The organism is Kaistella sp. CFF1-2 (assembly GCF_059509915.1).
This window is the reverse complement of sequence record NZ_JCAKLF010000002.1, coordinates 807,207-864,877: the sequence shown is the minus strand read 5'-3', so window position 1 is coordinate 864,877 and position 57,671 is coordinate 807,207. Positions and strand designations below refer to the sequence as shown.

At 37.0% G+C, this 57,671-nt stretch carries 50 protein-coding genes (2 of these 50 cut by a window edge); 28 read left to right on the top strand and 22 right to left on the bottom strand.

All coding sequences use genetic code 11. From position 1 onward, the window contains the following. The 3 genes from AC5XHR_RS09180 to topA form a co-directional block, all read right to left on the bottom strand. On the bottom strand, positions 1-2,572 hold the 5' portion of the coding sequence (locus AC5XHR_RS09180; RefSeq protein WP_495950477.1) for a T9SS type A sorting domain-containing protein. 686 nt of this gene lie to the left of the window's left edge; 2,572 of the gene's 3,258 nt are visible here — the first part of the coding sequence; it begins with the start codon at positions 2,570-2,572; its stop codon lies off the left edge, out of view. Positions 2,573-2,684: 112 nt separating this feature from the next. Further along, positions 2,685-3,752: a formimidoylglutamase gene (locus AC5XHR_RS09175; RefSeq protein WP_495950476.1), complete on the bottom strand. Its 1,068-nt coding sequence runs from the start codon at positions 3,750-3,752 to the stop codon at positions 2,685-2,687. Positions 3,753-3,866: 114 nt separating this feature from the next. After that, entirely contained in the window at positions 3,867-6,440 is a 2,574-nt protein-coding gene (gene topA / locus AC5XHR_RS09170; RefSeq protein ID WP_495950475.1) for a type I DNA topoisomerase, read from the bottom strand. Between the two features lie 215 nt (positions 6,441-6,655). On the opposite strand from topA, the gene ileS reads away from it, so the two are divergent. From ileS to AC5XHR_RS09120, 10 genes are all read left to right on the top strand, one after another. Then, positions 6,656-10,129 carry an isoleucine--tRNA ligase gene (ileS, locus tag AC5XHR_RS09165; protein ID WP_495950474.1) on the top strand — a complete coding sequence of 1,158 codons (3,474 nt, stop codon included), beginning with the start codon at positions 6,656-6,658 and terminating at the stop codon, positions 10,127-10,129. 108 nt (positions 10,130-10,237) lie between these two features. After that, positions 10,238-10,618: a TraR/DksA family transcriptional regulator gene (locus tag AC5XHR_RS09160; protein ID WP_495950473.1), complete on the top strand. Its 381-nt coding sequence runs from the start codon at positions 10,238-10,240 to the stop codon at positions 10,616-10,618. Between the two features lie 89 nt (positions 10,619-10,707). Then, entirely contained in the window at positions 10,708-10,950 is a 243-nt protein-coding gene (locus AC5XHR_RS09155; protein WP_495950472.1) for a DUF6576 domain-containing protein, read from the top strand. Positions 10,951-10,960: 10 nt separating this feature from the next. Then, entirely contained in the window at positions 10,961-11,161 is a 201-nt protein-coding gene (locus tag AC5XHR_RS09150) for a DUF2683 family protein (protein ID WP_495950471.1), read from the top strand. Next, positions 11,161-11,805, top strand: a complete 645-nt coding sequence (locus AC5XHR_RS09145) for a lipoprotein signal peptidase (protein WP_495950470.1) — start codon at positions 11,161-11,163, stop codon at positions 11,803-11,805. Before AC5XHR_RS09150 ends, AC5XHR_RS09145 begins: the two co-directional genes overlap by 1 nt. A 76-nt stretch (positions 11,806-11,881) precedes the next feature. Beyond that, positions 11,882-12,043, top strand: coding sequence for a hypothetical protein (locus AC5XHR_RS09140; RefSeq protein ID WP_495950469.1), 162 nt, complete (start codon positions 11,882-11,884; stop codon positions 12,041-12,043). Between the two features lie 24 nt (positions 12,044-12,067). Next, positions 12,068-12,709 (top strand): SanA/YdcF family protein, encoded by a 642-nt coding sequence (locus tag AC5XHR_RS09135; protein WP_495950468.1) that lies wholly within the window; start codon positions 12,068-12,070, stop codon positions 12,707-12,709. Between the two features lie 37 nt (positions 12,710-12,746). After that, the gene (gene trpS / locus AC5XHR_RS09130; protein ID WP_495950467.1) at positions 12,747-13,715 is read left to right on the top strand and encodes a tryptophan--tRNA ligase; all 969 of its coding nucleotides are present in this window, start codon (positions 12,747-12,749) and stop codon (positions 13,713-13,715) included. 104 nt (positions 13,716-13,819) lie between these two features. Further along, positions 13,820-15,166 carry a sensor histidine kinase gene (locus AC5XHR_RS09125; protein ID WP_495950466.1) on the top strand — a complete coding sequence of 449 codons (1,347 nt, stop codon included), beginning with the start codon at positions 13,820-13,822 and terminating at the stop codon, positions 15,164-15,166. Between the two features lie 39 nt (positions 15,167-15,205). Next, a complete protein-coding gene (locus AC5XHR_RS09120; RefSeq protein ID WP_495950465.1) occupies positions 15,206-16,120 on the top strand; it encodes a DUF8428 domain-containing protein in 915 nt (304 codons plus the stop codon). Positions 16,121-16,151: 31 nt separating this feature from the next. Here the strand turns inward: AC5XHR_RS09120 and AC5XHR_RS09115 are convergent, their stop codons facing one another. The 5 genes from AC5XHR_RS09115 to AC5XHR_RS09095 all read right to left on the bottom strand — a co-directional run bounded on the left by AC5XHR_RS09115 (position 16,152) and on the right by AC5XHR_RS09095 (position 20,805). Beyond that, entirely contained in the window at positions 16,152-16,850 is a 699-nt protein-coding gene (locus AC5XHR_RS09115; RefSeq protein WP_495950464.1) for a YjjG family noncanonical pyrimidine nucleotidase, read from the bottom strand. A gap of 212 nt (positions 16,851-17,062) precedes the next feature. After that, entirely contained in the window at positions 17,063-17,653 is a 591-nt protein-coding gene (locus AC5XHR_RS09110; RefSeq protein WP_495950463.1) for an RNA polymerase sigma factor, read from the bottom strand. A gap of 182 nt (positions 17,654-17,835) precedes the next feature. Continuing rightward, positions 17,836-18,327 carry a hypothetical protein gene (locus AC5XHR_RS09105; protein WP_495950462.1) on the bottom strand — a complete coding sequence of 164 codons (492 nt, stop codon included), beginning with the start codon at positions 18,325-18,327 and terminating at the stop codon, positions 17,836-17,838. 75 nt (positions 18,328-18,402) lie between these two features. Then, positions 18,403-19,680 (bottom strand): methionine adenosyltransferase, encoded by a 1,278-nt coding sequence (gene metK, locus AC5XHR_RS09100; protein WP_495950461.1) that lies wholly within the window; start codon positions 19,678-19,680, stop codon positions 18,403-18,405. A gap of 177 nt (positions 19,681-19,857) precedes the next feature. Further along, positions 19,858-20,805 (bottom strand): hydrogen peroxide-inducible genes activator, encoded by a 948-nt coding sequence (locus AC5XHR_RS09095; RefSeq protein WP_495950460.1) that lies wholly within the window; start codon positions 20,803-20,805, stop codon positions 19,858-19,860. Positions 20,806-20,906: 101 nt separating this feature from the next. Here AC5XHR_RS09095 and AC5XHR_RS09090 point away from each other — a divergent pair, with 101 nt between their 5' ends. From AC5XHR_RS09090 to AC5XHR_RS09070, 5 genes are all read left to right on the top strand, one after another. Next, positions 20,907-22,394 (top strand): catalase, encoded by a 1,488-nt coding sequence (locus tag AC5XHR_RS09090; RefSeq protein ID WP_495950459.1) that lies wholly within the window; start codon positions 20,907-20,909, stop codon positions 22,392-22,394. Between the two features lie 137 nt (positions 22,395-22,531). After that, positions 22,532-23,299 (top strand): enoyl-CoA hydratase-related protein, encoded by a 768-nt coding sequence (locus AC5XHR_RS09085; RefSeq protein ID WP_495950458.1) that lies wholly within the window; start codon positions 22,532-22,534, stop codon positions 23,297-23,299. A 14-nt stretch (positions 23,300-23,313) separates the two neighbouring features. Beyond that, positions 23,314-23,742: a deoxycytidylate deaminase gene (locus AC5XHR_RS09080; protein WP_495950457.1), complete on the top strand. Its 429-nt coding sequence runs from the start codon at positions 23,314-23,316 to the stop codon at positions 23,740-23,742. A gap of 27 nt (positions 23,743-23,769) precedes the next feature. Continuing rightward, complete coding sequence (xerD, locus tag AC5XHR_RS09075; protein WP_495950505.1) at positions 23,770-24,675, top strand: site-specific tyrosine recombinase XerD; 906 nt, start codon at positions 23,770-23,772, stop codon at positions 24,673-24,675. Positions 24,676-24,681: 6 nt separating this feature from the next. Further along, positions 24,682-25,200 carry an NUDIX hydrolase gene (locus AC5XHR_RS09070; protein ID WP_495950456.1) on the top strand — a complete coding sequence of 173 codons (519 nt, stop codon included), beginning with the start codon at positions 24,682-24,684 and terminating at the stop codon, positions 25,198-25,200. Here AC5XHR_RS09070 and AC5XHR_RS09065 read toward each other — a convergent pair. From AC5XHR_RS09065 to AC5XHR_RS09030, 8 genes are all read right to left on the bottom strand, one after another. Continuing rightward, on the bottom strand, positions 25,186-25,647 hold the full coding sequence (locus AC5XHR_RS09065) for a heme-binding domain-containing protein (protein WP_495950455.1): 462 nt from the start codon (positions 25,645-25,647) through the stop codon (positions 25,186-25,188). The two genes, AC5XHR_RS09070 and AC5XHR_RS09065, sit on opposite strands and share 15 nt — an antisense overlap. Further along, positions 25,628-27,286 (bottom strand): Ig-like domain-containing domain, encoded by a 1,659-nt coding sequence (locus AC5XHR_RS09060; protein ID WP_495950454.1) that lies wholly within the window; start codon positions 27,284-27,286, stop codon positions 25,628-25,630. Before AC5XHR_RS09060 ends, AC5XHR_RS09065 begins: the two co-directional genes overlap by 20 nt. A 25-nt stretch (positions 27,287-27,311) precedes the next feature. After that, positions 27,312-28,586: a serine hydrolase domain-containing protein gene (locus AC5XHR_RS09055; RefSeq protein ID WP_495950453.1), complete on the bottom strand. Its 1,275-nt coding sequence runs from the start codon at positions 28,584-28,586 to the stop codon at positions 27,312-27,314. A gap of 83 nt (positions 28,587-28,669) precedes the next feature. Next, on the bottom strand, positions 28,670-29,599 hold the full coding sequence (locus AC5XHR_RS09050) for an NAD(P)-dependent oxidoreductase (RefSeq protein WP_495950452.1): 930 nt from the start codon (positions 29,597-29,599) through the stop codon (positions 28,670-28,672). A 30-nt stretch (positions 29,600-29,629) separates the two neighbouring features. Then, on the bottom strand, positions 29,630-30,154 hold the full coding sequence (locus AC5XHR_RS09045; RefSeq protein WP_495950451.1) for an acyl-CoA thioesterase: 525 nt from the start codon (positions 30,152-30,154) through the stop codon (positions 29,630-29,632). 11 nt (positions 30,155-30,165) lie between these two features. Then, positions 30,166-30,822 (bottom strand): hypothetical protein, encoded by a 657-nt coding sequence (locus AC5XHR_RS09040; protein WP_495950450.1) that lies wholly within the window; start codon positions 30,820-30,822, stop codon positions 30,166-30,168. Positions 30,823-30,906: 84 nt separating this feature from the next. Then, positions 30,907-33,027, bottom strand: coding sequence for a TonB-dependent receptor (locus AC5XHR_RS09035; RefSeq protein WP_495950449.1), 2,121 nt, complete (start codon positions 33,025-33,027; stop codon positions 30,907-30,909). A gap of 187 nt (positions 33,028-33,214) precedes the next feature. Continuing rightward, positions 33,215-33,952 (bottom strand): WG repeat-containing protein, encoded by a 738-nt coding sequence (locus AC5XHR_RS09030; protein ID WP_495950448.1) that lies wholly within the window; start codon positions 33,950-33,952, stop codon positions 33,215-33,217. A 324-nt stretch (positions 33,953-34,276) separates the two neighbouring features. On the opposite strand from AC5XHR_RS09030, the gene AC5XHR_RS09025 reads away from it, so the two are divergent. From AC5XHR_RS09025 to gdhA, 3 genes are all read left to right on the top strand, one after another. Continuing rightward, a complete protein-coding gene (locus tag AC5XHR_RS09025) occupies positions 34,277-37,039 on the top strand; it encodes a bifunctional aconitate hydratase 2/2-methylisocitrate dehydratase (RefSeq protein WP_495950447.1) in 2,763 nt (920 codons plus the stop codon). A gap of 508 nt (positions 37,040-37,547) precedes the next feature. After that, a complete protein-coding gene (locus AC5XHR_RS09020; protein WP_495950446.1) occupies positions 37,548-39,818 on the top strand; it encodes an aconitate hydratase in 2,271 nt (756 codons plus the stop codon). 170 nt (positions 39,819-39,988) lie between these two features. After that, positions 39,989-41,335 carry an NADP-specific glutamate dehydrogenase gene (gene gdhA / locus AC5XHR_RS09015; protein ID WP_495950445.1) on the top strand — a complete coding sequence of 449 codons (1,347 nt, stop codon included), beginning with the start codon at positions 39,989-39,991 and terminating at the stop codon, positions 41,333-41,335. 61 nt (positions 41,336-41,396) lie between these two features. On the opposite strand, the gene AC5XHR_RS09010 is transcribed toward gdhA, so the two are convergent. Continuing rightward, complete coding sequence (locus AC5XHR_RS09010) at positions 41,397-42,917, bottom strand: helix-turn-helix domain-containing protein (RefSeq protein ID WP_495950444.1); 1,521 nt, start codon at positions 42,915-42,917, stop codon at positions 41,397-41,399. Positions 42,918-43,057: 140 nt separating this feature from the next. Between AC5XHR_RS09010 and AC5XHR_RS09005 the strand changes: the two genes are divergently transcribed. Next, positions 43,058-45,256 (top strand): outer membrane beta-barrel protein, encoded by a 2,199-nt coding sequence (locus AC5XHR_RS09005; protein ID WP_495950443.1) that lies wholly within the window; start codon positions 43,058-43,060, stop codon positions 45,254-45,256. Positions 45,257-45,315: 59 nt separating this feature from the next. On the opposite strand, the gene AC5XHR_RS09000 is transcribed toward AC5XHR_RS09005, so the two are convergent. Genes AC5XHR_RS09000 through AC5XHR_RS08985 form a run of 4 tightly spaced genes read right to left on the bottom strand, consistent with a single transcriptional unit; the run spans position 45,316 to position 47,900 of the window. Next, a complete protein-coding gene (locus tag AC5XHR_RS09000; protein WP_495950442.1) occupies positions 45,316-46,014 on the bottom strand; it encodes an RluA family pseudouridine synthase in 699 nt (232 codons plus the stop codon). Between the two features lies 1 nt (position 46,015). After that, complete coding sequence (locus AC5XHR_RS08995; RefSeq protein ID WP_495950441.1) at positions 46,016-46,333, bottom strand: hypothetical protein; 318 nt, start codon at positions 46,331-46,333, stop codon at positions 46,016-46,018. Beyond that, the gene (panB, locus tag AC5XHR_RS08990; protein ID WP_495950440.1) at positions 46,333-47,148 is read right to left on the bottom strand and encodes a 3-methyl-2-oxobutanoate hydroxymethyltransferase; all 816 of its coding nucleotides are present in this window, start codon (positions 47,146-47,148) and stop codon (positions 46,333-46,335) included. Before panB ends, AC5XHR_RS08995 begins: the two co-directional genes overlap by 1 nt. 41 nt (positions 47,149-47,189) lie before the next feature. Beyond that, positions 47,190-47,900, bottom strand: coding sequence for a Crp/Fnr family transcriptional regulator (locus AC5XHR_RS08985; protein WP_495950439.1), 711 nt, complete (start codon positions 47,898-47,900; stop codon positions 47,190-47,192). Positions 47,901-47,985: 85 nt separating this feature from the next. On the opposite strand from AC5XHR_RS08985, the gene AC5XHR_RS08980 reads away from it, so the two are divergent. The 9 genes from AC5XHR_RS08980 to AC5XHR_RS08940 all read left to right on the top strand — a co-directional run bounded on the left by AC5XHR_RS08980 (position 47,986) and on the right by AC5XHR_RS08940 (position 57,610). Beyond that, on the top strand, positions 47,986-50,367 hold the full coding sequence (locus AC5XHR_RS08980) for a heavy metal translocating P-type ATPase (protein ID WP_495950438.1): 2,382 nt from the start codon (positions 47,986-47,988) through the stop codon (positions 50,365-50,367). Positions 50,368-50,482: 115 nt separating this feature from the next. Further along, a complete protein-coding gene (ccoS, locus tag AC5XHR_RS08975) occupies positions 50,483-50,698 on the top strand; it encodes a cbb3-type cytochrome oxidase assembly protein CcoS (protein WP_495950437.1) in 216 nt (71 codons plus the stop codon). An 8-nt stretch (positions 50,699-50,706) separates the two neighbouring features. After that, positions 50,707-52,986: a cytochrome-c oxidase, cbb3-type subunit I gene (gene ccoN / locus AC5XHR_RS08970; protein ID WP_495950436.1), complete on the top strand. Its 2,280-nt coding sequence runs from the start codon at positions 50,707-50,709 to the stop codon at positions 52,984-52,986. Between the two features lie 16 nt (positions 52,987-53,002). Continuing rightward, positions 53,003-53,194, top strand: coding sequence for a CcoQ/FixQ family Cbb3-type cytochrome c oxidase assembly chaperone (locus tag AC5XHR_RS08965; RefSeq protein ID WP_495950435.1), 192 nt, complete (start codon positions 53,003-53,005; stop codon positions 53,192-53,194). A 4-nt stretch (positions 53,195-53,198) separates the two neighbouring features. After that, a complete protein-coding gene (locus AC5XHR_RS08960) occupies positions 53,199-54,080 on the top strand; it encodes a cbb3-type cytochrome c oxidase N-terminal domain-containing protein (RefSeq protein ID WP_495950434.1) in 882 nt (293 codons plus the stop codon). Between the two features lie 89 nt (positions 54,081-54,169). Beyond that, positions 54,170-55,621 carry a cytochrome c oxidase accessory protein CcoG gene (gene ccoG, locus AC5XHR_RS08955; protein ID WP_495950433.1) on the top strand — a complete coding sequence of 484 codons (1,452 nt, stop codon included), beginning with the start codon at positions 54,170-54,172 and terminating at the stop codon, positions 55,619-55,621. A gap of 8 nt (positions 55,622-55,629) precedes the next feature. After that, positions 55,630-56,082 carry a FixH family protein gene (locus AC5XHR_RS08950; RefSeq protein WP_495950432.1) on the top strand — a complete coding sequence of 151 codons (453 nt, stop codon included), beginning with the start codon at positions 55,630-55,632 and terminating at the stop codon, positions 56,080-56,082. Further along, positions 56,073-56,837, top strand: a complete 765-nt coding sequence (locus AC5XHR_RS08945; RefSeq protein ID WP_495950431.1) for a sulfite exporter TauE/SafE family protein — start codon at positions 56,073-56,075, stop codon at positions 56,835-56,837. Before AC5XHR_RS08950 ends, AC5XHR_RS08945 begins: the two co-directional genes overlap by 10 nt. Next, positions 56,828-57,610, top strand: coding sequence for a hypothetical protein (locus tag AC5XHR_RS08940; protein WP_495950430.1), 783 nt, complete (start codon positions 56,828-56,830; stop codon positions 57,608-57,610). The genes AC5XHR_RS08945 and AC5XHR_RS08940 overlap by 10 nt, the downstream gene beginning before the upstream one ends. 53 nt (positions 57,611-57,663) lie before the next feature. Here the strand turns inward: AC5XHR_RS08940 and serS are convergent, their stop codons facing one another. Then, positions 57,664-57,671, bottom strand: the 3' end of a protein-coding gene (serS, locus tag AC5XHR_RS08935; protein ID WP_495950429.1) for a serine--tRNA ligase. It continues 1,261 nt past the right edge of the window; 8 of the gene's 1,269 nt are visible here — the last part of the coding sequence; the start codon falls outside the window, past its right edge; it ends in the stop codon at positions 57,664-57,666.

Here is a 57,671-nt window from a genome sequence, read left to right as displayed (position 1 = left end):
TAACATTGGCTAAGGAAGTTCCTAACACATCAGGAATTCGCCAACCTTCAGGACAAGGGTCAAAGACAGATTTCTCCTCGCCTCTACCCCATCTATTGGCAGCCAAATTTGTTTCCATACTCAACCAATCCGTTCCATTTGTATATCCTGCTTGGTAAGGTTGTTTGGCACTAGGCATCATAAAAACTAATGGATTATTGACAGAATACGTCAAAATTTTTGAAATCTTAGCCGAAATTTTATCGGTAGCTAAGATATTAGACGACGTATTGTAGGTATTAGATGGAACCACATACGATGTATTATAAGTAGACCCGTCTATTGTTGTTGGGTAGCTTACCGTTCCGTCAGACGCAACTTTTCCTAAGTAAATACTATAGGACGCTTGACCAATATTAACAAATGAAGGAATCGGATCTTTTCGCCCCCATTGGTAATGCAAACCTCCAGATTGTCTAATTTTAGCCAAATTCGTTGCATTTGGTGTTCCCGAAATTGTTGGAAACTCATCTCTTGCTCCTAAATTACGATCCATAAATTCTGTACTTAATACATTTCCAGGTTTTACATAATTTAGATAGTTAGAAGCTTCTGCAACAGCTACATCCGTTACATAGGGAACTGTTGTGATTTCAGAATTAGTAACCCAAACATGCCAGCTCCAATAGACTGGATTAGTCAAACTTCCATTATGTAAGGTAATTACAGCATTCCCACTTTGATTTGCACCGATTTTAACATCAATATTTGTATTTGTTATTGCGGCTAGCGACGCAGGAGATGGATTTGCAATGGTAACCTTGGTAACCAAAGAAGGATTATCCGTCCATAAAACATTCGCTTTTAAATCTTTATAATTTGCCGAATTTAAAATTTCTTTGTTCCCTAACACAGAACTTTGAACAGAAAATGCTTTACTTATCGGAATAGACAGCATGGTCTCTGTCACGGATTTTACTAAAGTATAGCTATTCGGATTTTTCATTCCCTCTTTGTACTCCACTTCATCATTAAAAAACTCCGTTGGGAAATTATAGTTATTAACTACAAACAAAGGGTCTTTTACACATCGACATCCAATTGCGTCAGAAGTTACACTTCCGCCAATTGGGTTATAATTAAATCTTCCCGTAACATTTGGCAATGAGGGATCCGGAATATCTCCTTGACTCTTATCTGGAGTTAAACCAAAGGATGCTGCACTAACCACACTTGTGTCATTAGTCGCCCATTTAACCATGGTTGCCGTCCAAAGACCAACATGATGCTGATCGGTATATTGTCCGTTGTGATAATTTCTTAAAATAGCACCGGTACCAGGAAAAACACCCATATTGTTCCCTCCAACCTTACTCATGTCAATCCCAAAATTTGAGTAAACCTTAAATCCTTTAAAATACGATGGGACATTGGTATCATTAGGTTTTATTAAATACATTCGAATTCCACCAAATAAATCCAAATCGCTTTGCTTCATATTTCTTTTAATCCCGTAAGGGCTAAAATCTAAACGTACGTCTCCAATATTTGCAACGAGCATTGAGGGAACTCGCCATCCATTTGGACAAGGATCAAAAGATGACTTATTGCGATAAGGAGCTGCATTTGCATCATCATTGTAATTCGTATTGCTTGCTAAACCTTTAGAGTTATCGGACCACAAATTCAATTGACTTAGATTAACCGGATCCAGTCCTGTTAAATTCCCAAACCAGTTTACGGGCAAATTGGCATTATTTCCGTACAAAGCCTGCCCAGAATTATCGTCCTTATTAACATAAATCAAACTAAGAGGGTTCTTAACCGCCAACCTGATATTATCTTTTACATTAGCATCTGATAGTTTCACCAATTTTGTCAAAGCATTAATTGGCGTCCACGTTGTAGTACCCGTGTTATCAATAAAACCTTGATGTCGAATTCTACCAGCAGATCCTGTCACTTCATAGAAATCATTCCCTTTGTACAATAAAGGCGGGATAGGATCTTTCCTTCCCCACTGATACAACAATCCTCCATTTTTTATCCAATTTCCAGAAGTTATAGAACTTCCTACTGCACCTAAATTCCGATCCATCCATTGCCAATCCGAAGACGGAATTAACTCCACAGTTCCATCACTTTTTTCTCTTTTAAGCGCGTCAAAACTTTTATAGGTAGGACCTTGTGTGGGATCATCTGTTACCCAAACATGCCATGACCAAAGGATTTCACCATTAACTTTGTATGCAATAACTGCATTTCCTTTTTTGGATTTGTCTATTGGGATTTTAATCTTTGCATCAGTACCCCAACCAATAATATCAAGCGAATAATTAGTTCCCGATTTTATCAGACCTGGAACATCTTCCCACAAAACATCTGCTGTAATTGTTCCAGAAGGCGTAGCAGCTCCTCCCATATAATCACCTGAACTCCACATCGCATAGGCTTTCGCAACAGGAATATACATACCATCATTAACCTGATTGGGTTCAAAAATATAACTGTTGGGCGCAAAACGATAATCGTTAGTTTGGGCCATGCTCAAAAGTGAACATAAGAATAGCCCAGAAAATAGAATTTTCTTCATAAGCATTTGTGTTTTTATACTAAAAATGAAAGAGTTGGATATTTAAAAGTTTTAAACGTCCAACTCTTTCAAATGTAAAGAAAAATCCTTTACTATTTAAATTAATATTTATTTATCTCAATCTTGGGTTCAAAACGCCTCGTTTCGCTTGTTCGTAGTCGTCCGACGAACATGGAGTCCAATCTGCGATTGCTTCGCCTTCACCGAAATACCATAGATTACTAAACGTATCTCGCTTGAAGGAATACAAGGAATCATTTACCATAACAACAAATGTCTCGTATTCACGCTCTTTTGGATGCGATTTCTGGATATTAATCCCTTCAATTAAATACCAAATCATTTGAGCCAACAATTGATGATTCAATACCGAATCTGCATCAAAATTGAAATTAAATAAGCCAAAAGCTTTCAAATTTTCACCTATTCCAATTTCTTGCATGTAGGCGCAAATCTCTCTACGATTAAGTCCATTTACCTGAGGATGAATCGAGAATGGTTCTTGGAAACTTTCCACCGCATCGCAATTCAACGTCACTAAATCTGCACAACGGAAAAAAGGTTCCATCTTGTTAGTAGCCCCCATCATTTCGGCAAGTCGAATGACATCAAATTCGACTTCTTTAATCAGTTTTACCGAATCAACTTCATTCAAATGCTTTTGATATCCTAAAAGATGGAAATCTTTCAACGAAAAATTTTTGGTACTGAAGATTTTATTCAAAAAATTCTTTTCATTGATTCCCTCACCTTCGTCAACAAGGGAAACTATGTTTGAAATCTGTGTATATCGAATGTTTTTTTGATGAAAATTAAGCGCATAAAAAAGAGAATACGCCAAATCGGAGCTTCCACCAATAATGACTGGAATTGCATTTTTATACAAACAAGCGGAAACCACTTCCTGCAAAGCATAATGCGTATCTTCATGCGATTTCCCAGAGATTAAATCGCCCAAATCACAAATTGGAAGTTCAAAATCCAACTTAGATAACTTGTAAAAATACTTTCTAAAAGTCGTAAAGTTTTGAATTTCAGCCTCACCTCGCGCACCACGATAATCGGATGCAAAAACGAGAATGATGCTGTTTTCTACTATTTCGTTTTGGATCAGGCTTCCCACTTGCCATGGCTCTGTTTTGAAAGCCCTCGGTGGAATGATGAAATCATCTAAATTCATAAAAAACTTTTCGCAAACTTAATCTTTTCCTATCTAAAAATAAACTTAAAAAAAGTCGACCATTCCAATTTACCAATAAAAAAGACATCTACAAAACTTGCAGATGGCTTTTCTTTATTTTTTCGGACTTGCCTTTTTGGTTGTCGTCGCTTTCTTTGCTGTGGTTGTTTTTTTTGCAGCGGTCTTTTTGGCTGGCGCTTTTTTCTTGGTCTCAAAAGCTTTCGGGTCTTGCTCTTTAATCCAAGCTTTTACCGTTTCCAAATCCATTTGCTTTAATTCTTCGGCATCGTATTTTTCTCCGTCTGCTCTTTTCGGAATTTTAAGATTCGTTTTTCCAAATTTGATGAAAGGTCCCCAACGTCCATTTTCCAAAGCGATTTTCTCATCTTCCCATTGTTGAATGTAACGATTGGCTTCTTTCTCTAATTTAGCATCGATTAACTCAACAATATCCGATTGCGACAAGTTGTTAAAATCGTACTTTTTAGGAACATTAACATAAATCGATTTGTATTTAATAAACGGTCCAAAACGCCCAGTTCCTTTCGTTACTGGCTCGCCTTTATAGCTTGCAATCGGCGCATCTGCTTTTTGCTTTTCTTTGATAATTTCCTCGGCACGATCTTGATCAACCGACAATGGATCTTCACCTTTCGGGATGGAAATGTAAGTTTCGCCCCATTTCACATACGGTCCAAAACGTCCAACACCAATCGCAACAGTTTGACCTTCGTATTCATTTAATTCGAATGGAAGTTTGAATAATTCCAAAGCTTCCTCCAATGAAATTGTTGCAATATTTTGACCGCTTAACAATGACGCAAAAATTGGTTTTTCTTCATCATCTTGCTCACCAATCTGAATCATCGGTCCAAAACGACCAATTCTCGCATGAACTTGCTTCCCAGATTTTGGATCAATACCCAAAATACGTTCTCCAGTTGCACGTTCCGCATTCTCCTCAACATCTTCGATTCTCGGATGGAATTTGGAATAGAAATCCGTCATCATTTTTTTCCATTCTTCAGAACCATCTGCAATTTCGTCAAAACTTCCTTCAACACGCGCCGTAAAGCCGTAATCTAAAATCTCTTGGAAATTGTCAATCAAGAAGTCATTAACCACTTCACCGATGTCTGTCGGAACGAATTTGTTTTTATCACCACCAAACTTCTCGTCAAGGACTTCTTTTTTAATCGCCCCTTTCGTTAACGAAATACGAACAACTTCTCGCGTTTGTGGTTCAATCTCGCGTTTGTCAACATACTCACGATTTTGAATCGTCTGAATTGTCGGCGCGTACGTCGATGGACGACCAATCCCCAATTCTTCAAGTTTTCTAACCAAACCAGCTTCCGTGTAACGCGCACTTGGCTTGGTAAATTTTTCTGAAGCTGTAATTTTTTTATAGTCTAAAACTTCTCCGATTTTAACTTTCGGAAGCAGTTTTTCGTTGTTTTCTTCATCGTCCTCTTCCGTTTTCACAATTCCGTAAGCCTTAAGGAAACCATCAAAAACAATAACTTCTCCTTGCGCTTCAAAATGCTGCGGCAAGCTTGGATTTCCGATTTCGATAACAGTTTTCTCGATTTTAGCATTTGACATTTGCGACGCTAAAGTTCGGCGGTAAATCAATTGATACAATTTGCTCAATTGCGCATCACCAATTGTTTTAACACCAAAATCCGTTGGACGAATCGCCTCGTGTGCTTCTTGTGCAGACGCCGATTTGGTCGTATAATTTCTTGGTTGAGAATAATCTGCACCGTATTCCGAAAGGATTTGCGCTTTTGCACCATTAATCGCTTCCTGAGAAAGATTCACGGAATCCGTTCTCATATACGTGATGAAACCTTCTTCGTAAAGGCGCTGCGCCAAACGCATCGTTGTGGTCACGTTGTAACCCAAACGCGAAGACGCCTCTTGTTGCAAAGTCGAAGTTGTAAACGGCGCCGACGCAGAACGTGTTCCTGGCTTGGTTTCAACATTAAGAACTTTGAAATCTGTATTTTTTGCTTGTTCTAAAAAGTTTTCCGCATCGGATTCTTTAGAAAAGTCTTTTTTAAGTTTAGCAGCGATTTCTTGCTTACCATCGTTTAAGAAAACCGCATCAACCTTGAAACTTGCTGTTGGCTTGAAATGTCTAATTTCTTTTTCACGCTCAACAATTAGTCGCACTGCAACCGATTGAACTCGACCTGCAGAAAGTCCTGGTTTTACTTTTTTCCAAAGAACAGGTGACATTTCGAAACCTACAATTCTATCCAAAACGCGTCTTGCTTGTTGCGCATTGACTAAATTTTGATCAATATCTCTTGGATTTTCGATTGCTTTCAGAATCGCATTTTTTGTAATCTCATGGAAAACAATACGTTTTCTGTTGTCGGGTTTTAATTTCAGTTCTTCTGCCAAATGCCAAGCAATTGCTTCTCCCTCGCGGTCCTCATCGGATGCTAGCCAAACCATTTCGGCTTTTTTGACAGCAGCTTTCAACTCGGCAACCAATTTCTTTTTATCGGCAGAAACCTCGTAATCTGGCGTGAAAGACGACAGGTCGATTCCCATTCCTTTTTTCGGCAAATCCCTTATGTGACCGAAGCTGGACTTCACTTCGAAATCCTTCCCCAAGTACTTTTGGATGGTTTTTGCTTTTGCTGGTGACTCAACGATAACTAGATTTTTGGACATTCTGAAATTTTTTGCAAAAGTAGAAGTTTTTTATTAAATGCTTTTTTTTCGCATACTTTTTTTCTAACATATTACTAAGGAAATGAATTTCACACGTTTATAAAATCATAAAAATGAAGGATAAAACATTATTTATCAACTGTTTTATGCAATGATTTTTCATCAAAATTCACTATATTCGCAAACTTAATTTTAAAGTAAGAAGAGACATCTCAATGAAGAAGTTTAACGAATATAAAAACCTAAACCTTAGTCAGGTTGCAGAAAATGTTGCTGCTAACTGGAAGGAAAACGACACTTTCAAAAAATCCGTGGAAATCCGCGAAGGGCATCCAGAATTCGTATTTTACGAAGGACCACCATCTGCAAACGGACTTCCGGGCATTCACCACGTTATGGCGAGAGCGATTAAGGATATTTTTTGTCGTTTCCAAACGCAAAATGGAAAACAAGTTTTCCGTAAAGCAGGTTGGGACACACACGGACTTCCTGTGGAATTGGGCGTTGAGAAAGAATTAGGCATCACCAAAGAAGATATCGCAAAGAAAATTTCCATTGAAGAATACAACCAAGCTTGTCGCAATGCGGTAATGCGCTACACCGACATTTGGAATGACCTTACCGAAAAAATCGGTTATTGGGTAGATTTGGAAGATCCATACATCACTTACGAACCAAAATACATGGAGTCGGTTTGGTGGTTGTTAAAGCAATTGTATGATAAAAACTTGTTGTACAAAGGTTACACCATTCAGCCGTATTCGCCGAAAGCGGGAACAGGACTTTCTTCTCACGAGTTGAATCAACCAGGAACATATCGCGACGTTTCGGATACGACAGTTGTGGCTCAATTTAAAGTTAAAAAACTGTCTGAAAAAGTAGCTTCGAAATTAGGTCAAACTAAAGTTGAAGCTTGTGATATTGCAGAAAACACATGTGGTGGCGCTTTACATTGGGAAGAATTTGATAATGAAAAAGAGCAGCCAATTCACATTTTGGCTTGGACGACAACACCTTGGACTTTGCCTTCTAACACGGCTTTGACGGTTGGTACGAACATCGATTATGTTTTAGTAAAAACTTTTAATCAATATACTTTCGAGCCGATAAATATTATCTTGGCGAAAGCTTTGGTAGCAAAACAATTCGGGAAAAAATTCGTGGAAGGAACAAGTGAAGATTTTGCAAATTACACTGCGGAATCTAAAACAATTCCTTACCAAGTTTTAGCAGAATTCAAAGGTTCAGATTTGGTTGGAACGACATATGAGCAATTGGTTCCTTGGTTTTTACCAGCTGAAAATCCTGAAAAAGCCTTTGTCGTAATTCCTGGAGATTTCGTGACAACGGAAGACGGAACGGGAGTTGTGCACACGGCGCCGACTTTTGGTGCAGATGATGCTAAAGTGGCTAAAGACGCTGGTGTTCCGCCAATGTTGGTGAAAGACGAAAACGACAATTTGGTGCCGTTGGTGGATTTGCAAGGTCGTTTCATTAAAGGTGAAAATGTCCCTGAATTATTTTCAGGAAAATATATTAAAAACGAATATTACGACGACGGAACGGCGCCTGAGAAATCTTGGGATGTGGAATTAGCGATTTTGCTAAAAACCGAAAACAAAGCTTTCAAAGTAGAAAAATATGTCCACAGTTATCCGCATTGTTGGAGAACGGACAAACCAGTTTTATACTATCCCTTGGATTCTTGGTTCGTGAAAATGTCTTCCGTTAAAAACCGTTTAGTTGAATTGAATGAAACGATTAATTGGAAGCCAAAATCTACCGGTGAAGGACGTTTTGCGAATTGGTTAGAAAACGTAAACGATTGGAATCTTTCTCGTTCAAGATATTGGGGAATTCCGTTGCCGATTTGGAGAACTGAGGATTTAAAAGAAGAAATCATCATTGGTTCGGTTGAAGAATTATACAACGAAATCGAAAAATCGATTGCAGCAGGTTTCATGACGGAAAATCCTTTCAAAGGTTTTGAAATTGGAAACATGGCGAAAGAAAACTATGAAATCATCGACCTTCACAAAAATGTGGTGGACAAAATCGTTTTGGTTTCAACATCTGGAAAAGCTATGAAGCGCGAAAGCGACTTAATCGACGTTTGGTTCGATTCTGGAGCGATGCCTTATGCACAATTGCATTATCCATTCGAGAACAAAGCAATGATCGACGATAGAAAAGCCTATCCAGCAGATTTCATCGCGGAAGGTGTGGATCAAACGCGTGGTTGGTTCTACACGCTGCATGCGATTGCGACGACGGTTTTCGATTCTGTAGCTTATAAAAATGTGGTTTCTAACGGTTTGGTTTTAGACAAAAACGGACAAAAAATGTCGAAACGTCTAGGAAATGCCGTTGATCCTTTTGAAACACTTTCGGTTTACGGTCCTGATGCGACGCGTTGGTACATGATTTCGAATGCAAATCCTTGGGAAAATCTAAAATTCGATATCGAAGGAATTGATGAAGTTCGTAGAAAGTTCTTCGGAACGCTTTATAACACCTATTCATTCTTCGCTTTATATGCAAACGTTGATGGATTTAATTATTCAGAAAAAGACGTTGAAAACCGTCCAGAAATCGACCGTTGGATTTTATCCGAATTAAATCTTTTAATTAAAGACGTAAAAGCATTCTACGAAGATTACGAGCCAACAAAAGTGGCAAGAGCGATCAATACTTTTGTGAACGATAATTTATCGAACTGGTACGTTCGTTTATGCAGAAGACGTTTCTGGAAAGGCGATTACAGCGATGATAAAATTTCGGCTTACCAAACTTTATACAGATGTTTGGATACAATTGCAAAACTTTCGGCTCCAATTGCGCCATTCTTTATGGACCAATTGTACCAAGATTTGAATGCTGTAACAGGAAAAACAAACGGCGAATCTGTGCATTTAACAGACTTCCCAGTTGCTGATGAAAGTTTAATAGATACCGATTTGGTTGAAAAGACGCATTTGGCGCAACAAATCACGTCGATGGTATTCTCTTTAAGAAAAAAAGAAAACCAAAAAGTTCGTCAGCCGCTTCAAAAAGTGATGATTCCAGTTTTGGACGCTAAAACAGAAGCACAAATTAATGCTGTTGCGGAATTAATTAAACAAGAAGTGAACGTAAAAGAACTTCAATTAATTAATGCAGAACAAGCGGCAAGTATTATTGTAAAACAAATAAAACCGAACTTTAAAACCTTAGGCTCGAAGTTAGGAAAAGATATGAAAGCCGTTGCAGGAGAGATTTCTGCTTTCACCAGTGAGCAAATCGCAGATCTTGAAAAAACTGGAAAAGCTACAGTTTCTGGACACGAAATCACGATTGATGATGTTGAAATTTTCACATCAGATATCCCAGGTTGGACGGTGGCAAGTGAAGGAAAAATCACTGTGGCATTAGATTTGACGTTAACGGACGAATTGAAATCGGAAGGAATTGCAAGAGAATTCATCAACCGCGTTCAAAACCTTAGAAAAGAAAAAGATTTTGAGCTAACGGATAGAATATCAATTCAATTGGAAGAAGCTTCTCCGTTCAAAACAGAACTTATCAACAATGAAGCATATATTTGTGCTGAAGTGTTGTCGGATAAAATAGAATTTGTAAATTCACTAACCTCATTCGACGAAATCGAAATCGATGAAGTAAGTTTTAAAGTAAGTGTAAACAAAATGTAAGAATATGAAAATTTGAGAATGAGATAATTAGATAATGAGACGAAATTTCATTATTTACCTCAGAATTATCAGATTAACACATTACCACATTATCAAATTAAAAAAAATATGGCAGAAGATAGAGTACGATATAGTGACGCGGATTTGCAGGAATTCAAGAAAATCATTCAGGAAAAAATTGAAAAAGCTGAAAAAGATTTAACATTGATTAATGAAAGCTTCCTAAACGATCAAAACAACGGAACCGACGATACCTCACCAACCTTCAAAGCATTTGAAGAAGGAGCAGAAACGTTGAGCAAAGAACAAAATGCAATTTTGGCAGGTCGTCAAGAAAAGTTTATTCGTGACCTTAAACACGCATTAATCCGTATTGAAAATAAAACCTACGGCGTATGTCGAGTAACCGGAAAATTAATTCCGAAAGAAAGACTTATGGCTGTTCCTCATGCAACCTTGAGCATCGAGGCTAAAAATATGCAACGATAAATTCGTGCAAAATACAATGTAGTAATGTACAAAGTATGATGCGTTTTTTCTAAGATGCTATATACTTTGTACATTTTAAGTATACATTCATGGATATTGTAATTTTAGTGCTTTTGACAGCTGCGATCTTTGGGTTTTATTTCAGAAACGAGATTAAGGAGAAACTAGGTCCATCCAAAGCAAAAAACTATACATTAGACGATCGTTACAATTCCGAAAAGAGAGATCGAGAAAAAGAAATTGATTCTCTACTCTCCAAAATTGGTACAAATGGTTTAGACGACCTTTCTTCTCGTGAACGAAAGCGTCTCGATGAACTTTCAAAAAAATAGCAACTAAAAAATGGAATCCATTATCGTTTATCCTAAAAATTCAATGGAAATGACCGCTTTAAAACGTGTTTTAAAGGACATGAACATTAATTTTGAAAAAAACAATCATAGAAGTTCTAGTAAAAGTCCGAAAACTGAAAAGAAAATTTTCGATAAGAAGATTGAAAAATCAGTAAAGAACTTGAAAAACAATCCAAACAAAGGGTCGTAATGAAGAAAATTGCCCTGATTACATTCTTGATTTTATTACTAGATCAAGCTTCAAAATTTTACATCAAAACTCATTTTCATCTTGGTGAAAGCGTTGAAATTTTCGGCCTTAGTTGGGCACGATTAACCTTTGTAGAAAATCCAGGAATGGCGTATGGCGTTCAGTTTGGTGGACTTTTAGGAAAATATGCACTCGTTATTCTACGTATTGTCTTAATTGGTGGAATGGTTTATCTGTTCAAAAAATGGCTTAAAGAAGGAGCTTCCAATTATTTAATTATCCCAATGTCTATTATCTTCGCAGGAGCTATTGGAAACTTGATTGACGGCATGTTTTACGGAATGATCTTCGATAGCGGAACGGTTTTCGACGAAAGCATCGGTAGATGGATTGAATATGGTGGAATTTCCAAAGTGGTTCCTTTTAGCGAAGGCTACTCACACTTTATGAAAGGATGCGTTGTTGATATGCTTCATTTCCCATTGGTAGACACAACTTGGCCAGATTGGGTTCCTGTTGTAGGCGGAAAACCATTAGAATTCTTCAAATATATTTTTAATATTGCAGATTCTGCAATTACGGTTGGCGCGGTTCTTCTGTTTATTTTCAGAAAAAAAGCCTTTCCTAACGGAATTGATTTTTAACCTCAAATACTTGAAAATCTAAAGATTAAATTGAGTCGATAGGATTTTTTTGTAAATTGGCTAAAAACTAATTGTCATGACTTATCCAATTATCGCAGCAGTTTTGATCATCTTATTTGTTGGATATCTTGGGGTTCTGCTTCTCAGAAAAGACTACCAGAAAGCCAAAGCAATTTTGTACCCTGGCTTATTCTTTATTGCGATTTGGGCAGTAATCTATTATTTACTTTTCAAATAACAACCTTTATAAACACGATCTGCATTGAAATTTCTAAAGAAAATACTACTAATAGGACTGATAGTTAGCATTGTATCAGCCCTTTTTGTTTGGTGGGCCAATTCAACGATTGAATACGACACCGAAGATTATAATACGTATAATCTTACGAATCTTCCCAATGAAAAAGTGGGTTTAGTATTGGGAACAAGTAAAACCTTGTCTGACGGAAGAGTGAATTTGTATTTCAAATATCGAATTGATGCCGCAACCGAACTCTATAAAGCTGGAAAAGTCCAGTATTTTATTGTGAGTGGCGATAATTCCGTGGAACACTACAACGAACCAGAAGACATGAAACTCGCTTTAATGGCGAATGGGGTTCCAGAAAGTCAAATTTTTGAAGATTTTGCTGGTTTCCGAACTTTGGATTCTGTGGTTCGAGCTAAAGAAATTTTTGGTCAAAAGTCATTTATCATTATTTCACAGCGTTTTCACAACGAAAGAGCGATATTTTTAGCGCAGAAAAACGGAATCGAAGCATATGGATACAATGCTAAAGATGTGAATGCGTATTCAGGTTTCAAAACCAATCTTCGAGAAAAATTTGCTCGCGCAAAGGTTTTCTTGGATTTTGCATTGGGTGTTGAACCAAAATTCGGCGGCGATAAAGTTCACATTCCATAAGATTTCCGTAATTTCGCTCTTTTAAAAAACCATAAAAATGTCAAGAGTTTTAACCGGAATTCAAGCTACCGGAACACCGCATTTAGGAAATCTTTTAGGTGCTATTATTCCCGCAATCGAACTTTCTAAAAAGGAAGAAAACGAATCTTTTTTGTTTATCGCGAATCTTCATACCTTAACGTTGATTAAAGATGCCGAAACCCTAAAACAAAACACGTACGAGATTGCAGCGGCTTGGCTTGCGTGTGGTTTAGATACGGAAAAAACATATTTCTACAGACAAAGTGATATCCCACAAACTTGCGAATTAACATGGTATTTGGATTGTTTTTTCCCTTTCCAAAGACTTCAACTAGCTCATTCATTCAAAGATAAATCCGATCGTTTGGCGGATGTAAATGTTGGATTATTTAATTATCCGATTTTGATGGCTGCCGATATTTTATTGTATGATGCCGAAATCGTTCCTGTTGGGAAAGATCAGCTTCAGCATTTGGAAATCACACGTGATGTTGCCGAGAAATTCAACCGTCAAATGGGTGAAGTTCTTACACTTCCATTGGCTGAATTGCAAGAAGATACAAAATACGTTCCTGGAACAGACGGCCGAAAAATGTCAAAATCTATCGGGAATATCATCAACATTTTCCTTCCTGAAAAGGAATTGAAAAAACAAGTGATGAGCATTGAAACGGATTCTAAATCTTTGGAAGAACCTAAAGATCCAGCTACAGATAAGGTTTTTGCGATTTATCAATTAATTGCAACCCCAGAGCAAACGGAAACGTTACGTGAAAAATATCTTGCCGGTAACTTTGGTTATGGACATGCAAAAACGGAACTTTTAAACCTTATTCTAGAGCGTTTTGCAAAAGAAAGAGAGGTTTTTAATTACTATATGGATCATTTGGACGAATTGGAAGCCAAACTTCAAGAAGGTGCTGCTAAAACACGTCCAATCGCTCAAAAAACATTGGATAAAGTAAGACAAAGTTTAGGTTTGTAAGCTTTTGAAGTATCTGAATTTAAAGCCATTTGAAACATTCTAATTCTTTTAGGAATCGAATTTTTCTCGCCATTGTTGTGACGAGCGCGGTTTTTGTTTCGCTAATGGCTTATATTAATTACCGTCAAAACGCAAAGGCTTTTCGACAATCCAAACTCAATCAAATCGAGCGAGTAAACAGCCGTGTTCAAGAAACGTATCGCTATATTTTGAATTCGAGTACGGATACTGCCGATTACGACCAGCTGAAATACGCTTTTACCCAACGTGTTTTTGAACTTTCGAACGTTCATAAAACCAATATAAACATCTACGATTTGGACGGAAATTTGTTGGGAAGCAACCGATTGCAAACAGACTTTCTACCATCAAAAATTCGCAGTGAACTAAGCAAGAATTTTGAATATGCGCAAGACAGCCTGATCAAAGACACGGGAAAAACCGTATTTAGCAAGTATTCTTATTTAACAAAGAATGGAAAGAATCTCGCTATTCTCAACACGCAAAACATCGTGTCCAACACCTCGTTGAATTTGCAATTGATGGAAGCGTTTAAATACTACATTTTTGCTATTATCTTTCTTGTTCTTATCTCTGGAATTGTAGCTTGGATTCTGTCTCGAGGTTTGACGGCAAAAATCCACAATGTTTCGGAAAAATTTGAAGCTACTGACGTTCGGATTCTTGACCAACCTATTGATTATCAACAAAATGACGAAATTCAACCTTTGGTTAATGCGTACAACAACATGCTTGGAAAACTGAAATACCAAACGCAGATTATCCAAAAAAGCGAACGAGAAGAGGCATGGAAGGAAATGGCGAAACAAGTCGCACATGAAATCAATAATCCATTGACTCCGTTACGATTAACGATTCAAAATTTCCATAGAAGATACGATCCTGACGCGCCTGACAACAAAGAAAAAGTTAGAGCATTGACAGAATCTGTCGTTCACCAAATTGATATGATTTCGTCCATTACCAAGTCGTTTTCGGATTTTGCAAAAATGCCTTCGAATCAGGACGAGGAAATTGATATTGTAGAAACGATTAAAAGAACGCTCGATATTTTCCCGCCAACCATTGTTTCATTCACCTCAAATGTTGACTATCTGAATTATCAAATGGACAGTTTGTATTTAACACGAATTGTAACCAACATCGTAAAAAACGGAATTCAAGCCACTCAAGATTTCATCGATAAAGAGATCAAAGTGCAGCTTATAGATCATCAAGATGATTTCGTCATTCAGATTATGGATAACGGTTCTGGAATTTCGGATGAACATCGTAATCAGATTTTCGAACAGGATTTTACCACGAAATCAACGGGGATGGGACTCGGCTTATCCATGGTAAAAAAGATTGTGGAAGACTATAAAGGACAAATTTGGTTTGAAACCAAAGAAGGCGTTGGAACCACTTTTTACGTTAAATTCAATAAATAACCGTATTTTTGCAACTTCTTTTGGTAAAAAAATGCAACAATGAAGGATAAAATCCTAATCATATTAACCATTTTAGTTCTCTCCTTGTCTGGTTATTTGGCCTACGACCAAATCAGCAATGGATTGTCGACGGCCGAAGTTAAAAGTGAAATGAACGACCTAAGGTCAGACTATGCACTTATACAGCATGATTTAGAATCAAGTTTGAATTCGCTTCAGGTTAGTAACGAAGTTATCGCTTCTCAGAAAAGCAAAATCGAAACGTTGCTGAAAAAAAACGAACTAACAGAACGTGAACTTGCGGAAGCAAAAAAAATCATGCAAAGCATTTCTAGATCCGTTATGGAAGAATATCAGCTACGAGTTCGTGGTTTACAACGTGAGAAAGAACTTTTGGTACAAAATCAGCACACGAACGACACTGAACTGGCGGTTTTGAACGAAAAAATCAGTAATCTAGAAAATTCCAATAAAAAAATAGCTTCCAAATACGAGCAAGATCGTTTGGATGTGGAGCGAAAAATGCGCGCTTTGGAAAACACCTCTACCCTTTCCTTATCTAATTTCACCCTAAAAAGTTTTAAAATAAGAAACAGCGGTAGAGAAATTGAAACCGAAAAAGCATCTCGAATTGATAAGATAAAAGTAAGTTTCGACATCAATGAAAATCCACTTGCCTCGTCTGGAAAAAAGGAAATGTTTATTGTGGTTTACAAGCCTGATGGAAAATTAGCCACATTTCAAAATGCACCAACGGGAAGCTTTGCAACCAATGGAAAACGCCTTTCGTATTCGGATCGAATTTGGATAAATTACAGCAAGGAATCGAAGAAAACAGTGGATTTTGAATGGGATAATACCGAATTCAAACGCGGAAATTATATTATTGAAGTCTTTGAAAATAACGCCAACAAAATCGCAAAAATTGGAGGCGCCATAAAAAAATTAGATTAAAAAAACACCCAAATTTAGGTGTTTTTATTTTTTATAAAATCGCTTTAAGTTCTTCTAACTTGGTAATCGTAATAAAATTATCACCTTCATTCTGATCTAAAAACACGTCGAAGAAAACGGCTTCCATACCAAAAGCTAAAGCGCCTTCCACGTCGGCAATCCAGTCATCACCAATCATTATAGATTCTTCAATTTTGGCTCCGGCTTTATCGACTGCGAACTGGTAGATTTCTGCATGAGGCTTTCTGATATTGATTTCATCCGCACTGGTAATGGTTTTGAAATAGCCTTTAATTCCAGACAATTCTGCCTTTCTATTGGTATCTTCATAGAAACCATTCGACAAAATATGCAATTCGTAATCTTTTGTTGAAAGGTATTCTAAAAGAGAAAAAGCACCTTCAACCAATTCATTATAATTCAGAATAACTTCAAGAAAATCGGCATCAAACTTCATTGATAAATCGAAATCATCAATTCCGAAAAACAAAAAAGAATCGTAAAAACGGTGTTTACGAAGGTATTCTTTATCTATTTTTCCGTCACGAATTTTTGCCCAAAGATCTTCGTTAATCGTATAATATTCGTTGTGAAATTCTTCAAAATCGAGTTGATATTTTTTTCCAACTTGTTCTCTGTGGAAAATTTCTTTTAGCGCGAGATACGCATTTTTACGATGATCCCATAATGTATTGTCCAGATCAAAAAAAATGTGCCTTATGTTTTTCATAGGGCACAAATTTACTAAAATAATATCCGATTAGTTCTTAGAAACGAGGAAGGTTTGGTTACCTTTTCGTAATACTTCGATACTTTTGGAGAACTCGAGAAGAAATTTGATCGTCTTAGCTTTGGGACGAAAATTCTTTCCGTTTAAAATGTCAAGTTTTTTCATAGGCGAAAAATAAGTTATGACATTAAAACGAATATTTTTTTTAATTATTATTTCGTGAGGACCATTTTATTTTCCTCCATAATTTTTCTAAGGTTAATTAATGCATAACGAACGCGCCCCAATGTTGTATTGATGCTCGTTCCCGTATGTTCGGCAATATCTTTAAAGCTTAATCCATCAAAAAAACGAAGTTTCACCACTTCTTTTTGATTGTCTGGTAAACACAAAATCAATTTATGTAAATCTTCAAAAATCTGAGCAGTAACCAATTGATCTTCAATATTCTCAGACGGCTCACGAATCAAATCAAAAATGCTGAATTCATCACTTTCAAACGAAGTTTCAGAAACTTTGTGATTTTTTGATTTTAATCGGAAATGATCGATGATTAAGTTATGCGCAATTCGCTTTGCCCAAAGAATGAATTTTCCTTCTTCGTTATAGCGGCCTTCTTTTAAAGTAATAATGATTTTAACAAAGGTATCTTGAAAGATATCATTCGCAAGCTCGGTATCCATCACTTTATAAAAAATGAAGGTAAAAAGCTCCTTCTCGTGCCTCTCAATTAATGCAGACAAAGCTGCCTCATTGCCTTTTTGATACTGAAGTATCAACTGACTATCTACAATTATACTCATACTATTTACATCATAAAATACGCATGGTTCATGTAAAACCAAGAGTATTAGTCGTTAAACAATTTTGAGTATTTTTTTATCGATAGAGTAAGAATTTGTGTTTCTGCGGCTAAAAGTACACAATATTTTAATACAAATTAACACTTTTTTGAAAAAAATAACTTTTCAAGCGTTTTAAAATGCTATTTGCTTAGTAAATCGTGAATCATCACGGTTGGAATATTGAGTGTAAAATTGAAATTAAAGCCTTTCAATTCCTTTCCATTGAGTCCTTTTTTATCTATAGAAAAGGCATAACCGCCAGTAATATCCAACATTCCTAAAATGTTAATTCCAATTTTCGGAGCAGCATATTTTGTTGTTACTTCAGCACCCGCAAGAAAATAATAGGAGTGAAAAAAATCGACATTTCGTTCGAAATTAAGAAGTATATCGCCTTGAACTTTCGGCATAATTGCAAATTCACCATTCGTGAAACCCATTAACGCGGAAGCTCCCAAACGATAAACGACATCATCATTGTTCAAAAACAACAATTTTCCACCGACTTCTCCAAAACTTTGATTTTGGTAAACGTAACCTACATTCACCAATTTATGCATCGTCATTTGCGAGAAAGCAAATGCACTCACAGACAAACACATAACTAAAAATATCTTGGATACAATTTTCATCGAGTTGAAATTTAGACGCCAAAGGTAAAAAAAATAGCTTTCATAAAAAAAGCTGCCTTGCGGCAGCTTTCGGTATTATAAAGAAAATTCTTTTTTAATTTCATCTACTTTATCTAGTTTCTCCCAAGTGAAGAATTCTAGACCTTCGATCGTTTTTTCGTTCTTATGACCTTTGTTAAACGTCTTATTACCCACGTAATACTCTTTCCCCATGTGGCCATAAGCTGCGGTTTCCAAATAAATAGGATTACGCAATTTCAAATTTTGCTCGATTGCATACGGTCTCAAATCGAAAACTTTCTGAACTTTTTGAGCAATTTCTCCATCAGATAAACCAACTTTGGATGTTCCGTATGTGTTGATGTACAACCCACAAGGTTCAGCTACACCAATCGCATACGATACTTGAACCAAAACTTCATTAGCAACACCAGCTGCAACTAGGTTTTTAGCAATATGACGTGTCGCGTATGCCGCACTTCTATCTACTTTTGATGGATCTTTTCCTGAGAAAGCACCACCACCGTGAGCTCCTTTCCCACCGTAGGTATCAACGATAATTTTTCTACCCGTAAGACCAGTATCTCCGTGTGGACCACCGATTACGAATTTCCCTGTTGGGTTAATATGATATTTGATTTGATCATTGAAAAGCGCACGAATTTCTTCTTTTTGCTGCTCTCTAACTTTCGGAATCAAGATCGACACAATGTCATTTTTGATTTTCGCTAACATTGCTTCTTCCGAACCAAAATCATCATGTTGCGTAGAAACTACGATAGAATCAATACGAATTGGTTTGTGATCATCCGAATATTCAATAGTAACTTGAGATTTCGCATCGGGTCTCAAATAAGGAATTGTTCCTGATTTTCTAAGATCCGCTAATTCTTTAAGAATAGAATGTGCTAGATCAAGCGCCAAAGGCATATAATTGTCGGTTTCGTTAGTTGCATAACCAAACATCATCCCTTGGTCACCCGCACCTTGAGCATTTGCTCTTGTTTCGAAATCCGCATCTTCTTTTGCACGGTCAACACCTTGGTTAATATCTGGAGACTGCTCATGAATTGCCGAGATCACCCCACAAGAATCACCATTGAACATATATTCGCTTTTGGTGTACCCAATATTGTTAATAACGTCTCTAGCAATCGTTTGAACGTCTAGATAAGCTTCTGACTTTACTTCACCAGCAAGAACCACCTGTCCTGTTGTCACTAAAGTTTCGCAAGCTACTTTAGAGTCTTTATCATAAGCTAAAAAATGATCGATAAGCGCATCAGAAATCTGATCTGCAATTTTGTCCGGATGCCCTTCTGACACCGATTCCGATGTAAATAAATATGACATAATATCAAAAATTATGATTGTTAAAACTCGGAAAAAATAAAACGATTGCAGTAAAGCCTAAAAAGAATAATTCAGTTTTAGCATTTTTTATTGAGGTCGCAATCAGTCAAATTTTTCCTCTTGAAATTTCTGTTGCAAATTTACAACCTATATTTTAATTTCCAAAAATAAATTTACTTATTGTGGTTTTACAGGTTCAAATTCCGCGGGAGCCTTAGTATAATTCAGTTTTTCTTCAACAGAATTTTTTATAAATGCAACCAATTCGTCAATGATTTTTTGTTTATAGGTTGGCTTATAATAAATTACACTGATCTCTCGGTACGGAAAAGGCTTTCTAAAATGATGCACTTTTGCCTTCTGCTCCGCTGCTAACTGATGAACCGCCAACTCCGGTAAAATGGACATTCCTCCGACTTTATCCACCATTTGAATTAACGTATTAATATTCGAAGCTAAGAATTCTAAATTCTTTGGTTTTAACGAATTTTCTTTCAAATGACAGATATTTTCAAACTGAGTACGAAGACAGTTTCCCTGTTCCAACAACCAAACTTTCTCCACATCAACTTCGTCAGGAACGATGTATGCACCGTCTTTAGCCAAATCTCCCGATGTATAAAGCAACAACTCTTCATTGAAAATAGGATCGTTGTAAAATTCTTGAGCAGCATCGTAAGGAGTTGAGATAATTCCTGCATCCAATTCTCCCGTTTTAAGACCTTTGATGATGTTTTCTGTGGTCATTTCTTTAATATTGAACTCAATTTTCGGATTTTGTTGAAGAAAATCAAAAATTTCGGTTGGCAAAATAAAAGAAGAAACCGTTGGAATAATTCCTAAATTCAACTTTCCAGCTAAGACATTATTCAGCAAACTCGCCTTGTTTTTCAGTTCGTTTACGGAGTCAATCACTTCTTTGGCTTGCTTGATGATCTCAATTCCGATATCCGTGGTACGAATGGGATGCGTCGTTCTATCAAAAATCTTCACGTCCAATTCATCCTCGAACTTCTGAATCATAGCACTCAAAGTAGGCTGTGTAATAAAGCATGCTTGAGCTGCCTTTCCGAAATGTTTGTACTTATCAACCGCGATAAGATATTCCAATTGCTGGATGTTCATTTGATTTGTTTTATCGATGACAAATATATTGAAGATTTCGCTATGTTTCTGTTTTTTTGAATAAATTTACTATCTCAACGTTACCTGTAAAATAGACGATTATGGAAAATGAAAAGTTAACAAACGCAGTTGGATCACCATACTTTGAACATCAAGATTCCCAGACAGTTGGCCCGCGAGGCCCCGTCCTATTGCAAGACTTCATGCTGCAAGAAAACCTTGCTCATTTTGTTAGAGAGCGTATCCCAGAACGCATCGTTCATGCGAAGGGTTCGGGGGCTTATGGGAAATTTACGGTAACACATGATATAAGTCAGTATACCAAAGCCAAACTTTTTTCAAGTATTGGCAATTCCTGCAAAGTTTTTGCTCGATTTTCTACCGTTGGAGGTGAAAAAGGAAGCGCAGATACCGCTAGAGATCCACGTGGGTTTGCTTTAAAATTCTATACCGAAGATGGTAATTGGGATTTAGTGGGTAACAACACGCCTGTCTTCTTTATTAAAGACGCTAAAAAGTTCCCCGATTTTATTCATACACAGAAGCGACTTCCAAAATCAAATTTGAAAAGTGCAACGATGATGTGGGACTTTTGGTCTTTAAATCCTGAGAGTTTGCACCAAGTTCTTATTTTGATGTCCGATCGTGGAACGCCTTACGGATACCGACATATGCATGGGTTTGGAAGCCATACCTTTTCGATGATTAACGCTGAAAACGAACGTGTTTGGGTTAAATTTCATTTCAAAACCAAGCAAGGAATCAAAAACTTCACAGATGCTGATGCAGAAAAAATGGGTGGAACAAATCCTGATTTTGCACAAGAAGATTTGGTTAATGCGATTGAAAACAATGATTTCCCGAAGTGGACTCTATACATTCAAGTGATGACGCAAGATCAGGCAAAACAATTCCGATGGAATCCTTTTGATGTAACGAAAGTTTGGTTCCATGATGAGTTTCCTTTAATTGAAGTTGGCGAATTGGAACTGAATGAAATTCCTAAAAACTATTTTGCTCATGTAGAACAATCGGCATTTTCTCCAAGCCATTTGGTGAATGGAATTTCGTTTTCACCTGACAAAATGCTTCAAGGAAGATTGTTTTCGTATCCTGATGCACACCGCTATCGTTTGGGTGTCAACGCGCATCAGCTAGAAGTAAACCGTTGTCCGTTCTCCGTTTCTAATTTCCAGAGAGATGGTTTCATGGCAGATTCTTCGTCGTATGAAGATGCTCCAAATTACTATCCAAATAGTTTTGGAACCGTAAAACCAGACTCAAATTACTCTGGCTTTGATGAAGAACTGGAAGTACATAAAGTTGCTTTTTACGACCGAAATGAGAACGACAATGACCATTATACACAACCCGGTTTACTCTACTCCAAAGCCATGAATGCAGATGATCGAGATCGATTAATTCAAAATATTGTTGGGCATATGAGTAAAATTGATGGTCCAAAACGAAACGAAATTATTAATCGACAATTATGTCATTTCTTCCGGGCAAACATTGATTTAGGAATGAAAATAGCAACCGGATTACATGTTAACATCGATGCCAATATGATGGCTCACACAAAATAAAATTGATAAAATAAAGTCGCTATTTTTTAGACGAAATATCTCATATTGGATTTCAGAAGTAATGCGTCGCAATAAATTTCTGATATCCAAAAAAAAGTGATACTTTGGCTTCTACATTACGTTTTTAAAACCAAACTATGTCATTTGAAAATATTCTAATTCAAAAAGAAGGAAAAGTTACTATCGTTACTTTAAATAGACCACAAAGCTTAAATGCCTTAAACAAGCAGACTTTAAAGGAATTAAGTACGGTTATGGATGAACTTAATCATAACGATTCGGTTCGTGCAATTATCTTAACTGGCGCAGGAGAAAAATCGTTTGTTGCGGGTGCCGATATTAAAGAATTTTCGGATTTTGGACAAGAAAAAGCAGAAGATCTAGCAAGAACGGGGCAAGACGAAGTCTTCAACAAAATAGAAAGCATGAGCAAACCAGTCATTGCTGCTATTAATGGATTCGCATTAGGCGGAGGATTAGAATTGGCGATGGCTTGTCATTTCCGATATGCCTCTGAAAATGCAAAATTAGGACTTCCTGAAGTTACTTTAGGACTTATCCCTGGTTATGGAGGAACACAAAGACTCCCAAAATTGGTAGGAAAAGGAATGGCGAATGAAATGATTTTTACAGCAAAAATGATTTCTGGACAGCGAGCGAAAGAAATTGGTTTAGTGAATGAAGTTTTTCCTTTGGAAGAATTACTAACAAAAACGTTAGAAACTGCAAATGTTATTGCAAAAAACTCTCCGATGGGGATTTCAAAAGCCATTGCTGCCGTTAATAATTCAGACACGGATTATGGATTTGACACTGAAATTCAATCATTTGGAGAACTGTTCGACTTAAACGACAAAAAGGAAGGTGTTGCTGCCTTTTTAGAAAAACGAAAACCTGAATTTTAGATTTAAATTTTAAAATGACGGTAAATAAATTTGACATCGCTTACTTGAAAATGGCCGCAGAATGGGCCAACCTTTCCTATTGTGGGAGAAGACAAGTAGGCGCTTTAATTGTAAAAGACCGAATGATTATTTCGGATGGTTACAACGGAACGCCTTCGGGTGCACCCAATACTTGTGAAGATGAAAATGGTAAGACACACTGGTATGTCCTGCACGCTGAGGCTAATGCAATTTTGAAATTGGCTAAATCTACCCAATCTGCAAAAGACGCAACCTTGTACATCACCCTCTCGCCATGCAAAGAATGCAGCAAGCTGATCTTGCAGTCAGGAATCCGAAAAGTCATTTATATAAACGAATATTCGGATCATGAAGGCGTCGATTTTTTAAAAGACAATAACATCGAAGTCGTCAGAATTCCCATGGAACAAATGGGACTTTAGAAAAAAACAAAAAAAACACAAAGAATGATGAATTGGGATGAGAAAATTGATGACTTTATCAATTATCTAAAATTTGAGAAAAACTTCTCAAACAATACGCTAGAGGCGTATATGCGAGACATTAGGAAACTAAAAGAATTCGCAGTGGAGAATTTAGACGGCCTGACTCCAGATAAAATCATGCATGAACATTTGCAAGAATTTTTATTCAAACTTTCGAAAGAAAAATTCAGTGAACGATCTCAAGCTCGCTGGATTTCTTCCGTAAAAGCATTTTTCCGCTTCTTAGTGGAAGACGAAATCAGAGAAGACAATCCTGCTGCTTTATTAGAAGGCCCAAAATTGGGATTGTATTTACCCGACACCTTGAGCTACGAAGATGTGGAACGTATCGTAAAAAACATTGACATGTCAACAGATCTCGGCATCAGAAACCATTGTATTGTCGAAGTTTTATATGGCTGTGGGCTACGAGTTTCTGAGTTAATCGAGCTTAAAATTTCAAACATCAACTTCAAAGAAGGCTTTATGAAAGTGGAAGGAAAAGGACGTAAAGTTCGCTTTATTCCTTTAGCTGAATATACTTTGAAATTGGTTCAAAATTACATCAATAACGTTAGAGCAAAAGGTAAAATCAATAAACGATACGAGGATTATCTATTCTTAAACTCTAGAGGATCTAGTCTTTCTCGAGTGATTGTTTTCATTATTATTAAGGAACTTACAGAAAAGGCGGGAATCAACAAAAAGATTTCGCCCCATACATTTAGACATTCGTTTGCGACGCATTTGCTTCAAAATGGTGCTGATTTGCGATTTATACAAGAAATGTTAGGCCATTCGAGCATCACAACAACGCAAGTGTACACCCACTTAAAAACAGAAGAATTGAGGGAAGTAATTTTGAATTATCATCCTCGAAACGCACGATAAAATTTTATGACTGAATTGAAATACTGCCCCAAATGCGGCCAAACCACACTACAATGGAACGGAATTAATAAATGGAATTGCTCCTCTTGCGATTACGTTTATTATCATAATTGCGCTGCAGCTGTGGCAGTATTAATTCGGTATCAAGACGAATTGTTTTTCACAAAACGAAATCAAGATCCTAAGAAAGGTTTACTCGATTTGGCGGGCGGTTTTGTTGACCCGAAAGAATCGGCAGAAGAAACCTGCACTCGTGAATTATACGAAGAATTGCAAATTTCAATTGACCTTAATCGTTTAAAAATCTTAGGTACGCAGCCCAATATTTATCATTACAAAGGTTTTGATTACAATACGGTCGATATTTTCTTCGAATACGAAGTGGAAGAAAAAATGAGTGTAAAACTAGCTTTAGATGAAATTTCTGAAACGGTTTGGGTTCCGATTAAAGATTTGGATTTCGACCAACTCGCTTTTGAGTCGCAGAAAACCTTCCTAAAAAAATACCAATCAAAATTTTCCTGATTTCAATAATTCAGAAAGGTAGTTGATTAAATCTGTTTTTGCTTCTGGAGACATTCTCGCTTCCGGATGCTGTGCAACATAACCTTCTTTGGGCATTCGTTTTTGTTGCAAATCAGCAATCGCATTTTCTAGCATATTTCGTTTCAAATCCTGATTGAACGTTCCCCATTCGGAAAAATTAAGATGTTCTCGCCCTTCATTCACGTGATTTTTAATAGACCACGAAATAGGCGCAATTTTTACATATTGCGGATATTCCGTTTCATTGGAGTGACAATCATAGCATGAATTTTTCAAGGTCTGACGGATGTTTCCCGGAGTTTGAAAAAGATCAACAAAATTCTCAGATTTCTTGACAGGCTTATTCGTAAAATCAACTGGAATCAACTGAATAATAGCGAAAAAAGCGATAATTCCTAGGAGAATTTTAACGATTGGGTGTTTCATTTACTTCTGTTTGTACATTTGAATTCAATGGATCCCATGCATCTTCAATATTATCCCAAAGCGGTCTAATTTCAATTAATTTATCGTAAACAAAAGCTTGTTCCGGCTGTCGTCCTTCCAATAAATTTCCAGAATCCCAATGTCCGTTGTCGTTATTATCTACGAGCAACCTCACATAATACATTCCCGGCTTTAAACCACTAAATTTGAATTCTTGCTCATTTACAAGTTGCGTGTATTTTACCTCATCATTTTCCGAAAGCAATTGCGCCCAGAACTTAGCATTCGGTTTCGAAACCAGTTTCACGACCAGGTTTCCGTAGTTTTCAGGTTTATCAAATTCGAAATTGATTTGATGTGATTTCGGAAGTTTCTGATAATAGGTGCTTACCGTTTCTTTAGGAATCATCAACTCGTATTTTTTTCCTGGTGTCCAGTTGGATTGAATGCGTATTTTACGATTATTCAGCTTTCCGATTTCGGCAGTGAACGCTTGCTGTGTTAAACTATCGACTTTCAATACCCATTTTTCAGGTTGAATTTCCATTATTGGCTTCGTCGATTCTAAAACCAATTCACCCGTTGGAGGCATCAATCCCTGAACCGAATTACGTAGTGTAAACTCTTCTTTTACATTGGCTTTATAATACAAAGAAACGTTTCCTTTCACTGTATCAGCCACGTACGAGAACTTCAAATTCTCATTAATATTAGCTTCTGGAAGCTGAAGTTGCTTATCATCAAACCAAACCATCACCGAATCTGAAAACTTCTGATGTTCTACTTTATAGTCTTTCAATTTCTCCGTTTGGGAAATCATTTCAACTTTTTCAGGCCCACCTTCAAACTTGAACAAAACGCCTCCGTTTTGCTCTTTAGACTCTACAAATTTCACTCTCATTTGCGAAGGATAGGTCTTAATTTTCATCCCAGAAATGCTTTTTTCAACATTCAAAGGTTCATTCTGAAAATAAACATCATCTTTTCCTGGCGTGAAAACAGAATTTTGATCGGTATCGTTAAAAGCGACAATTCTATATTTTCCAGGTGTTAAATAGTTGAGTTCAAAATACCCATCAGGATCGGCTTTTGTAATGTAATAAGGCTTTTTCGTGTAGTCCATCGTATCTTTTTGTTGATACAGGCCTACGACAAACTCATTTTTATCTGTTGCCCCTTTTTTTGCCATAGTAAAACCAGATTTCACCTCACCACTGATGTAGGTTTCTTCAAGTTTATCTCCTGTTGAAAAAGCAAAATTAAAATAAGGCAAAACATTTCCTTCATTAAGATCGGCAATGGCATTTCCCCAATTGAAATTGTAGGTCGTATTTTCTTGTAAATCTTCATCCCACTCCACCAAAACATACTTATTTCCCAACGTTGTCGGAAGAATACGCTTGTACTTGATGGGAGGTGAAATAATCAGATTTTTTTGAACTTCTTTAAGGGTTACATACTCGTTAAAATCCAAACGCAATTGCTTAATGGTTCGTGGAACATTGATACGAGTCGTGTCGATATTAGAACCCACCAATTTCGGTGGAATACTGTCTTTGATCCCACCATTAGGCGAACCAACACGCGCACACGAATACAAAGTACCGAGCAGTAACAGATAAAAAAGAACCTTCTTCATACGATGTTTTGTGCAAATTTAAGGTTTATTCGCTATACATTCCGTTAGAAGCTGTATTTGTCGTATCGAGATTTGTACTATCTGATCCTTGAATGGATTTCTGCAACTTTTCACGTTCGAAAGGATAATCTTCAAATAACGCAGACAAAGCCAAAGCCGAATACACACGATTCGAATATTTATTTCCAATGGCGATAATAGTCACTTTAGAATCTAGTAAATGGGCAAAAACCGTGTTGCTACCGTGCCACCAACCGTTATGATACGTCAGTTTTCTTTGATCGTCGAATATTTTCATTCTAAAACCCAAACCGTAGTTGTTCACGCCTGGTTTTTCATTGCTATACGGCGTAAAGATTTGTTCCTTAAGATCCGCAGTTAAGAAATCTTTAGAAAACATGGCTTTAGAAAACGTAAATAAATCCCGTGGTGTTGTAAATACGTTTTTATCACCATAAATTAAATCCAATTGATCGTATGGATAAACGCGAGGCCCACGTGCATAAAATGATTTCGCCGCTTTCGCTGTATCTTTTTCTTGAAAAATGTAGGTATGTTGCATCCTCAAAGGTTTGAAAATCATTTCTTGCATTGCTTCTGGAAATTTGGTTTTGGTAACCTTTTCAACAATTAAAGCAAGCATTGCGTAATTGGTGTTGCAATACATAAATCCGGTATCGGTTTCTCGAGCCAATTCTGGTTTGAACTGAATCAATAAATCTAAAATATCTTGATTGGTTAAGAATTTTTTATCCAACGTCATCGGACGCGGACTTAATTGATTCAGAAAATACTCATATTTCGGAAGTCCACTTCGTTGATTAAGAAGCGTTTTTACAGTTACTTTTGGGTAAGGAAATTCAGGGAAAAATTTCGTTACATGATCGTCCAAATCTACTTTTTTAGCTTCAACCAATTTTAAAACAGCCATTGCCGTTAATGTTTTACTGATTGACGCAACATGCATAGGCGTTTTATCGTCAATCGGACTTTGCTTTCCATCTTGTGAAAACCCTCTATATTTTTCTAGCAAAATTTTATCACCTTTCGCTACGAGAATCCCACCCCAAAGATCGCCATTTACCCAAACGGATTTGTAATATTGGTCCAGAAAAGATTGTACAAAACCTTCATCCTGAACTTGAGAATCTGCTTCCGTAAAAACAGAATTCACATCGACGTTTCCGTAGTTGGGTAAATTTGAAGAATATTTTCCTGCTTGATCTTGATTGTCTTTCTTACAAGAAATACTAAGAATAGCTATAAAACTAAATAGAAATATGCTTTTGATAGACGACATTTTCTCTCTTTTCAAATAAAATTAAGTCGTGCAATTTAACATAATTTATTCCAAAACGAGGGCGAGAAAATCATAAAGATTTGTTAAGAATACAAGCGTAAAATCTTATCTACAATGAACTGAGCTAATTTTTCTTTGCTCTGTACAGTCCATCCACCGATGTGTGGCGTTACGATAACTTTGTCCGAATGTAATAGATAATCTAAATCGTCATTAGACTCGGTAAGGTTTTCAAAAGAAGCCTTTTCATACTCCAAAACATCTAAAGCCGCAGCCTTTACTTTCCCTGACTTTAGCGCTTCAACTAAATCTTTCGTTTTGATATTTTTTCCACGAGCGGTATTGACTAAATAAAACGAATTTTTTATTTTGGAAATGAAATCCGCATCAATCATGTGATAGGTTTCATCCGTAATGGGAACGTGCAAACTAACAACTTCTGCTCTATTTTGAAATTCTTCTAAGCTTACTTGCGTTCCAAATTCATCCGAAAGATTTGGTAAAATATCATAGAAAATAACTTCGCAACCAAAGCCCGAAAGTCGTTTAGCCGTTGCTTTTCCCATATTTCCATAGCCGATAATTCCGAAGGTTTTTCCAAGCAATTCGTCGCCTCGATTTTCTTCACGAAGCCAAATTCCATTTTTAACTTCAAGAGACGAAATCATCAAACGATGCATCAACAAAAGAAGCATCCCGACAACATGTTCGGCAACAGAATCCCGATTCCCTTCTGGTGAATTGATCAAAGCAATGCCCAATTCATCAGCAACTACAACATCAATATTCTCCATTCCCGCTCCTACTCTAGCGATGAACTTTAAATGACTTGCCTTTCTTAAAAATTGCTCATCCAAAGGAATTCGACTACGAATGATAATACCTTCATAATCCTGAATTTTAGTAAGAACCTCATCGTACGATGAATGATGATCTTCGACCACATCAAATCCTTTGGCGGTAAGCTGTTCCGAAATTAAAGGATGATTTTTGTCGAGCTGAAGAATTTTCATAGCAAGCAATTCAAAATTATCGAGAAAAAATTAGTCAGGATTCGAGCAGAAAAGTTTTTTCAACTCAATTGATTCTTGCGGCTTCATTCTTCCTGAAAGAATTAAAGAAAGTTCTTTTCTACGCATTGCCGCAGCGTGACGCTCAATTTCCACATCAGACTCAGGAATCATATCAGGAATTGGAACCGGTTTATTAAACTCATCTACCGCTACAAACGTATAAATACCCGCATTTGTATGGGTTTTCACTCCTGCAATTGGGTCGTCCAACCAAACATCTACATAAATTTCCATCGAGGTTGAAAATGCGCGAGACACTTTCGACTCCAAAACAACAATTCCGCCTTCTGGAATCGGATGATTAAAAGAAACATGATTCACCGAAGCCGTTACCACACGTCTTTCGCAATGTCTTGCAGCAGAAATTGAAGCACAACGATCCATTTTTGCTAAAAGCTCTCCGCCGAAAAGGTTTCGAAGCGAGTTGGTTTCATTCGGAAGAACGATATTGGTCATAATCGTAAGCGATTCTTGAGCCGTTTTGGTTTTTACCATAAAAAAGAATATTAGGGTGCAGAAACGCTTGAGCTGTCTGCTTTTATTTGATTTTGTTGTAGGCTATCTATCTTTACAGGAGCCGCTTTAGGAATACGATGCGTTGATGTTTTCACTGAAACGTCAAACGACTTTCTGCCAAGAATTCGATCACGTTGCGAATACGCTAAGATGAGAATTCCTGCAATCGGAATAGCAACTAAGAACGTCCACAAAATTGCTTTATTTTGCTTGTAATCTCCTTCGGAACCTGAGTTTTTCGAGTTAAGTTGTTCCAAATTAATTTCTTCTAAACCAAAAAAATCTGGGCTTAATGACTCTACTCGCTCTCCTTTCCATTGAAGTGTATCATTCTCTTTGGTAAGCTTTCCAAGATTTGGAAGTTCTATCTCTCTCGCATTGATCAATGCAATTTTCCAATCTTCAATCTGAGTCGTAATTTGTCTTGAAGACAAACCCGTTTTAGACGAAACATAATCCATCAAACCTTGATCAGAAGTGGTTTCATCATACACAAAACCAATTTCGGTTGCTGGCGGAAGAATGTTTTTGGTACCATCAACCACTTTTGCTCCCGATTGAATCATTGAAAACGTGCCCAAACCTGCAACTTGAGCTCGTTCGTAGCTTTTCAAATAGTCTAAAATTGAAGAAGAAACTGTATTCATAGCGTGGCAAATTTAAGCTATTTCGTACAAAAAATGGTCATCCGAAAATGACCACTCCGTTTTTAGTTTATATGAAATGTGTTTTTATTGAAATTTCCAACTTACGCCAAACATGAAATTAGTTCCTGCTTGCGCGAAATAGAAAGGTGTATCACCATAAACATAACCATTGTTCACGTACTTTTTGTTGAATATGTTATTAACTAAAAGTTTAAATTCAAACGTGTTTTTTGGAAGTTGAAGCACATAACTTGCATTGAAATCCGACAAGAAATACTCTTTTAATCTAAAGTTTTCGTTTTCAGTATTATCCAAATATTGTTTCCCTATGTATTGGTTGGTTAACCCAACTGTAAATTCTTTTGAGAAATCGTAATGCAAACCTAAATTCGCAATAACATTAGGTGAATAGGAGGTTTCAACATTTTTTAAAACAACCAATTCATCATTTTTTAAAGAATTCAATTCTTTGATTTTATTGCTACTGAAGGACAAATTACCATTTACTCGAAATTTTGAAGTCAAATTTGCTATGGCAGCGATTTCGACACCCGCGCGATAGGAATGATCGGCATTTTCACGAACAAACTCTCCAATATCGTTGATCACACCAGAATACACCAATTGGTTTTTGTAATTCATGAAATATGCGTTGGCCGTCCAAGAAAAATTAGGCGAAACTTGTTTTTCAAATCCCAATTCCCAATCTTGAAGAAACTCAGCTTTGGTATTGTTATTTTCTTCCAAATCATCCCGATTCGGCTCTCTTTGAGCGATTGCGTAGGAAAGGAAAATCTTTCCATTGTTGATTTTATAATTTACTCCCGCTTTTGGATTGATGAACATCCAATTTTTATCAAAATTAAAACCTTCGCCGTCACCAGCATCTAAAACCAACGTATTGTAGCCAATATTTCGAACTTGAAGATCTCCAAAAAGCTCCCATCGATTCATTTTATACAACGCTTTGGCAAAACCTGAAATTTCGTTTTTCACAGAACGATTTCGATAGTATTCATGCTCTTGAATTTGTGGAAAATAAACGCCCGTTATATTTCCAAAATGTCTTCCGTAATATTGATTAGCAACGACTCCAAAATTCAAATCGACGTTCTCCAAACGTCCATATAATGTAGAAACAACACCATAGAAATCATTGTCCAACCATTTTTTACGAATGAAATCACTTCGTTTTACCTCAGCTCCATTAACCATCTGATTTGGAAGTTCGTATTTCGAAAATTTAGCGTCTTGCTTGTAGTTTTCGTAGTAGCCTTTTCCTTTTGTATAATGAAGTGTTGTTTCCAATTTCCATATATCCGAAAACTTCTGCTCCCACAATAATTGATAATGATTTTGTCTGTAATTATCGGTTTCGTTATCGTAGAATCCGACAATATTTTCCCAATTAGCATCGTAAATTGCTCCTGAAAAATTGTATTTCGGATTGGTTTTATACGTTTCAGGATCAATTCCATTCCAAGCTTGGTAGGTTTTTTCTTTTCCACCAAAAGCCATCAACCGAACTTTCGTATTGTTTTCTTCGAATAAAGCAGTGAAATTGTACGAATCCAATTTCGAATTTGCGCGATCAATATAGCCATCTGAATGGATTTTAGTATATCGACCCATCAAAGACAAACGGTTATTCCAGAATTTCCCAGAACCTACTTCTGCTGAATATTTGTACGTATTAAATGAACCGTAACTGTTATCGGATTTAATATAAAACGTCTCTTCTGGATCTTTGGAAATCACATTCACACTTGCTCCAAACGCCGAAGAACCATTGGTGGAAGTTCCTACACCACGTTGAATCATAATTTGCGAAGCCGAACTCGTTAAATCGGGAACATTCACGAAAAACGTTCCTTGACTTTCAGAATCGTTGTAAGGTATTCCATTCATCATCACATTGATACTCGTGCCCATCACACCACGAATTCGAAATCCCGTGTAGCCAACGCCATTTCCCGCATCCGAAGTCGAAACAACAGAGGCTTGATTTTTCAACAAAATCGGTAGGTCTTGACCTAAATTTTTGTAATTAAGTTCTTTTTGAACATTGATAACTTCCTTTACCACAGGAAGCCTTTTGGTGAAGTTAACCGACTCAATTTCGGTTACCGTTACAGTGTCTTGCGCCTTTTGTTGCGCAAAACCTAAGGAACTAATGGATAGTCCCATAAATAAAAAACCTTTCATTCTTTTAAATTTCGTTTGTTAAAATTTATTGGAATAAAAGGGGTTCGATAAGTTAGAATACCAGTTCCGAATTCAGCGCTAAATTCAGATTGCTCCCTAAACAGCATTATCTGTTCTAGGTTCCTTGGGTATAATCTCAGCCTTTGACAGCACCCCTAAAATTCAGGGCAAATGTAGTCTTTTTATTTTAATATCGCTGATTATGTTGATCAACATAGAAATAATCAACACCATTTTGAGTAACTTCAAATAAACGAGCGAGTTTCCAACTGAAATTTCGCTTGATATCTTCATAAATAAAGGGAACGATGATGTTATTATGCACATCAACAATTCCGAACATATTGTTATGAACCGCGATAATCATTGGATTGTTAAGATCGTCGCCTTCTAAAATATATAAATATTGATACTGCGGATAAATTGAATACTGCTTGTAATCTAATGGATCTTTAAACGTTTGATTATTGATAATTCCATAAAAGCCGTTCTGCGTATAAGCATTGAATTTCTGCTTCTTAAATTGCGGTGGGCAACTTGCTAGATCCGAATCTACAAACTTGTACACATTACGACCTTTCGCATCAATACGGTAATCGATGTTATTTTTTCGCACAGAAGCATACTGATTGCTGCCGTATTTTCGAGCATTTTGATTGGACGAACTTGTCAAATTACAATCTTCCGCAAAGAAACCAACATTAGAATATTGCGGTTGAATCACAAACTTCCCATTTTGATTAACAAAACCAAATAATCCGTTCTTTTTTCGAGGAATTAATAAGGGAATAGAATCACTTTTCACGACGATTTGCGCTGGGTCCGCACCCAAATCTTCTAGTTTTGCAAATCGTTGCATATCATTATTTTGAGCCCAACTATTTTCACACATAAAAGTAGCCAGGACTACTAAAATCCATTTCATACTTGTTTGTATTTTCAAATTTTTGGCCAAAAATAGGAAAAACAATTGGTGTTCTAAAAAAGCCCAGACAAACCCCTTGATAGAGCCGAATCCGAATATATTCACCTTATCAAATTAACGAAGTGAAAAATTCTATCAATGATTAAAACATCATTTTGAGCTTTAAAACTCTATTTTTCACTTTAATTTACGACAATTCTACCCTTAATAACCTTCCGATACCCAGTAAATTTTTGTAAATTTGCAGCCTATAAATCAATATTTAACATACCCCAAAAACTTCCCTTTTGATGGGCACATCAAAAGAGAGTGAATTCAAGTATTATGAGCGTTTATACAGATTATATTCAAGAGATTGAAGAAAGAAAAGGTCAAGGTTTGCATCCAAAACCAATTGACGGAGCAGAACTTACAAGCGAAATCATCGCGCAGATCAAAGATGCTAACAACCCAAACAGAGCAGATTCTATTCAGTTTTTAATTTACAACACGCTTCCAGGAACGACGCCTGCAGCGGGTGTAAAAGCTAAATTTTTGAAAGAAATTATTCTTGGTGAAACTGCAGTTGCGGAGATTACGCCAAGTTTCGCTTTCGAATTGTTGTCGCACATGAAAGGCGGCCCGTCTATCGAAGTTCTTTTGGATTTGGCTTTAGGAAACGATCAAGCGATTGCAAAACAAGCGGCTGACGTTCTTAAAACTCAGGTTTTCTTGTATGATGCAGATACAGCACGTTTAGCTGATGCTTACAAAGCAGGAAACGCAATTGCAAAAGACATTCTTGAAAGCTACGCAAAAGCAGAATTCTTCACAAAGCTTCCAGAAGTTGCAGAAGAAATTAAAATTGTAACATTCATCGCTGGTGAAGGAGATATTTCTACGGATTTATTGTCTCCAGGAAACCAAGCGCACTCCCGTTCTGATAGAGAATTGCACGGTAAATGTATGATTACCCCAGAAGCTCAGGAGCAAATTCGTGCGTTACAAGCACAACATCCTGATGCAAGTGTGATGCTCATCGCAGAAAAAGGAACAATGGGCGTTGGTTCTTCTCGTATGTCGGGTGTTAACAACGTTGCACTTTGGACAGGAAAACAAGCGAGTCCTTACGTACCTTTCGTGAATATCGCTCCAATTGTTGGAGGGACTAATGGTATTTCACCGATTTTCTTAACAACAGTTGACGTAACTGGTGGTATCGGTATCGACCTTAAAAACTGGACTAAAAAAGTAGATGAAAACGGAAACGTTGTTCGTAACGAAAATGACGAACCTATTTTAGAAGAAGTTTATTCTGTTGCGACAGGTACGGTTTTAACAATTAATACGAAGACTCAAAAATTATACAACGGCGACCAAGAATTAATCGACATCGCTCGTTCTTTAACACCGCAAAAAATGGAATTCATCAAAGCGGGTGGTTCTTACGCGATTGTTTTCGGAAAAAAAATTCAAACTTTTGCAGCACAAACTTTAGGTATTGAAGCGCCAATGGTTTTTGCTCCAGCAAAAGAAATTTCAAAAGAAGGTCAAGGTTTAACAGCGGTTGAAAAAATCTTCAACAAAAATGCTGTTGGCGTAACGCCAGGAAAAACATTACACGCAGGTTCAGACGTTCGTGTAAAAGTAAATATCGTTGGTTCTCAAGATACAACAGGTTTGATGACGGCTCAAGAGCTTGAATCTATGGCAGCGACAGTTATTTCGCCAATCGTTGATGGAGCTTACCAATCAGGATGTCACACCGCTTCGGTTTGGGACAAAAAAGCGCAAACCAATATTCCTAAATTGATGAAGTTTATGAATGATTTCGGTGTAATTACAGCAAGAGATCCAAAAGGTGAATATCATGCAATGACCGACGTTATTCACAAAGTTTTGAATGACATTACAATTGATGAATGGGCAATTATCATCGGTGGAGATTCGCACACAAGAATGTCTAAAGGTGTTGCTTTTGGTGCCGATTCAGGGACTGTGGCTTTGGCTTTAGCGACTGGTGAAGCGTCTATGCCAATTCCAGAATCTGTGAAAGTGACTTTCAAAGGTGAAATGAAACCGTACATGGATTTCCGTGATGTGGTTCATGCAACTCAAGCGCAGATGTTGAAGCAATTTGATGGTGAAAACGTTTTCCAAGGAAGAATTATCGAAGTTCATATCGGTACTTTGTTGGCAGACCAAGCCTTTACATTCACGGACTGGACGGCGGAAATGAAAGCGAAAGCGTCAATCTGTATTTCACAAGACGATACTTTAATTCAATCTTTAGAAATCGCAAAATCTAGAATTCAGATTATGATTAATAAAGGAATGGATAATCATAATAAAGTTCTTCAAGGTCTTATCGACAAAGCAAACAAGCGTATCGAAGAAATTAAATCGGGTTCTAAACCAGCACTTCAACCTGATGCAAATGCAAAATATTACGCTGAAGTGGTAATTGATTTGGACATCATCAACGAGCCAATGATTGCCGATCCAGACGTTAACAACGAAGATGTTTCTAAACGTTATACGCACGACACGATTCGTGATTTGACGTATTACGGCGGAACAAAAGCGGTGGATTTAGGTTTCGTAGGCTCTTGTATGGTTCATAAAGACGACCTTAAAATCGTTTCGCAAATGTTGAGAAATGTTGAGAAAAAAGAAGGTGAAGTTAAATTCAACGCACCATTAGTGGTTGCAGCGCCTACTTACAACATCATCGATGAATTGAAAGCAGAAGGCGATTGGGAAATGCTTCAAAAATATTCTGGATTCGAATTTAATGACGATGCACCGAAAAATGCAGCGCGTACAGAATACGAAAACATCATGTATCTAGAGCGTCCGGGATGTAACCTTTGTATGGGTAACCAAGAAAAAGCGGAAAAAGGAGATACCGTAATGGCGACTTCTACGCGTCTTTTCCAAGGTCGTGTGGTGGAAGATAGAGATGGTAAAAAAGGTGAATCTTTATTGGCTTCTACTCCTGTGGTTGTTCTTTCGGCTATTTTGGGTAGAATTCCGAATATCGAGGAATACCAAGATGCTGTTGAAGGTATCAATTTAACGAAATTCACACCGATTTCTTGCCACTAAGAAATCTTTGAATATAAACAAAAGACTGCTCGATTTGGGCAGTCTTTTTTGTTTGGAAATTATTTAATTAAATGCAAAGACAAACAAAATTTAATTCTAATGCTTACTTTAAATGAAAAAAAAAGTCGCTTCGCTTCTCATAGGATTGAAAAATTTGTATTTAAAAAAAATAAGTGAAACACTGTTGTCTTTCTTAAATAATAGTAAATAATACCTGAGCATCGTTTAACCTTGCGATTAAAAAAGTCTAACTAGTTTCATTCAAATCCTAAAATTGTCGCGATAGGCATTATCAACTGAACACAAATTCGCTTGGCATAGAATTCTCATCCTAATTAAGGCTTTTAAAATTGATTTCAATTCAAAATAAAGAAGTTAGATTGTCAATTTTGATTCTTATTTAAAATCAATCTTAATAACAAACTGAAACCGAATAAGTTCTAAATTATCACTAATTTTAGAAGTCGATTTTAAAACATTTCAAAGTATAATATTAAAAAATTAAAGTATGATTTTTGACCTTGATATGATCAAAAAAGTGTACGAACGTTACCCAGAAAGAATCGCTGCTGCGAGAAAAGTTGTGGGAAAACCTTTGACACTTGCTGAGAAAATTCTTTATGCACACCTTTGGGAAGGTAACGCAACACAAGCTTATGAAAGAGGAAACTCGTATGTAGATTTCGCACCAGACAGAGTTGCGATGCAGGATGCGACGGCGCAGATGGCGTTATTGCAGTTTATGCAAGCTGGAAAAGCGAAAGTTGCAGTTCCATCTACAGCGCACGCCGATCACTTGATCCAAGCGAGAGTTGGTGCTGAAGCAGATTTACAAGAAGGAATTAATAAGAACTCGGAGGTTTTCAACTTCTTAAGTTCTGTTTGTGATAAATACGGAATCGGTTTCTGGAAGCCAGGAGCGGGGATTATTCACCAAGTGGTTTTAGAAAACTACGCTTTCCCAGGAGGAATGATGATTGGTACCGACTCTCACACCGTTAATGCTGGAGGTTTAGGAATGGTAGCCATCGGAGTTGGAGGAGCTGATGCCGTTGACGTAATGGCTGGAATGGCTTGGGAACTAAAAATGCCAAAATTGATCGGTGTTAAATTAACGGGTAAAATGAGCGGATGGACTTCTGCAAAAGACGTTATTCTAAAAGTTGCCGGTATTTTAACTGTAAAAGGTGGTACTGGTTGCATCGTTGAATATTTCGGTGAAGGTGCAGAATCTCTTTCTGGAACTGGAAAAGGAACTATTTGTAACATGGGGGCGGAAATCGGAGCAACGACTTCTACATTCGGTTATGATGATTCTATGAGAAGATATTTGGCTGCAACAGGAAGACAAGAAGTGGTTGACGCTGCTGATAAAGTAGCTGAACATTTAACTGGTGATGCTGAAGTTTATGCAAATCCAGAACAATATTTCGATCAAGTTATTGAAATTAACCTTTCTGAATTAACGCCACATCTTAACGGACCTTTCACGCCAGATTTAGCGACACCAGTTGCAGAATTTAGAGCAAAAGCGGAAGCGAACGGATGGCCTTTGGAAGTGGAATGGGCATTAATCGGTTCTTGTACCAACTCATCTTATGAGGATTTATCAAGAGCAGCTTCTATTGTTGAAGATGCGGTTGCGAAAGGTGTGAAGCCAAAAGCAATTTTGGGAATCAACCCAGGTTCTGAGCAAGTGAAATTTACAGCGGAAAGAGATGGCTTCTTGGATTCATTTAGAAAATTCGAGAACGCGAGAATCTTCACCAACGCTTGTGGACCTTGTATCGGGCAATGGGATAGAGAAGGCGCTGAAAAAGCGGAGAAAAACTCAATTATCCACTCATTCAACAGAAACTTTGCAAAAAGAGCAGATGGAAACCCAAATACACACGCTTTCGTGGCATCTCCAGAAATGGTTGCGGCGGTTGCAATTTCGGGTCGATTAGATTTTAATCCAATTACAGATACATTAACGAACGAAGCTGGTGAGCAAGTAAAATTAGATGAGCCAAAAGGCTCTGAACTTCCTGCAAAAGGTTTCGCAGTGGACGATAACGGTTATCAAGCGCCGTCTGAAGATGGTTCTAATGTACAAGTTGTTGTGAGTCCAACTTCGGATCGACTTCAATTGTTAGAAGAATTCCCAGCTTGGGACGGACTGAATATTACTGGAGCTTTTGTATTAATTAAAGCTTTCGGCAAGTGTACAACCGACCACATTTCTATGGCTGGACCTTGGTTGAAATACAGAGGTCACTTGGATAATATTTCGAATAATATGTTGATTGGAGCCGTAAACGCTTACAACATGGAAACGAATAACGTTAAGAACGAATTAACTGGTGCTTATGGTGAAGTTCCTGCAGTAGCAAGAGCTTACAAAGCAGCAGGTGTTCCGTCGATTGTTATTGGTGACGAAAATTACGGTGAAGGTTCTTCAAGAGAGCACGCTGCAATGGAGCCGAGACATCTTGGTGTGAAAGCCGTTTTGGTAAAATCTTTTGCTCGTATCCACGAAACCAACCTTAAAAAACAAGGTATGCTGGGTCTTACGTTCGCTGATAAAGCCGATTACGACAAAGTAAGAGAAGATGACGTTGTTAACTTCCTTGATTTGGACAAATTTGCTCCCGGAAAACAATTGACTTTAGAATTTGTTCACAACGATGGAACTAAAGATATCGTTATGGCAAACCACACGTACAACGATCAGCAAATTGATTGGTTCAAAGCAGGTTCTGCATTGAATTTAATTAAAAGAATGGAAGCAAATTAATCTCGCTTTCAATATAAAATTGAAACCACTCCATAACGGGGTGGTTTTTTTTGTTTTAAATAACAATTGTACGCTTTTTATACAACTTAAATATTTTTTATGTTAATTTATTGTAGTCTTTTTATTTTTTTTGTTAATTTCGTATCTAATTAAATTTAAATATTGAGATTATGGAGAAGAAATTGAATTTAGAAGATTTCATGCTAAAAGTGAAAAAAGAAAACCCCAACGAACCCGAATTCCACCAAGCGGTTCATGAAGTTGCCGAGATATTAATTCCGTATATCAACAAAAATCCAAAATACATTCATCATAAAGTTTTAGACCGATTGGTAGAGCCCGAGCGAATTATTCAATTCAAAATAACATGGCATGACGATCAAAATGAGATTCAAGTTAATAAAGGATATCGGATTCAGATGAATTCATGCATCGGCCCATACAAAGGAGGCTTACGATTTCACCCGAGCGTTAATTTGGGAATTCTAAAATTTCTTGCCTTTGAACAAGTTTTCAAAAATAGCTTGACGACTTTACCTATGGGCGGCGGAAAAGGCGGCTCCAATTTCGACCCTAAGGGAAAATCCGATATGGAAATTATGCGATTCTGTAAGGCTTTTATGGAAGAATTGTCAAAACATATTGATGAAAACACAGACGTTCCCGCGGGCGATATTGGTGTTGGCGCACGCGAAATCGGGTTTTTATTCGGCCACTATAAACGCTTGAGAAACAAATTCACAGGCGTCCTAACAGGAAAAGGGCTTGATTATGGAGGTTCTTTAATTCGTCCCGAGGCTACAGGTTACGGACTACTCTATTTTGTCGAGTGCATGCTTGATGAGAAAAACGAATCGTTAAAAGGAAAAACAGTTGTTATTTCAGGATCTGGAAACGTTTCCTTTTACGCCGCAGAAAAATGTATCGAAATGGGAGCTAAAGTTCTTACACTATCCGATTCTTCCGGTTATATTTATGATGAAGAAGGCATTACTACTGAAAAACTTAATAAGATAGCAGAAATAAAATTTGAAAATTACGAACGCATTAGTGAATACGTAAAATACTATCCGAACGCAAAATTTGTGGAAGGGAAAACGCCTTGGGAAATTCCGTGCGATATCGCATTACCAAATGCAACGGAAAATGAGCTCAATCTAGAGGACGCAAAGATCCTCTACAAAAATGGATGCAAACTTGTAGCAGAAGGCGCCAATATGCCTTGCACACCTGAAGCGGTACACTTCTTCCTAGATCACAAGATACTTTATGGACCTGGAAAGGCTGCCAATGCAGGCGGTGTAGCAACATCTGGACTCGAAATGTCCCAAAACTCATTGCGACTAAGCTGGACTCGACAAGAAGTTGATCAAAGGCTGAAAACAATTATGCAAGACATTCACAAACAATGTAAAAGTCACGCAGATTTAAAAGAAGGCAACATCAATTACTATCAAGGTGCGAATATCGCGGGATTTGTAAAAGTCGCCAATTCTTTAATCGCACAAGGGTTTTAAAAACCAAACTTGTTTTTGGAGTTTCGGCGCGGCCTTTGGCTGCGCCGAAACTTTATAACAGCTAACAATGCTCCTGTTTTAACATCGAAATAAATTGAGAAGGTGAAATCTCAGTATGTGCTTTGAAAATGCTGGTAAATTGACTGTGCGAACTGTAACCACACATTTCAGCGATCGCCGATATTTTATAATTACGGAGTTGCGTATTCGTATGCAACTCTTTCGTTATGTAATTAATTCGCGATGAATTGATGTACGCGTTAAAATCAGCGTTTCTATATTTTTTAAGAATATAATTGAGGTATTTCGTGTTTGTATTGAGCAAAACCGCCATTTGAGCAAGCGAAATCGTACTTTTCGTGTAGAGTTTTTTCTCCTCAAACTTCTGCAAACTTGCTAGAATCGCCTGTTCTGTTTCAAGGCTCATTTTGGTTTCAGACTTAAAATTTTCGACCGGTTTTTCTACTGCCTTTTCAACTTCTTGACGTTTTAAATCATCAATAATTTTTTGATAATTCCCTTTTACCGTTTTCAAATTTCTAAAATACAAAACAACGCCAGCCACGATCAACAAAAGAACAACACCAATTATAGTAATCAAGTATTTTTGTTTGCGCTCGCGATCTTCTATAATTTGAAAGGCCTTTCTACTTTCCTTGGAAATCAAATCTTTGGTGACACGAGTTTCCGATTCGGAAATATCTTTGATGATATGGGCAAATTTTAACTGTTCACCAGAATCATCTAAATCTGCATCCAAACGTTCCGACAAAACCAACTTCAAAATCATGTTGTTCTGATTGGTTTTACTTTCATTCATCGCCGAATCAAAATACGTTCTCGCAACATCATTTTTTTTATCATAAGTAGAAAGCAAAGCCTTATTCATGTAGTAAAAATCCATTAAGAGCAAATTCTCTTTCGGGTCAACCTTCGCTTTATACTCTTCTGCTTTTTTCACGGATTCCCGTGCTTCGGAAATACGTCCGCATTTAATCTGAGCGTACGCCAGTTGTGACAAAACTCCGAAAAGATATTTCGTCCTAAAAGCCTCTCCCAAAGGATAGGTAAGCATATTTTGATAAAAACGACTACGAACATCCGCCGCTTTGCAATTATCTCCATCAACCTCATAAATCTTTGCTTGAGCTACTAATAACAAATAATCTCGCTGCTTTTGATTGAGCTTTACAACCATTTGCTTTAACTGATTGAATTTTTGATTTGAATTCTCTACCAAACCCGCTCGACGATAGGAAACCAATAACTGATTAACAATTCTGAATTTTAGATTTAAGGTATCTTCAATGGTAATATTATTCTCCCCTTTTTCAAGAAACTCAACAGATTTCACGTAATCGCCAACCTTGTACATCCCTTCACCCATCATCATATAAGCAACCGCTTTTTCATACTTCGTTTGTGCCAAGGATAGAAGCTTATTCCCGTTATCGAATGAATAATTCACCGTTTTTTCTTGTTTATAAAACAGATCGAAAAACTGCTTCTGTTTGGAAACATCAACTTTAGATTGCCCAAAAGCAAAACTTGAAATAAAAAGTAAAAAGTAGAAAATCCTCAAATCGAATTAATTTAATTGGATGAACTACAAAAATATGAATTTGAACGAGTTAAACTACCGAAATCAAATAAAGTCAATAAAAAAAGCATTTTTTGTAACATTTACGAGAAACCGTTGTCTAATGGGATAGAATAAACTTTATGAATAAAACTCTAATTCTTGCCGGCCTTTTGTTTTGTAGTCAAATGGCTTGGGCACAAGAAAACTCAAAAAACACAACCGAAACTAAAGAAAAGCAAATTGAAGCCGTTACTTTGGTAAAAACTAAAAAAGCAGTTGAACAAAAAGCAGACAGAACGATATTTGATTTTTCCGAACAACCGAATCTAAATGCAGGTTCTTCCCTTGAAGGCATTAAAAAACTTCCTGGAATGGTGGTTACAGATATCGCAGGTATGATGTACCAAGGAAAACCTTTGCAAGTTTATATGGACGGACGGCCGCTAAACATCTCTTCGAACGACTTATCGGCTTTTTTGGAAGGAATGCCCGCATCAGCGATTGACAGAATCGAGGTTGTAACGCAGCCCGGAGCCGAATTTCCTGCAACTTCTGGTGGAGCCATTTTAAATATCATCACTTCAAAATCAGCTAAAAGTTATTTAACAGCAACGTATTCTGGAGGGTACCGTTTTTCAGATTATGAAAAATTCCGAAGCCGATTCAACAACAGTATTGTTTTAAATTCCAGAAACAAGTGGTTCGGATGGCAATTTAGCGGTGGACAAACGTATGGAGAATCGTTTTCAAGCAACAAAATGGACGATTTAACTCGTGGTTTTGCCGATAAATATTCACGTGGCTATTTTGCAAAAGCAGCATTAACATTTGATCTTGGAAAAGATCGTTTGTTACTGAATTACGATTTATACACGTCCAACAACGACTCCGAAAACGATTCAGACGGCCGCGCTTTATTTGAAAGCCCAGAAGGCTCTGCTAATTTTGTTCCGGCAGATTACACCAATATTGGTAGCAGCAAGTCACGAGGAGATCGAAATGAATTTACGGCTACGTATCAAAAGCGATTTGACGACAAGAATCAAAAGCTAGATTTTAAAGGGAGCTATTCAAATTTCGTTTCTAAATTTGACCAAGCATCTGTCAACACGGTTTTTGTGCCAAGTGGAACGAAAAGCTATGTAAGCGATTCTAACAACAAGTCGGAGCAGAATTTCTATAACCTTCGTGTAGATTATTCACAACCAATTAATCTATTGGATGAAGGGAAAATCAGCATCGGTGGTTTGTACGAAAAAGTTGATTTTGCAACCGACTTTTTGGGTATGAAGAATTTAGACTACGAAAGACAAACCGCTTCAACCTACGCTGAAGTGAACGCAAAACTGAAAAAATTCAGTTTCATCGCGGGTCTTCGTGCGGAAGATTACGACATCTCCGGTCAATCGTATAATTATAAAGATAAAAAATGGGATGATCTTACGCCGTTTAACAAGTTTGAGTTATTCCCGAATGCGAGCGTTCAGTATGATTTTGCAAAATCATTGTATTTGAATTTAAATTACAACCGAAAAATCAGTTTGCCCTCAACCAGTCAATTAAACCCGAACAACACGACCTTTCAAAATCCAAACGTAGATATCTCGGGTAACCCAAATGTTCAACCAACAATTTACAACAACTTCGAAGCAAAAATCAGCGCTTTTGATTATGCTTTTGTAAGTTATAACATGAGTCGAGTTCAGGATCAGGTAATGATGTACGTTGAGCGCGACGGATACAACCTTTCGCAAACCAATGTGAATATCAAAAGTCTTACACAACATAGTTTCAACGTGGGATTACCATTGCCTTTAATGGTTTTCTCAAAGCCGTTTAGTGAAATTATGAAGTTCAACTTCAACCCTGATAAAATCAACTTCGTTTATTTCTATGCTGGATATCAGTTCCAAGACATTAAAGAAGTGGTGAATAAAAAAGGAATGTGGTTTTTCAACGTTGCAGGACAATTTATCCTTCCATACGACATTAAGTTTACACCAAACTTCTCGTATTCAACGAAAGGAAATTACTATTTCTTCCAGGCGACACAACCTATCATGAACCGTGTAGATTTGAACTTCAGCAAGAAATTCAACAAAGATCGTTTAACAGTTAGTGTGTTTGCGAATGATATTTTCAATAGCAGCCGAATGAACTTTAAAACGGTGAACACGGCAACACCTATTTATCTAGAAAACAGATGGGATAGCCGCACATTTGGGTTCTCATTGAATTATAAAATTCCGACTAAAAATAAATTGGCCAAAGTAGATCAAACTATTTTGAATACGGAAACGCCAAAAGAAGATAACGGTGGAATGATGAATCAAAAATAATTGATACACTCTTTATAAAAAAGAAAGCATTTAGAATGTTCTAAATGCTTTTTTACTTTTTATACTGTTTCGCATGCCCGCCATACCGCATCATTTTGCGGAAGTGGCGCTACAATAAGCGTTGGTTCTTTTGTAACTGGATGTTCAAATTCCAATTTTCTGGCGTGAAGTGAAATTCCGCCATCGGGATTTGATCGTGGCGAACCGTACTTCAAATCACCTTTAATGGGCACGCCAATTTTCGAAAGTTGAGCCCGAATTTGATGATGCCTTCCTGTTTCTAAATCAACTTCAAGAAGCTGATAATTATCTAACGATTTTAGAATTTGATACGTTAAAATAGCTTCTTTTGCACCATCCGTAGGTTTTGGAAAAACAATCGCTTTGTTGGTTTTCTCATTCTTTTTCAGATAATTAACCAAGCGTTGATTTTGCGGAACTAATTCTTTCGTCACCAAAGCCCAATACGTTTTCTTGATTTCCCGATTCTTCACCATTTGAGTCAAACGGGAAAGTGCTTTGGACGTTTTTGCATAAATCACCAAGCCAGACGTTGGCCGATCAATACGATGAACCAGACCTAAAAACACATTTCCAGGTTTCTGATCTCGGATCTTAATAAAATTTTTGATTAACTCAAGTAACGATTCATCACCGGTTTTATCGCCTTGCACCAATTGACCAACCTTTTTATTCACAACAAAAAGATGGTTGTCTTCATAGACGATTTGGGAAGCCTCGAAACCTTGATCTTTCATCTTAACGCTGTCTATTGAAAAGCGATATCATCACTCCAGCAAAAAGACCAATGGTTTTTATAGCTGAAAAACGATTTTCTAAAGGCAAAAATGCCCCAACGATACACAATGCAGCACAAATGTACAACGGATACAAAAACGACTGATTTTTTAAACTTCGAGATTGGAAAATAAAACTTACCCCAATCAAAACATATAATATTCTGCGATAGATAAGTTCGTTCATTTGCGGCGAAAGCAAGTCAAACCAACCAACAACAAAACATCCTAAGACCAATACCGAAAGTATGGCATTGTATTTTTTAATATTTTCGTTCATTAATAACTTTCATTTTCATTCGGGAAGTCCGAAGATTTCACATCTTTCACATACTGAGAAACCGCTCCTGTGATTTCCGTATATAAATCTAAATAACGTCTTAAAAATTTCGGAGAAAAACCTTTGTTCATGCCTACCATGTCATGATACACCAAAACTTGACCATCACAATCAGGTCCAGCTCCAATTCCGATTGTTGGAATAGAAATACTTTCTGAAACTCGTTTTGCTAAATCGGCTGGAATTTTCTCCAAAACTAAAGCAAAACACCCTAGAGATTCTACCAATTTTGCATCTGCAATTAGCTTTTCGGCCTCATCATCTTCTTTAGCACGAACTTTATAGGTTCCGAATTGATAAATTGATTGTGGTGTTAATCCTAAATGGGCCATTACAGGGATTCCTGCATTAACAATTTTCCGAATCGACTCCTCAATTTCACTTCCTCCTTCGATTTTTACCGCGTGAGCGCCACCTTCTTTCATCATTCGAACCGCTGACTCTAATGCTTTTTCAGGATTACTTTGGTAGGTTCCGAAAGGTAAATCAGCAACAACCAAAGCACGATCAATACCACGAACCACGCATTGGGTATGGTAAATCATTTGATCTAAGGTAATCGGAAGTGTTGTTTCATGCCCAGCCATTACATTTGCCGCCGAATCTCCTACCAAAACCGCATCTACTCCACCAGCATCTACCATTTTAGCGGTTGTAAAATCATATGCCGTAAGCATGGTGATTTTCTCTTTATCAAACTTCATTTTGCGAAGTGTCTCTGTGGTAATTTTCTTGATTTCAGAATGTACAGACATGATTTTTACGATTTTATTTTAGTTGTATGAGCAAAAACTCATTACATAATAACGTGACCTAATTTAATTAGTTTTTCGTGATTCAGGATTTTGATATTACGTCCATCAACCTCGATGAGTTTATCCGATTTGAATTCAGAAATCAATCGGATCGCGCTTTCTGTCGCTGTTCCGATTAAATTTGCGATTTCTTCACGAGTAAGCGAAATTTTGATAAATCCTTCGGGATCCGTTCCTAACTTCAATTCAAGAAGTAAAAGAATCTCAGCCAAACGCTCACGAACCGTTTTTTGCGCCAAGAACGTAATTGTATTCGAAGACTCTCCTAATTCATATGCAATTTTTTGAAGCATCGCATACGCCATTTTAGAATCAACTTCCAACAAATAAAGGAAAACGTCGGACGGGATAAACATCACATCCACATCAGTCATCGCCTCTGCTTTCGCCTGAAATGTTTCATCAACCAATAACGAACGATAACCAATCAAATCACCTTCTTTTATAAATCTCAAGATTTGATCTTTTCCGTAAACTCCCGATTTTGATAGCTTTGCCGTCCCTTTATTTAAAAAGTAAACCCCTTTTGGCGTTTCTCCATCTTCGAAAATAATATCTCCTTTTTGATAGTGAAGATTTTTCTTGGAGCCGGAAAATTTTTCGTAGTCTTCTTTCGTCAATCTTTTTTGAAGTTCTTGGTCGTTAAAAGCATCGTGAAGGCTTTTTTCAATAGCAGATTGTTTATCCAACATAGTATGACATTTGTCAGCAAAATTAACATTTTTAGCCCTACTTCCCAATTATTTTTGTCTTAATTTTGCAGTCTTTATGAGCAATATGACCCACGAAAATTGTTTTCATTGCGGGCAAACGATAGACAAAGAGCGCATTTCCTTTGACAACAAAGAGTTTTGCTGCAATGGTTGCAAGTCAGTTTACGAGATTCTCAACATGAATAATTTGGGTAATTTCTATGAACTGAACAGGCAGTCGGGTATTAGACCAGACGACAATACTTCGCAATTTGATTACCTGGATACACCAGAAATTTTCGACCGAATCACTGATTTTTCAGAAGGCAATACCACTTTAATTACCTTCAAAATACCTGTAATCCATTGTTCATCTTGTATTTGGTTGCTAGAAAGTCTACACACGCTAAATCCAAATATCAAATATTCTCAAGTTAATTTCACTCGAAAAACACTTCAAGTTTCGTTCAATCATCAAGAATTGAAATTGAGTGCTTTAGCCAAATTTTTAACCAATTTGGGTTACAAACCAGTAATTAGCTTAGAAACTTCGGAGAAAAAAGAAGAAGTTTTCGATAAAACTTTGTTAATCAAATTAGCAATTGCAGGTTTTGCTTTTGGAAACGGCATGTTTTTCAGTTTTCCAGAATATGCAGCGGATGTTATTGGCACCAATGATTTTTGGATGGATAAATACAAGAATTTATTCCGCTTAATCATGTTCCTTTTGGCGACTCCAGTTGTTTTTTATTCGGCTTCGGATTATTTCAAATCGGCTTGGTACGGATTAAAAAATAAAGTCATCAACATCGATGTTCCTATTGTTTTAGGAATCCTTGTATTGTACGGAAGAAGCATTTACGAAGTTTTAACTGATTATGGTCCAGGATATTTCGACACGCTCTGTGGACTTTTATTCTTCATGCTTTTAGGGAAAATATTTCAAAAAAGAACCTATTCATCCCTTTCCTACGATCGTGATTACAAATCATTTTACCCAATTGCCGTTACGAAAGTAGAACAAGGCGGTGAACAGCAAAATATTTTACTTTCCGATTTGAAAATCGGCGACCGAATTATGGTTCGAAATCAAGAAATCATTCCGGTAGATTCGATTTTGATTAACGGTGAAGGAAATATTGACAACAGCTTTATCACGGGAGAAAGTGCAACAATTGCTAAAAAACCAGGTGATAAAATTTTTGCGGGTGGAAAGCAAGTCGGCTCCATTTTGGAATTGGAAGTCATTAAAAACGTAGATCAAAGTTACCTTACCCAACTTTGGAACAAAGAAGCTTTCAAGAAGCACGAAACCGGATTAGATACTTTAACCAATACCGTAAGTAAATATTTTACGATTGTCATCTTGCTTATCACTTTAGTTTCAGGAATTTACTGGGCTCGAATTGACATGGAAAAAATGTTCCAAGTGGTATCCGCGATCTTGATTATCGCTTGTCCTTGTGCATTAGCTTTATCGGCTCCATTTACGTTGGGACACATTATGCGAATTTTAGGTAGAAACAAATTCTACGTAAAAGATACACTAACAATTGAAAAATTAGCCAAAATCAACACTTTGGTTTTTGATAAAACGGGAACGATTACTCAAAGTAAGAAAACGCAAATCCATTTCGAAGGAAATCCTTTGGCTGAATTTGATCTTCAAAACTTGAAATCGTTGCTTAAAAACTCCAATCACCCTTTATCAAAAACGCTTTACGAGCATTTAGAATTTAAGGACGGGTATTTCCCGATTGAAAATTATATTGAAATTTCTGGAAAAGGCTATTCGGCTCAAGTACGAAATCAAACCTATAAAATTGGTTCGGCAAAATTCATCGGAACGGAATCTAAAAACATGGAAACCGCCGTTTATTTGGCAAAAAATGAAGAGTTTTTAGGGAAATTTGTCTTCAAAAATGAATATCGGCCGCAGATAGACACGATGTTTAAGGAATTGGATCACTACAAACAATATATTTTGAGTGGGGATAATGCTGCTGAGGAAATTATTTTAAGAAAAATGGCTCCACATATTTCGGGCTTAGCTTTTAATCAAACTCCAGAAGATAAATTGCAATTTATCCAAGAGTTACAACATCAAGGCAGCAAAGTTGCCATGCTAGGTGACGGACTGAATGATGCGGGAGCCCTGAAACAAAGTGATGTAGGAATTGCGGTGGCGGATGACACCAATTCCTTCACGCCATCTTCGGATGTGATTATGAACGGAGCGATGCTTCCAAAATTAAAAGACTATTTTGCCTTAACTAAAGATGCTATTACAATCATCAAAATAATGATTGGAATAAGTTTTTTATATAATATTATTGGATTGAGTTATGCAGTTACCGGACATTTATCTCCGTTATTTGCCGCAATCCTGATGCCGATAAGTTCTATTACCGTGGTGGCTTTCACCACGTTGGCAACTTGGTATGCATCGAGAAAATATTTTAAATAGAAGAAAATGACTTATTTAGAAGAAATTTAAATTAACATAATTTAACGTCTACTGATTAAAATCATTATTTTTCACTAAATTTGGGCACGTTTTAGTTTCTAATTTTGTCATCGCAATGGATATACTCTATTTAATGATTCTGTGCAGCGCTTCGCTGGCCGTGGTCTTCCTGATCATATTCATTGTGAACGTGAAAAAAGGACAGTTTGAAGACGACGAGTCACCTGCGGTAAGAATCCTATTCGAAGACCCGCCGGAACAGGAAAAACCAAAGCAGGACGAACCGACTTCTGAGGAAGAAAAAGAAATAAAAGAAGAGAAAAAAAGATAATCTTATATATGGAGACACAAAAGTTTAGTTATGACAACAGCATTGTACGTGCGTTCCTAATTGCCACCGTAGTTTTCGGACTCGTTGGTTTCCTTTTGGGACTTACCGCTGCATTGATGCTTTTCTATCCTGAATTACCAGAGTTTTTCTTTGGTACAGATGACCCAACCATTAAGAGTTTGGCTCAGGGGAACCTTCAGGGACTAATTAACACTCATGGTGCTTTCGGTTTTGGTAGAATTAGAATGCTACACACCAGTGCCGTAATTTTTGCATTTGTATGTAACTACGTATTTGCGGGAGTTTACTATTCAATGCAGAGACTTCTAAAAACGAGAATGTACAGCGATACGCTATCATGGGTACATTTCTGGACATGGCAAATTATGATTGTTGCTGTAGTGATCACGTTCTTAATGGGTATCAATACCTCTAAAGAATACGCTGAGCACGAATGGCCAATTGATATTTTAATTGCTGTTTCTTGGATTTTATTTGGTATCAACATGTTTGGTACGATTGCCAAGAGAAGAGTACGCCATTTATACGTAGCTATTTGGTTCTATTTAGGAACTTGGGTTGCGGTAACTATGCTTCATGTGTTTAATAACTTAGAAGTTCCATTATCGTTCACAGGTTGGAAGTCTTACTCAGCATATTCTGGGGTAAAAGACGCATTAGTACAATGGTGGTATGGTCACAACGCCGTAGCATTCGTACTAACAACTCCTGTATTAGGTTTGATGTATTACTTCTTACCAAAAGCAGCTGATCGTCCAGTATTCTCATACAAATTATCGATTATCCACTTCTGGTCATTAATATTCGTTTATATTTGGGCTGGTCCGCACCACCTTCAATATACTTCGTTACCAGCTTGGGCTCAAGCTTTAGGAACAGGTTTCTCGATCATGCTTATCGCACCATCTTGGGGAGGTATGCTTAACGGTCTATTAACGTTAAGAGGAGCTTGGGACAAGGTACGAGAAAATCCAATTTTGAAATTCTTTGTTGTAGCCGTTACATGTTATGGTATGGCAACTTTCGAAGGTCCATTATTGGCGACAAAAACATTAAACAAAATCGGTCACTTTACAGACTGGGTTATCGGTCACGTTCACTTAGGTGCACTTGGTTGGAATGGTTTCATCGGATTTGGTATGATTTATTATTTGGTACCAATTCTTTGGAGAACGAAACTATGGTCTGTTAAAATGGCGAACTGGCACTTCTGGTTAGGTACTTTAGGTATCATTTTCTACGCCGTGCCTTTATATGTAGCAGGTTTCACTCAAGGTTTAATGTGGAAACAATTCAACCCAGATGGAACATTAATGTGGAAAAACTGGTTGGATACTGTAACTGTAATTCTTCCATACTACTGGATGCGTTTCTTTGGAGGTATTCTTTACCTTGCTGGAGCAATCTTAATGGTTGTTAACCTTTGGAAAACAGCGAAACAAGGTTCATTCCAGAAAAACGTTCCTGCTGAAGCTCCGGCATTAGCGAATATCGGTAACGCTAGAAAAGAAGGCGAAGGTTTCCACCTTTGGTTGGAAAGAATGCCAGTACAATTGGGTATTCTATCTTTCATCGCGGTGGCGATTGGGGGAGCATTAGAAATTCTACCAACAATTACAATTAAAGATAACGTGCCGACGATTGCAGCGGTAAAACCATATACACCATTAGAATTAGAAGGTCGTGATATCTATATCCGTGAAGGATGTAACGCATGTCACTCGCAAATGATTAGACCGTTCCGTGATGAAGTTGTACGTTTCAACGGTAAAAACGGACAATACTCTAAAGCAGGTGAATTCGTTTACGATAGACCATTCTTATGGGGATCTAAGAGAACAGGACCGGATTTGCAAAGACAAGGTGGAAAAAACCCAAGTTCTTGGCATTTCAAACACATGTACAATCCAAGATCAACATCTGCAGGTTCTATTATGCCACGTTACCCTTGGTTAATTGCAACAAAACATGACCGCTCATTAATGAAAGATAAATTAACATTAATGAAGAATGTGTTCGATGTTCCGTATACAAAAGCAGAAATTGATTCAGCTGATGTGTGGGCAAGCAATCAATCTAAGAAAATTGCTAAAGATATCTTTAGTGAAGCTGCCGACATTAAAAAGCAGTTTGATGCAGAAAAAACAGCAAAAGGTGGTGAGTTTATTCCACTTGAAGATAGAGAGATTACAGCGCTTATTTCGTATCTACAAAGATTAGGAACCGATATTAAGACTACTGAAGTAAAAACAGCAAGTAACAATTAAAATTATTTAAAGGAGTATGATCCCTCAAAGTATTAAGGACATTATATCCAACGGAGAATATACTGGTATTTTTAATACCATCGCAATGATTTTGTTCATCCTGTTCTTCTTGGCTATTGTTTGGCGTGTGTTAAGCCGTCCAAAGAAATATTATAATGACGAGGAAAATGCTCCTTTAGATGATGATAATAACCAATTAAACGACTAAGACAATGAAACAACGTACACCGGTTATCGTAAATATTGTAATCATATTTACATTGCTATATATCTTGTTCTACATGTTTGTACAGAACAATGACTTTTTATCTTCTCCGTATTTCTGGGGAACTGCTGTAATTAGTATTTTAATTGCATTAATTCATAATGCATTAGGAGATTTAGTAGAAAATAATCAGTTCAAAACATTAACTGATACTGAGAAAAAAGATTATTTAGAGCAAAAGAAAGTTAACTTTTGGGTTCGCCTATACAAGAGTGCTTTCAAAAAACAATCTGCAACAGAAGAGAAAGACATACTTATCGACCATGGTTTCGATGGAATTATGGAGCTTGACAACCAGTTACCAAAATGGTGGTTAGGGTTATTCTACTTCGGTGTTGCTTATTGTGTGATCTATTTGCTTTCGTACACATTCACCGATTTTGCACATCCATATAAGGAGTACGACGAAGAATACAAAAAACAAATTGCAAGTATTGAGGCTTATGAAAAAACTCAGCCTGAAATTAACATAGAAACTGCAGTTTTCTCAGAGGATAATGTTGCAGCAGGGGAAGAGGTTTTCAAAACAAACTGTGTATCATGTCATATGGAAGGCGGTAAAGGAGGTATCGGACCTAACTTAACTGATAATTTCTGGATCAATCAGCCAGAAAAAACATTATTCAAAAATGTATTTCACATGGCTGAAAACGGATCTCCAAACAATCCAACGATGCAGGCATTTGGTAAAAATGGTGTATTGACAGGTAAAGACATCCAGAATGTTGCTGCTTATGTATACCATATTAACCAAGAAAAAGCTCCAATTACGGTTGCAGAAGGAGGTGCTGCCCCACAAGGGACAGAGGCACACTGGGAAAAGCAATAACAACTATTACTAAAACTATGAAAGCATAATTCTCCTGAGATGCAACACATCAAGGGCGAATTATGTTTTTTTTATTAAATACCTAAGAGATGATTGATCAAGATCAAGAAGTAAGAGGTGGACAAGGCCAGGTTATTTCTGCTGAAACATTCAGAGATACCGTTAGTACAATGGAACAATCGGGGAAACGAAAGTGGGTTTTCCCTAAGAAACCGAAAGGGCAATATACCAACTACAGAACTATTGTAGCTGTTATCCTGCTTATTGTTTTCTTTACATTGCCTTTTGTCAAGATTAACAACAATCCATTTTTGTTATTTAATATTTTAGATAGACAATTTTTTATTTTCGGTCAACCATTTTATCCTCAAGATTTTTTCATTTTAGCACTTGGTGCGATTGCCTCCTTGGTATTTATCATTTTATTTACAGTAGCATTTGGACGTATTTTCTGTGGATGGATTTGTCCGCAAACCATCATTATGGAAATGGTTTTCCGTAAAATTGAATACTGGATTGAAGGCGACAGAAACAAACAAATAAAGCTGGATAATCAACCTTGGAATTCAGAAAAAATCTGGAAACGTTCCCTGAAATATGGAATTTACATTCTAATTTCTCTTGTATTCACCCACTTCATGTTTATGTACATTGTAGGATACGAGGAGGTTTTACGTATTATCAAAGAAGGTCCATTAGCCAACCCGACGAACTTCCTAGTCATGATTCTTTTTACGGCGGCATTCTATTTCGTATTTGCTTGGTTCAGAGAACAAGTGTGTACTTTGGTTTGCCCGTATGGACGTTTGCAAGGGGTTTTAATTGACAAACAAACTATCAACGTTTATTACGATTTCAAACGTGGTGAAAACCGTTCTAAATGGAGAAAAGGTGAAGACAGAAAAGCAGCTGGAAAAGGTGATTGTATCGACTGTAATCAGTGTGTTGTTGTTTGTCCAACGGGGATTGACATCCGTAATGGTCAACAATTAGAATGTGTAAACTGTACTGCTTGTATTGATGCCTGTGACGAAGTAATGGAAAAAGTTGGCTTACCAAAAGGCCTTATTCGTTACGCTACAGAAGCCGAAATTGAAAATGAAAGCAAATTTGTTTTCACAACAAGAATGAAAGCCTATGCTATTTTCTTGGCGTTATTAGTCGGATTTTTAGGATTTTTACTTTACAATCGAGGCGATTTTGAAGCTAAATTCATAAAACCCGCAGGAAGTACGTATTTCATTAAAGATGGTAAAATCAACAATACCTATAATTACACCTTGTTGAATAAGTCAAATACTGATAAAGTATTAACTTTTAAAGTATTAGAACCACAACATGGTGAGATTATTTTCTACGGAAATAGCACTATTAAAGCGAAACGAGATAATATCACAAAGGGAACCATCAATATTCAGTTTCCAGAAAAAGAAATAAAATTAACAAAACAAAACATCAAAATTGGTGTTTATGATCAGAATGGTAAGTTGGTAGATTCGTTCGAAACCTACTACGAAGGACCATTCAAAATGCAATTATAAGTACAAGAATGAAGATATCATGGGGACATGGCGTTGTAATCGCCTTGGGGGCTTTCATGCTTTTTATATTAGGAATGATTTTTCTTTTTCCTATGGGAAAACAAAATTCAGAGTTAATTACAAAAAATTACTACGAAGAAGAACTTCATTATCAAGAAGTTATTGATGCGAAAAACCGAGCGGATGCTTTGGCTGAAAAACCAGAGGTAAAACTAATCACCGCAAAAGGTATTGACGTTTTTTTTCCGAAAGAAATCAATAATACCAATGCAAAAGTTGATTTTCATCTGTTCCGTACAAACGATTCTAATTTGGATGTTAAAAAAGATGTGACTTTGGATCATAACAATTCATTTACGATTCCGAAATCCGTTATCCATGTTGGAAATTACACCCTAAAACTAAAATGGACCAAAGATAAAGTGACGTACCAACGTGACTTTGACATCGAATGGAAATAGGAATGTTTATTGCGGCTTTGGGCTTAGGATTTGCCTCTGGATTTCACTGCATTGGTATGTGTGGTCCTATTGCGCTTTCTTTAGGCTTGAATCGTAGTCAACGGGCTAATTTCTATTTACAAAATCTTACATACCAATTCGGGCGCATCCTTACCTACTCTATTTTAGGTGCTTTACTCGGAATTATTGGAGAAGGAATGCATTTCGCAGGATTTCAACAGTATTTAACCATTTTTGTTGGTGCTACGCTGATTATCATGGCGTTTTTCTCCATTGGAGGAAAAGACTTTGCATCAAAAATTCCAGGCGTAAACAAAGCTTTGTTGAAGGTAAAAATGACGCTAGGAAAACATTTACAACAAAGTAATTACGCTTCTCGTTTTACTACTGGACTATTAAATGGTTTACTTCCTTGCGGAATGGTTTATATGGCTCTTACCGCTTCGTTAGCTTACGGCGGCATTATCAAAGGAGGCTTATTTATGCTTTTCTTTGGCTTGGGAACCGTACCCTTTATGTTTGCCGTTGTTCTCGCAGGAAACATGATGTCACAAACCTTTCGATCAACCGTTTTAAAAATAATTCCGTTCTTAATGCTAATCTTAGGAAGTTTGTTTATCCTCCGTGGTTTAGAACTCGGAATTCCGTATATTTCACCATCAAAAGAGGCTTTAGAACTCAAAGCAGAACACGATGCCAATTGCCAAATGAAAGGCGATTATCACACCCATAAAAAAGGCGAAACATGTCATTAAAAAATCTACAAACGTTTTTATTTCTAGTCGGAATTCTATTTTCCGCAATTTCGTGTCAGGTAAACTACGACGTTACCTTTCACAAAAACAATGAAATCACTTCACAGGTTGAAGTTGATTTTAGACAAATGCTAGAAGCTATGAAAGCAATGGATTCTACTGGATCTGATTCTGGAAAAAAAGCATTTGAATCCATGAAAAATTTCCCAAAAGTATGGACGCCAATTGCAGAAATTGACAGTATTGGAGGGAAAGTAAAAGATCCTGATTCGCTTCGATTGATGAAAAAAATGTTCCTAAAAGGGACCTTTGAAGGCGAAAATATGGTAGGCATGTCGGCTAAATTTGCCAATTTCACAAAAAAGGATTTTGAGGAACTTGGAAAAATGGACCCAAAAGCTGGAAAAGGATTTGGAGCCGATGTTTTTGATTCGTGGAATGGAAAACAATACACATTGAAAGTGGATGACATCCAAAAAAATCTCTTGAAAGCTCTTTCCTCAAAAGACGGAATGATGATGGGCTCTGGAGCTTCGGATGAAGAAAGTGAAGAAGAGACGGATGAAGCAGATTCCGCTGGTGGTTTAATGCAAATGATGTTTGGCAAAATTAAAACAACACTTCATTTCGAAAACAAAATTGTTTCTATCAAAGGAAAAAACGATTGGGTTGAAAAAATAGATGATCACACCGTACGATTGACCTATGATCTTGAACAAAAAGACACTAAAAAGAAATTTTCTGATACCGAAATTATCATTACAACAGAATAAAAAAAGAACGTCCATCAAATGATGGACGTTCTTAGTTTTATAGATTCCGATTCTTAGTTAA

Bases quoted from the DNA above. Each gene is read 5' to 3' on its own strand.
- gdhA (WP_495950445.1), top strand. From the start codon at position 39,989: ATGGAGAAGAAATTGAATTTAGAAGATTTCATGCTAAAAGTGAAAAAA.
- xerD (WP_495950505.1), top strand. From the start codon at position 23,770: ATGAATTGGGATGAGAAAATTGATGACTTTATCAATTATCTAAAATTT.
- AC5XHR_RS08980 (WP_495950438.1), top strand. From the start codon at position 47,986: ATGACCCACGAAAATTGTTTTCATTGCGGGCAAACGATAGACAAAGAG.
- AC5XHR_RS09065 (WP_495950455.1), bottom strand. From the start codon at position 25,647: ATGAAACACCCAATCGTTAAAATTCTCCTAGGAATTATCGCTTTTTTC.
- AC5XHR_RS08940 (WP_495950430.1), top strand. From the start codon at position 56,828: ATGTCATTAAAAAATCTACAAACGTTTTTATTTCTAGTCGGAATTCTA.
- AC5XHR_RS09155 (WP_495950472.1), top strand. From the start codon at position 10,708: ATGGATATTGTAATTTTAGTGCTTTTGACAGCTGCGATCTTTGGGTTT.
- AC5XHR_RS09000 (WP_495950442.1), bottom strand. From the start codon at position 46,014: ATGAAAGATCAAGGTTTCGAGGCTTCCCAAATCGTCTATGAAGACAAC.
- AC5XHR_RS09020 (WP_495950446.1), top strand. From the start codon at position 37,548: ATGATTTTTGACCTTGATATGATCAAAAAAGTGTACGAACGTTACCCA.
- AC5XHR_RS09080 (WP_495950457.1), top strand. From the start codon at position 23,314: ATGACGGTAAATAAATTTGACATCGCTTACTTGAAAATGGCCGCAGAA.
- AC5XHR_RS09060 (WP_495950454.1), bottom strand. From the start codon at position 27,286: ATGAAGAAGGTTCTTTTTTATCTGTTACTGCTCGGTACTTTGTATTCG.
- AC5XHR_RS09160 (WP_495950473.1), top strand. From the start codon at position 10,238: ATGGCAGAAGATAGAGTACGATATAGTGACGCGGATTTGCAGGAATTC.
- AC5XHR_RS09140 (WP_495950469.1), top strand. From the start codon at position 11,882: ATGACTTATCCAATTATCGCAGCAGTTTTGATCATCTTATTTGTTGGA.
- AC5XHR_RS09055 (WP_495950453.1), bottom strand. From the start codon at position 28,586: ATGTCGTCTATCAAAAGCATATTTCTATTTAGTTTTATAGCTATTCTT.
- AC5XHR_RS09110 (WP_495950463.1), bottom strand. From the start codon at position 17,653: ATGAGTATAATTGTAGATAGTCAGTTGATACTTCAGTATCAAAAAGGC.
- metK (WP_495950461.1), bottom strand. From the start codon at position 19,680: ATGTCATATTTATTTACATCGGAATCGGTGTCAGAAGGGCATCCGGAC.
- AC5XHR_RS09095 (WP_495950460.1), bottom strand. From the start codon at position 20,805: ATGAACATCCAGCAATTGGAATATCTTATCGCGGTTGATAAGTACAAA.
- AC5XHR_RS09085 (WP_495950458.1), top strand. From the start codon at position 22,532: ATGTCATTTGAAAATATTCTAATTCAAAAAGAAGGAAAAGTTACTATC.
- ccoS (WP_495950437.1), top strand. From the start codon at position 50,483: ATGGATATACTCTATTTAATGATTCTGTGCAGCGCTTCGCTGGCCGTG.
- ccoG (WP_495950433.1), top strand. From the start codon at position 54,170: ATGATTGATCAAGATCAAGAAGTAAGAGGTGGACAAGGCCAGGTTATT.
- AC5XHR_RS09025 (WP_495950447.1), top strand. From the start codon at position 34,277: ATGAGCGTTTATACAGATTATATTCAAGAGATTGAAGAAAGAAAAGGT.
- AC5XHR_RS09150 (WP_495950471.1), top strand. From the start codon at position 10,961: ATGGAATCCATTATCGTTTATCCTAAAAATTCAATGGAAATGACCGCT.
- AC5XHR_RS09175 (WP_495950476.1), bottom strand. From the start codon at position 3,752: ATGAATTTAGATGATTTCATCATTCCACCGAGGGCTTTCAAAACAGAG.
- AC5XHR_RS08960 (WP_495950434.1), top strand. From the start codon at position 53,199: ATGAAACAACGTACACCGGTTATCGTAAATATTGTAATCATATTTACA.
- AC5XHR_RS09045 (WP_495950451.1), bottom strand. From the start codon at position 30,154: ATGGTAAAAACCAAAACGGCTCAAGAATCGCTTACGATTATGACCAAT.
- AC5XHR_RS09005 (WP_495950443.1), top strand. From the start codon at position 43,058: ATGAATAAAACTCTAATTCTTGCCGGCCTTTTGTTTTGTAGTCAAATG.
- AC5XHR_RS09120 (WP_495950465.1), top strand. From the start codon at position 15,206: ATGAAGGATAAAATCCTAATCATATTAACCATTTTAGTTCTCTCCTTG.
- AC5XHR_RS09090 (WP_495950459.1), top strand. From the start codon at position 20,907: ATGGAAAATGAAAAGTTAACAAACGCAGTTGGATCACCATACTTTGAA.
- ileS (WP_495950474.1), top strand. From the start codon at position 6,656: ATGAAGAAGTTTAACGAATATAAAAACCTAAACCTTAGTCAGGTTGCA.
- AC5XHR_RS09105 (WP_495950462.1), bottom strand. From the start codon at position 18,327: ATGAAAATTGTATCCAAGATATTTTTAGTTATGTGTTTGTCTGTGAGT.
- ccoN (WP_495950436.1), top strand. From the start codon at position 50,707: ATGGAGACACAAAAGTTTAGTTATGACAACAGCATTGTACGTGCGTTC.
- AC5XHR_RS09125 (WP_495950466.1), top strand. From the start codon at position 13,820: ATGGCTTATATTAATTACCGTCAAAACGCAAAGGCTTTTCGACAATCC.
- AC5XHR_RS09145 (WP_495950470.1), top strand. From the start codon at position 11,161: ATGAAGAAAATTGCCCTGATTACATTCTTGATTTTATTACTAGATCAA.
- AC5XHR_RS09040 (WP_495950450.1), bottom strand. From the start codon at position 30,822: ATGAATACAGTTTCTTCTTCAATTTTAGACTATTTGAAAAGCTACGAA.
- topA (WP_495950475.1), bottom strand. From the start codon at position 6,440: ATGTCCAAAAATCTAGTTATCGTTGAGTCACCAGCAAAAGCAAAAACC.
- AC5XHR_RS08965 (WP_495950435.1), top strand. From the start codon at position 53,003: ATGATCCCTCAAAGTATTAAGGACATTATATCCAACGGAGAATATACT.
- AC5XHR_RS09035 (WP_495950449.1), bottom strand. From the start codon at position 33,027: ATGAAAGGTTTTTTATTTATGGGACTATCCATTAGTTCCTTAGGTTTT.
- AC5XHR_RS09030 (WP_495950448.1), bottom strand. From the start codon at position 33,952: ATGAAATGGATTTTAGTAGTCCTGGCTACTTTTATGTGTGAAAATAGT.
- AC5XHR_RS08985 (WP_495950439.1), bottom strand. From the start codon at position 47,900: ATGTTGGATAAACAATCTGCTATTGAAAAAAGCCTTCACGATGCTTTT.
- AC5XHR_RS09070 (WP_495950456.1), top strand. From the start codon at position 24,682: ATGACTGAATTGAAATACTGCCCCAAATGCGGCCAAACCACACTACAA.
- trpS (WP_495950467.1), top strand. From the start codon at position 12,747: ATGTCAAGAGTTTTAACCGGAATTCAAGCTACCGGAACACCGCATTTA.
- AC5XHR_RS08995 (WP_495950441.1), bottom strand. From the start codon at position 46,333: ATGAACGAAAATATTAAAAAATACAATGCCATACTTTCGGTATTGGTC.
- AC5XHR_RS08945 (WP_495950431.1), top strand. From the start codon at position 56,073: ATGGAAATAGGAATGTTTATTGCGGCTTTGGGCTTAGGATTTGCCTCT.
- AC5XHR_RS09050 (WP_495950452.1), bottom strand. From the start codon at position 29,599: ATGAAAATTCTTCAGCTCGACAAAAATCATCCTTTAATTTCGGAACAG.
- panB (WP_495950440.1), bottom strand. From the start codon at position 47,148: ATGTCTGTACATTCTGAAATCAAGAAAATTACCACAGAGACACTTCGC.
- AC5XHR_RS09115 (WP_495950464.1), bottom strand. From the start codon at position 16,850: ATGAAAAACATAAGGCACATTTTTTTTGATCTGGACAATACATTATGG.
- AC5XHR_RS08950 (WP_495950432.1), top strand. From the start codon at position 55,630: ATGAAGATATCATGGGGACATGGCGTTGTAATCGCCTTGGGGGCTTTC.